39 protein-coding genes and 1 pseudogene (1 of these 40 cut by a window edge) are annotated in these 57,671 nt (G+C 72.7%); 14 read left to right on the top strand and 26 right to left on the bottom strand.

The window, feature by feature from the left end; genetic code table 11:
* The first annotated feature begins 84 nt into the window (after positions 1-84).
* From ACFV20_RS20635 to ACFV20_RS20600, 8 genes and pseudogenes are all read left to right on the top strand, one after another.
* The gene (locus ACFV20_RS20635; RefSeq protein ID WP_385658490.1) at positions 85-381 is read left to right on the top strand and encodes a DUF397 domain-containing protein; all 297 of its coding nucleotides are present in this window, start codon (positions 85-87) and stop codon (positions 379-381) included.
* Between the two features lie 423 nt (positions 382-804).
* A pseudogene (locus ACFV20_RS20630) lies at positions 805-918 on the top strand (hypothetical protein); the annotation flags it as partial.
* 867 nt (positions 919-1,785) lie between these two features.
* On the top strand, positions 1,786-5,259 hold the full coding sequence (locus tag ACFV20_RS20625) for an AAA family ATPase (protein WP_385658509.1): 3,474 nt from the start codon (positions 1,786-1,788) through the stop codon (positions 5,257-5,259).
* Between the two features lie 296 nt (positions 5,260-5,555).
* Positions 5,556-7,409, top strand: a complete 1,854-nt coding sequence (locus ACFV20_RS20620; RefSeq protein WP_385658488.1) for an ABC transporter substrate-binding protein — start codon at positions 5,556-5,558, stop codon at positions 7,407-7,409.
* Between the two features lie 17 nt (positions 7,410-7,426).
* Positions 7,427-8,476, top strand: coding sequence for an ABC transporter permease (locus ACFV20_RS20615; protein WP_385658486.1), 1,050 nt, complete (start codon positions 7,427-7,429; stop codon positions 8,474-8,476).
* Complete coding sequence (locus ACFV20_RS20610) at positions 8,473-9,387, top strand: ABC transporter permease (RefSeq protein ID WP_385658484.1); 915 nt, start codon at positions 8,473-8,475, stop codon at positions 9,385-9,387. The genes ACFV20_RS20615 and ACFV20_RS20610 overlap by 4 nt, the downstream gene beginning before the upstream one ends.
* On the top strand, positions 9,384-10,496 hold the full coding sequence (locus ACFV20_RS20605) for an ABC transporter ATP-binding protein (RefSeq protein WP_385658483.1): 1,113 nt from the start codon (positions 9,384-9,386) through the stop codon (positions 10,494-10,496). Before ACFV20_RS20610 ends, ACFV20_RS20605 begins: the two co-directional genes overlap by 4 nt.
* On the top strand, positions 10,493-11,512 hold the full coding sequence (locus ACFV20_RS20600; protein ID WP_385658481.1) for an oligopeptide/dipeptide ABC transporter ATP-binding protein: 1,020 nt from the start codon (positions 10,493-10,495) through the stop codon (positions 11,510-11,512). Before ACFV20_RS20605 ends, ACFV20_RS20600 begins: the two co-directional genes overlap by 4 nt.
* Before the next feature lie 56 nt (positions 11,513-11,568).
* On the opposite strand, the gene ACFV20_RS20595 is transcribed toward ACFV20_RS20600, so the two are convergent.
* From ACFV20_RS20595 to rimP, 9 genes are all read right to left on the bottom strand, one after another.
* Entirely contained in the window at positions 11,569-12,522 is a 954-nt protein-coding gene (locus ACFV20_RS20595; RefSeq protein ID WP_385658480.1) for a bifunctional riboflavin kinase/FAD synthetase, read from the bottom strand.
* A gap of 229 nt (positions 12,523-12,751) precedes the next feature.
* Positions 12,752-16,123 (bottom strand): trypsin-like peptidase domain-containing protein, encoded by a 3,372-nt coding sequence (locus ACFV20_RS20590; RefSeq protein WP_385658508.1) that lies wholly within the window; start codon positions 16,121-16,123, stop codon positions 12,752-12,754.
* Positions 16,124-16,807: 684 nt separating this feature from the next.
* Positions 16,808-17,713, bottom strand: coding sequence for a tRNA pseudouridine(55) synthase TruB (gene truB / locus ACFV20_RS20585; protein WP_385658478.1), 906 nt, complete (start codon positions 17,711-17,713; stop codon positions 16,808-16,810).
* Positions 17,710-18,162, bottom strand: coding sequence for a 30S ribosome-binding factor RbfA (gene rbfA, locus ACFV20_RS20580; RefSeq protein ID WP_385658477.1), 453 nt, complete (start codon positions 18,160-18,162; stop codon positions 17,710-17,712). Before rbfA ends, truB begins: the two co-directional genes overlap by 4 nt.
* Positions 18,163-18,194: 32 nt before the next feature.
* On the bottom strand, positions 18,195-18,488 hold the full coding sequence (locus tag ACFV20_RS20575; protein WP_385658475.1) for a DUF503 domain-containing protein: 294 nt from the start codon (positions 18,486-18,488) through the stop codon (positions 18,195-18,197).
* Positions 18,489-18,621: 133 nt separating this feature from the next.
* Positions 18,622-21,741: a translation initiation factor IF-2 gene (gene infB / locus ACFV20_RS20570; RefSeq protein WP_385658473.1), complete on the bottom strand. Its 3,120-nt coding sequence runs from the start codon at positions 21,739-21,741 to the stop codon at positions 18,622-18,624.
* A gap of 145 nt (positions 21,742-21,886) precedes the next feature.
* Entirely contained in the window at positions 21,887-22,183 is a 297-nt protein-coding gene (locus tag ACFV20_RS20565) for a YlxR family protein (protein WP_385658471.1), read from the bottom strand.
* A 102-nt stretch (positions 22,184-22,285) separates the two neighbouring features.
* Positions 22,286-23,284: a transcription termination factor NusA gene (gene nusA, locus ACFV20_RS20560; RefSeq protein ID WP_385658469.1), complete on the bottom strand. Its 999-nt coding sequence runs from the start codon at positions 23,282-23,284 to the stop codon at positions 22,286-22,288.
* 2 nt (positions 23,285-23,286) lie between these two features.
* Positions 23,287-23,784, bottom strand: coding sequence for a ribosome maturation factor RimP (gene rimP, locus ACFV20_RS20555; protein WP_385658467.1), 498 nt, complete (start codon positions 23,782-23,784; stop codon positions 23,287-23,289).
* 276 nt (positions 23,785-24,060) lie between these two features.
* Here rimP and ACFV20_RS20550 point away from each other — a divergent pair, with 276 nt between their 5' ends.
* The 3 genes from ACFV20_RS20550 to ACFV20_RS20540 are packed head-to-tail and all read left to right on the top strand — an operon-like array spanning position 24,061 to position 26,111.
* Complete coding sequence (locus ACFV20_RS20550; RefSeq protein WP_385658465.1) at positions 24,061-24,702, top strand: hypothetical protein; 642 nt, start codon at positions 24,061-24,063, stop codon at positions 24,700-24,702.
* Positions 24,699-25,163: a ferritin-like domain-containing protein gene (locus ACFV20_RS20545; protein WP_385658463.1), complete on the top strand. Its 465-nt coding sequence runs from the start codon at positions 24,699-24,701 to the stop codon at positions 25,161-25,163. The genes ACFV20_RS20550 and ACFV20_RS20545 overlap by 4 nt, the downstream gene beginning before the upstream one ends.
* 48 nt (positions 25,164-25,211) lie before the next feature.
* Positions 25,212-26,111 (top strand): aminoglycoside phosphotransferase family protein, encoded by a 900-nt coding sequence (locus ACFV20_RS20540; RefSeq protein ID WP_385658461.1) that lies wholly within the window; start codon positions 25,212-25,214, stop codon positions 26,109-26,111.
* A 474-nt stretch (positions 26,112-26,585) separates the two neighbouring features.
* Here the strand turns inward: ACFV20_RS20540 and ACFV20_RS20535 are convergent, their stop codons facing one another.
* The 7 genes from ACFV20_RS20535 to ACFV20_RS20505 form a co-directional block, all read right to left on the bottom strand.
* Entirely contained in the window at positions 26,586-28,286 is a 1,701-nt protein-coding gene (locus ACFV20_RS20535) for a proline--tRNA ligase (RefSeq protein WP_385658459.1), read from the bottom strand.
* Positions 28,287-28,358: 72 nt separating this feature from the next.
* Positions 28,359-28,889 carry a GNAT family N-acetyltransferase gene (locus tag ACFV20_RS20530; RefSeq protein WP_385658457.1) on the bottom strand — a complete coding sequence of 177 codons (531 nt, stop codon included), beginning with the start codon at positions 28,887-28,889 and terminating at the stop codon, positions 28,359-28,361.
* An 89-nt stretch (positions 28,890-28,978) separates the two neighbouring features.
* Complete coding sequence (locus tag ACFV20_RS20525; protein WP_385658455.1) at positions 28,979-29,827, bottom strand: GNAT family N-acetyltransferase; 849 nt, start codon at positions 29,825-29,827, stop codon at positions 28,979-28,981.
* Between the two features lie 173 nt (positions 29,828-30,000).
* Complete coding sequence (gene ispG / locus ACFV20_RS20520; RefSeq protein WP_385658453.1) at positions 30,001-31,158, bottom strand: flavodoxin-dependent (E)-4-hydroxy-3-methylbut-2-enyl-diphosphate synthase; 1,158 nt, start codon at positions 31,156-31,158, stop codon at positions 30,001-30,003.
* 168 nt (positions 31,159-31,326) lie between these two features.
* Complete coding sequence (locus ACFV20_RS20515; RefSeq protein ID WP_385658507.1) at positions 31,327-32,619, bottom strand: M50 family metallopeptidase; 1,293 nt, start codon at positions 32,617-32,619, stop codon at positions 31,327-31,329.
* Between the two features lie 8 nt (positions 32,620-32,627).
* Positions 32,628-33,884 (bottom strand): 1-deoxy-D-xylulose-5-phosphate reductoisomerase, encoded by a 1,257-nt coding sequence (dxr, locus tag ACFV20_RS20510; RefSeq protein ID WP_385658451.1) that lies wholly within the window; start codon positions 33,882-33,884, stop codon positions 32,628-32,630.
* Between the two features lie 96 nt (positions 33,885-33,980).
* Complete coding sequence (locus ACFV20_RS20505) at positions 33,981-35,921, bottom strand: acyl-CoA dehydrogenase family protein (protein WP_385658449.1); 1,941 nt, start codon at positions 35,919-35,921, stop codon at positions 33,981-33,983.
* 347 nt (positions 35,922-36,268) lie between these two features.
* On the opposite strand from ACFV20_RS20505, the gene ACFV20_RS20500 reads away from it, so the two are divergent.
* Positions 36,269-37,282: a LacI family DNA-binding transcriptional regulator gene (locus tag ACFV20_RS20500; protein WP_385658447.1), complete on the top strand. Its 1,014-nt coding sequence runs from the start codon at positions 36,269-36,271 to the stop codon at positions 37,280-37,282.
* Positions 37,283-37,363: 81 nt separating this feature from the next.
* A complete protein-coding gene (locus ACFV20_RS20495) occupies positions 37,364-39,406 on the top strand; it encodes a TIM-barrel domain-containing protein (RefSeq protein ID WP_385658445.1) in 2,043 nt (680 codons plus the stop codon).
* Between the two features lie 72 nt (positions 39,407-39,478).
* Here ACFV20_RS20495 and ACFV20_RS20490 read toward each other — a convergent pair whose 3' ends face one another.
* The 7 genes from ACFV20_RS20490 to ACFV20_RS20460 all read right to left on the bottom strand — a co-directional run bounded on the left by ACFV20_RS20490 (position 39,479) and on the right by ACFV20_RS20460 (position 50,420).
* Entirely contained in the window at positions 39,479-40,192 is a 714-nt protein-coding gene (locus ACFV20_RS20490) for a hypothetical protein (protein ID WP_385658443.1), read from the bottom strand.
* Between the two features lie 32 nt (positions 40,193-40,224).
* Complete coding sequence (locus tag ACFV20_RS20485) at positions 40,225-42,417, bottom strand: glycoside hydrolase N-terminal domain-containing protein (protein ID WP_385658441.1); 2,193 nt, start codon at positions 42,415-42,417, stop codon at positions 40,225-40,227.
* Positions 42,414-44,378, bottom strand: a complete 1,965-nt coding sequence (locus ACFV20_RS20480; RefSeq protein WP_385658439.1) for a beta-galactosidase — start codon at positions 44,376-44,378, stop codon at positions 42,414-42,416. Before ACFV20_RS20480 ends, ACFV20_RS20485 begins: the two co-directional genes overlap by 4 nt.
* Positions 44,378-46,594: a WD40/YVTN/BNR-like repeat-containing protein gene (locus tag ACFV20_RS20475; protein WP_385658438.1), complete on the bottom strand. Its 2,217-nt coding sequence runs from the start codon at positions 46,592-46,594 to the stop codon at positions 44,378-44,380. Before ACFV20_RS20475 ends, ACFV20_RS20480 begins: the two co-directional genes overlap by 1 nt.
* A gap of 132 nt (positions 46,595-46,726) precedes the next feature.
* Positions 46,727-47,662, bottom strand: a complete 936-nt coding sequence (locus ACFV20_RS20470) for a carbohydrate ABC transporter permease (RefSeq protein WP_385658436.1) — start codon at positions 47,660-47,662, stop codon at positions 46,727-46,729.
* Entirely contained in the window at positions 47,659-48,702 is a 1,044-nt protein-coding gene (locus ACFV20_RS20465; RefSeq protein WP_385658434.1) for an ABC transporter permease, read from the bottom strand. The genes ACFV20_RS20470 and ACFV20_RS20465 overlap by 4 nt, the downstream gene beginning before the upstream one ends.
* A 26-nt stretch (positions 48,703-48,728) precedes the next feature.
* The gene (locus tag ACFV20_RS20460) at positions 48,729-50,420 is read right to left on the bottom strand and encodes an extracellular solute-binding protein (protein ID WP_385658433.1); all 1,692 of its coding nucleotides are present in this window, start codon (positions 50,418-50,420) and stop codon (positions 48,729-48,731) included.
* A gap of 324 nt (positions 50,421-50,744) precedes the next feature.
* Between ACFV20_RS20460 and ACFV20_RS20455 the strand changes: the two genes are divergently transcribed.
* Entirely contained in the window at positions 50,745-53,669 is a 2,925-nt protein-coding gene (locus tag ACFV20_RS20455; RefSeq protein WP_385658432.1) for a glycoside hydrolase family 3 C-terminal domain-containing protein, read from the top strand.
* 7 nt (positions 53,670-53,676) lie between these two features.
* Here ACFV20_RS20455 and ACFV20_RS20450 read toward each other — a convergent pair whose 3' ends face one another.
* The 3 genes from ACFV20_RS20450 to ACFV20_RS20440 form a co-directional block, all read right to left on the bottom strand.
* Complete coding sequence (locus tag ACFV20_RS20450; RefSeq protein ID WP_385658431.1) at positions 53,677-55,122, bottom strand: aldehyde dehydrogenase family protein; 1,446 nt, start codon at positions 55,120-55,122, stop codon at positions 53,677-53,679.
* A gap of 111 nt (positions 55,123-55,233) precedes the next feature.
* A complete protein-coding gene (locus ACFV20_RS20445; protein ID WP_385658430.1) occupies positions 55,234-56,940 on the bottom strand; it encodes a PucR family transcriptional regulator in 1,707 nt (568 codons plus the stop codon).
* A gap of 117 nt (positions 56,941-57,057) precedes the next feature.
* Positions 57,058-57,671, bottom strand: partial view of an ATP-binding protein gene (locus tag ACFV20_RS20440; protein WP_385658429.1) — the final stretch only. 1,519 nt of this gene lie beyond the right edge of the window; 614 of the gene's 2,133 nt are visible here — the last part of the coding sequence; its start codon lies beyond the right edge, outside the window; the stop codon is at positions 57,058-57,060.

Genomic DNA, 57,671 nt, shown 5'->3' with positions numbered 1-57,671 from the left:
GCCGAACCTCCCGGCGGGGGCGTGCAGGGCCACTAGGGTGAGCGGACTCGGATCGTTCGTACGTCGGGAAGGGGTCGCTGCGGCATGGCGGAGACGGCTGAGGAGATCAAAGCACGCAAGGAACGGGAGCGGGACGAGCTCTACGCCCTCGACATCTCCGGGGTCGAGTGGCACGGCGCACCGGGCACCGAGGCGCACGAGGAGCGGGTCGAGATCGCCTACCTGCCCGAGGGGGCCGTGGCGATGCGGTCGTCGCTCGACCCGGACACGGTGCTGCGCTACACGGAGGCGGAGTGGCGTGCGTTCGTGCTGGGGGCGCGCGACGGGGAGTTCGATCTTGAGCAGGGGGCGCGCGGCGGGGGGCCCGAAGCCGGGCAGTAGACAACGCGTGCACCAAGAGGGGTGAGCCGGTGAACGGCCGCCCCTCTTCGCATGTCGCCCCGGTCTCAGGGCGACTGCGTTCTGATGACCCCAATACGGCCTGACTGCACGGTGGTTCACGACCCTTCACACTTATCGCCCTTTTTCTTCACCAAAGTGCGTGCCGTATACGTCACTTCAGGGCACCTTCTGGGCAGGTTGTGACGCGGCGGACAGCCGATCGGGGACGGACGGGCCTGCCGGGGCGGGGCTTGTGGTGATTAGGCTGGGACGGGGCGCGCCGTCAGAACCCGTGGTAGGCGGCGGCGTCCCAGGGGGGAAGGCGGGGGAGCCTGTGGAGCGGACGACCTCGGACGACCTTCGATACGCCTCAAACGACTTCGCACGACGTCGGACGACAAGCAAGGGTCGCCCCAGCACGGCATGAGGGTGCTCGACCACACCAGGAGGAACACTGTGAGCAGCGATCGGGACGGGATCCGCGGGGGCTGGGCGACACCCGGCGATGACCAGCCCGACGCGGAGTCCGCAGCGGAGATGACCGGCGAGTTCACCATCGATTACGCGCCGCCCGCCTGGTACACGCAGAACGCCTCGGGGAGTTCGGGCACGAACTCGGGGGGTTCGGGGGCCGGGGCGGCGTCCGGGGAGTCGGGGGGTTCGGGGGGCTCTGGCGTCTCCGGGGGTGCCTCTGGGGGTGCCTCTGGGGGTGCCTCTGGGGGTGCCTCTGGGGGTGCCTCTGGGGGTGCCTCTGGGGGTGCTGCCGCCGGTGGGGCTGCAGGTACGGGGTCCGGTTCGGCTGCGGGTTCGGGTTCGGGTTCCGGTACTGGCTCGGGTGCGGGTTCCGCCGGTGCGCCGAGTGGGCCGGTTCCGCCGCTGCCCGGTCTGACTCCGCCGCCGCACGCGAATCCCTCCGGGGGCGGCTACGCGTATCCGCCTGTTCCTTCCAGCAGTCCGTCCTCTCCGTACGTTCCGGGGCGGGCTCCGGCGCCCGGGGCGCCGTTCACGCCTCCCGCGCCGGCTCCGGCTCCGGCTCCGGCTCCGGCTCCGGGCGCCCCGTACACACCTCCGGCTCCCGCGCCGGGTGCGCCCTTCACGCCCCCCGTACCGCCCGCGCCCGCTTCGGGAGGTCCTTCGGCCGTCCCCAAGCTGCCGATGGGCAGCGGGTTCGAGCCCCAGGGGTCGCCGCACGGGGACCGGCCTTCGGGATCGTCCGAGACAACCGCGGGTGATGCGGCCTCGCCCACGGCTGTGCCGAACATCCCCGTCGGCGGGTACCCGTCGCCGTGGACGCCGCCCGCCCCGCCGCAGGCCCCGGCCGTGCCCGAGACTCCGGCGACTCCGCCCTCCGCTGCGCAGTCTCCGGCCGCCCCTGAGCCTTCAGCGGCCCCGGCGATTCCTGCGGTGGCCGACACTCCGGCGGTCCCCCCGGCGTCGGCCCCGGGGGCCTCCGGCGATGCCGCCGAGCCGGAGAACGGCGATCTGGAGAGCGGTGCCACGATGCGCTTCTCCGCCGTCGCCCTGAAGCGGGAGATCGAGGAGCGGGCCGCCGCGGAGGCGGTTGCCGGCCCTGAGTCCCCGGAAGCTCCCGACACCGTCGAGGCTCCTGAGGCTCCCGAGGCGGCTGACCTCGACAGCAGCGCCCGTGCGGATGAGACCGAGGACGACGGCGCCGGTGCGGAGGCCGACGACTCCGGCGCGGCTTCGGAGTACGCGCTGGACGCGGACGCCTTCACCGACGTGCCGCCCGCCGAGGAGACCGAGCCGGAGGACACCAGGCCGGAGCCGCAGGGTACCCAGCCGGAGCCGACGGTCACCGTGCCCGAGGCCACCGAGGCCGACGACACCGGTCTGGAAGACGTCGAGTCTGAGGGCATCGAGCCTGGAGACGTCGAGCCGGAAGCCGCCGAGTCCAAGGATGCCGAGGCTGACGACACCGAGGCCGACGACACCGAGCCTGGGCAGGCCGGCCCCCAGGACGCCCGGCCCGAGGAAACGCAGCTCGAAGAGGCTCAGCTCGAAGAGGCTCAGCTCGACGACGCGCAGCCCGAGGCCGCGCAGCTCAAGGACGCCCAGCCCGGGGACGCCCAGCCCGACGACGCGCAGCCCGAGGCCGCGCAGCTCGAGGAAGCCCAGCCCGAGGACGCCCAGCCCGGGGACGCGCAGCCCCAAGCAACGCTGCCCGACTCCGACGAGCCCGTGGACGCGGTGCCGGCCGGTGCCGGGCACGAGGGCGAGGAATCGGTGGCCTCCGCTGCCGAGCCGGCTGACGCGCCTCCCGCCGACGCGCCCCCTGCCGACAGCGTGCCCGCGCGGAGCGAGCCGGAGGACGCGCTGCCGGTCTCCCCCGAGGCCCCGCAGAGCACGCCCGCCGACTCCACTCCCCCGCAGGGCGTACCGCCGCTGCCGCCCTCGTACCAGCCGGCCGCTCCCGCACCGGCGAGCGAGTGGCCCGCCCAGCCGCAGCACCAGCCTCAGCCCCCGGCGCAGCCCTCGGACCCGAAGGCCGCACCCGGTGGTCAGCCGCAGCCGCAGCCGACGGCCGCACAGGGACAGCCCCCGGTGCCGCCGCAGCCCCAGATGCCGGTGCAGCAGCCGCCGTTCCAGCCGCAGGCGCCGCAGCCCGCGCCCGCCGCGTGGCACCAGCCCGCCGCGCCGACGCCACCCCACCAGCCGCCCGCCCAGCCCGCACCACAGCCCGGCGGCTACGGCTTCCCGCAGCCGGGCCACGCGCCCGCCGCACCGCAGGCGGCACCGCAGTCCGCACCGCAGCCCGGTGGCTACGGCTTCCCGCAGCCGGGCCACGCGCCCGCCGCACCGCAGGCGGCACCGCCGGCCCCCCAGGGCGGCTACGCGTACCCGCACCCCGGAACCCCCGGCCCGAACGCCCAGCAGCCGCAGAGCCCGCAGGCTCCCGCGCCGGACGCGCAGGGCGGCTACGGCTTCCCTCAGCAAGGCAACGCGCCTGCCCCGCAGGCCGGTTACGGCTTCCCCCAGCCGGGTGCTCCGGCCCCGGCCGCCCAGCAGCCGCCCGTCCAGCAGCCCCAGAACGCCCCGGCCCCCGCGCCCGACGGGCAGGACGGCTACGGCTTCCCGCACCCCGGCGCACCGACCTCGGCCGCTCCCGACCCCGAGGGCGGCTACGGCTTCCCGCAGCCGGGCGCCCAGCCGCCGCACGCGCAGGCTCAGCCGCAGCCCCCGGTCCCTCCGCAGAGCCGGCCCCATCCCGAAGGCCCGTCCCCGCAGGCCGGGCAGCCGCAGGCCGGGCCGTCCACCTCGGTGGGGCAGCCGCAGCCGGGGCAACTGCCGCCGCAGCAGCAGCCCGTCGACCCCCGTACCGGTGCCGTCTGGCCGCAGCCCATCCAGCACGACCAGCGGCAGCCGACCAACCCCGGTGCCGCGCCGCTCGGTTACACCGCCGCGGTGGAGCTGTCGTCGGACCGGCTGCTCAACAGCAAGAGGCAGAAGGCGAAGAGCAGCCGTCCGGCGGCCGGGGGCGGGCGTTTCAAGCTCGGCGGGAAGAAGGAGGAGGCCGAGCGGCAGCGCAAGCTCGACCTGATCCGCACGCCCGTGCTCTCCTGCTACCGGATCGCGGTGATCAGCCTCAAGGGCGGTGTCGGCAAGACGACCACGACCACCGCGCTGGGCTCCACGCTCGCCACCGAACGGCAGGACAAGATCCTCGCGATCGACGCCAACCCGGACGCGGGCACCCTCGGGCGCCGCGTGCGGCGCGAGACCGGGGCCACCATCCGCGACCTCGTACAGGCGATCCCGTACCTCAACTCGTACATGGACATCAGGCGGTTCACGTCCCAGGCGCCCTCCGGTCTGGAGATCATCGCGAACGACGTCGACCCGGCCGTGTCCACGACGTTCAACGACGAGGACTACCGGCGCGCGATCGACGTGCTGGGCAAGCAGTACCCGGTGATCCTCACCGACTCCGGTACCGGTCTGCTCTACAGCGCCATGCGCGGTGTGCTGGACCTCGCCGACCAGCTCATCATCATCTCGACGCCGTCCGTGGACGGGGCGAGCAGTGCGAGCACGACCCTCGACTGGCTGTCGGCGCACGGGTACGCCGACCTCGTCTCGCGGTCGATCACCGTCATCTCCGGTGTGCGCGAGACCGGCAAGATGATCAAGGTCGACGACATCGTGTCGCACTTCGAGACGCGCTGCCGTGGGGTCGTCGTCGTGCCGTTCGACGAGCACCTCGCCGCCGGCGCCGAGGTCGACCTCGACATGATGCGGCCCAAGGTGCGGGAGGCGTACTTCAACCTCGCCGCGATGGTCGCCGAGGACTTCGTCCGGCACCAGCAGTCGCACGGGCTGTGGACCTCCGACGGCAACCCGCCGCCGGTCGCCGCCCCGCCGATGCCGGGCCAGGCCATGCCGGGCCAGGCCATGCCGGGGCAGGCCGTGCCGGGCCAGCCGTACGCCCACCCGGGGCAGCCCCCGGCCCAGCCCGGGCAGCCGTACGCCCAGCCCGGTCAGCCCGTCCCGGGCCAGCCGTACGCCCAGCCCGGTCAGCCCCCGCACCCCGCCCAGCAGCAGCCGGTTCCGGGCCAGCCGGGCGCATACCCGCACCAGCCCCAGCAGCCGCAGCCGCAGCCGCAGCCCGGGCAGCCGTACGCCCAGCCGGGCCAGCCCCCGGCCCAGCCCGGGCAGCCGTACCCGCAGGCGGCGGGCCGGCCGTACCCGCAGCCGGGTCAGCCGGTCGCCCACCCCGGCCAGCCGTATCCCCAGCCCGGCCAGCCCGGCCAGCCCCCGGCCGCTCCCCCGCAGCCCGGCTACGGCTACCCGCAGCCGGGTCAGCCGGACGGGGCCCAGCCGGACGGCCAGACCCCGCCGCCCGTGCCTCCGACGCAGTAATCGACTCACCCGATCGGCCTCTTCTCAGGGGCCGATCCCCCGCCCGGCCCGCGCCGTTCGACTCGGCGCGGGCCGCGGTGCGTTCAGAGGCGAATTCCGTTGCCAGGCCCTGGCCAGGAGCGCGTCAGTGGTCTCGACCAATGGGTGCGAAAAGCTCGCCAATTCGTTATTTCCGCAGGCCACAAGGGGTGAACGTGCCGTTGACGGGTGGAGACGGCCGCTGGTACACACACATCACGCATCTGACAGCTGATCAACCCGTCCTTCCCGTCCGAGCGATGACGCGAGGTCCGACCATGGGCACGAACGATCAGAAACGCAGCCTCCCGCACGGCCTCCGGCTCGTCGCCCTGGCCGGGGCCGCCGCGCTCACCCTCACCGCCGGTCTCGCGACCCCGCTCGACCCGGCGCCCCGGCAGGCCCGGGCGGCCGACGACGGCAAGAAGGTGCTGACCGTCGCCGTGGCGCAGAGCGTGGACTCGCTCAGCCCGTTCCTGGCGGTCCGGCTGCTCAGCACGAGCATCCACCGCCTCATGTACGAGTACCTGACCAACTACGACCCCAAGGACAACCACGCCATCCCGGGCCTGGCGACCAAGTGGGAGCCGTCGGCGGACAAGCTGACGTGGACGTACACGATCCGCGACAACTCCACGTGGTCGGACGGCGAGCAGGCCACCGCCGAGGACGCGGCGTGGACCTTCAACAAGATGATGACCGACACCGGCGCGGCCACCGCGAACGGCAGCTACGTCGGGAACTTCCGGAAGGTGACCGCCCCCAGCCCCACCAAGCTGGTCATCGAGCTGAAGAAGCCGCAGGCCACGATGGCCGCGCTGGACGTGCCGATCGTGCCGAAGCACGTGTGGGAGAAGGTCTCGGACTTCTCCGAGTTCAACAACGACAAGAGCTTCCCCGTGGTGGGGAACGGACCGTTCGTGCTGAGCGGCTACAAGGCCGACAGCTACGTCCGGCTCAAGGCCAACAAGGACTTCTGGCGCGGGTCGCCGAAGTTCGACGAGCTGGTCTTCCGCTACTACAAGGACCAGGACGCGGCCGTGTCGGCGCTGCGCAAGGGCGAGGTGTCCTTCGTCGCCGGATCCCCGTCCCTGACGCCCGCCCAGGCGGAGTCGCTGAAGGGCGCGGACGACATCCAGGTCAACGACGCCCCCGGCCGCCGCTTCTACGCCCTGGCCACCAACCCGGGCGCCAAGGCGAAGAACGGCGAGAAGTTCGGCGACGGTCACCCCTCCCTGCTGGACCAGCGGGTGCGCAACGCGCTGTTCCGGGCCGTCGACCGCGAGGCCATCATCGACAAGGTGTTCCGGGGCCACGCCGTCGAGGGCGAGGGCTACATCCCGCCCCGCTTCCAGGACTACTTCTGGGAGCCGTCCGCGGACCGGAAGCTGGCGTACGACCCGGCCGAGGCGGCCCGGCTGCTCGACCAGGCCGGGTACAAGAAGAACGGCGACGGCAAACGCGTCGGCAAGGACGGCAAGCCGATCACCTACCGCGTGCTGTGCCACGCCACCGACCCCAACGACAAGGCGGTCGGCAAGTACCTCCAGGAGTGGTGGGGCGAGCTCGGCATCGGCGTCCAGCTCAACTGCCTGGACAACGTGACCGACCCCTGGCTGGCCGGCAGGTACGACCTGGCGTTCGACGGCTGGTCGGTCAACCCCGACCCCGACTTCGTGCTGTCGATCCACACCTGCGGCGCGCTCCCGGCGACCCCGAAGGACACCGGGGCGACGGACAACTTCATCTGCGACAAGAAGTACGACGAGCTCTACGCCCGGCAGCTCACCGAGTACGACCCCGCCAAACGGGCGGACATCGTCAAGCAGATGGAGTCGCGGCTGTACGACCTCGGGTACATGAACGTCATGGCGTATCCGAACGCGGTCGAGGCCTTCCGGACGGACCAGATCAAGTCGATCACGACCATGCCGGCGAAAGCGGGCAACATCTACGGGCAGGACGGCTACTGGAGCTGGTGGTCGGCGGTGCCCGCGGACTCCGGCGGGTCCTCCGACAACGCGTCGTCGACGGGGGTCGTGGTCGGCATCGTCGCGGGTGTCGTGATCCTCGGCGGGCTCGGCGCCTTCGCGGCGATGCGGCGGCGGGCCACCGCCGAGGAACGCGAGTAGGCGGCGAGCGGGCACTCATGACCGCTGACGCGACTCCCGCGCTGGTCGAGGACAAGCAGCGGACGGCGGCCGGGCCGCGGGTACGCAAGGGCTCCGCGTACCCGCGGTACCTGGCGGGCAAGCTGGCCGGTGCCGCCGTCTCGCTGCTGGCCGTGCTCGTGACCAGCTTCTTCCTCTTCCGGCTGATCCCCGGCGACCCGGTGAAGACCATGACGGGCGGCCGTCAGGTGTCGGCGGAGCAACTGGCCGCCTACCGCGAGGAGTTCGGACTCGGCCTGCCGCTGTGGCGGCAGTTCACCGACTACTGCGGCAAGGCGCTCACGGGCGACTTCGGGACGTCGTACCAGTTCCGGACGCCCGTCGTCGACAAGATCACCGAGGCGCTGCCGAACACCCTGCTGCTCACCGGCACGGCGTTCGTCCTCTACACGGCGCTGGGCATCTTCCTCGGCACCCGGTCGGCCTGGCGGCACGGCAGGCTGGGCGACCGTCTCCACACGGGCCTCGCGCTGACGCTGTACTCCATCCCGTCCTTCTGGCTGGGGCTGCTGCTGATCATCGTGCTGTCGGTCGGCATCGGACCGCTGCCCGGCATGTTCCCGACCGGTGGCATGGAGTCGGGCGGCGAGGAGGGCTTCGGTCACGTCCTCGACGTGGCGCACCACCTGGTGCTGCCGGTGGTGACGCTGGTGGCGGTGGAGTACGGGCAGACACTGCTGGTCACACGGTCGGCGCTGCTGGACGAGATGGGCAGCGACTATCTCACCACCGCACGGGCCAAGGGGCTGCGCGACGACCTCGTACGCCGCCGCCACGCCGTGCCCAACGCGCTGCTGCCGACCGTGACGCTGATCTTCATCAACCTCGGCCGGACGGTGGCGGGCGTGATCCTCGTGGAGACGGTGTTCTCCTGGCCCGGTCTCGGCGGACTCTTCTACCAGGCGCTGAGCGTGCCCGACCTGCCGCTCGTGCAGGGGCTGTTCTTCGTGTTCGCCGCCGCGGTGATCCTGATGAACACCCTCGCCGACCTGGTGTATCCGCTGCTGGACCCCCGGGTGGCCCGATGACGACGACGACCGGAACGGCCCCGAGCCCGCGCGCCCTGGCCCGGCAGCGCCGCCGGGCGTCCGTCGCGCGCTTCTGGCGGCAGTACCGCGCCGAACGGGCGGGGCTGTACGGCCTGGCCGTGCTCGCCCTGTGCGCACTGCTGGCGCTGTTCGCACCGCTGTTCGTCGGCTCCGACGTGAGCAGCGTGACCGACGCGCCGGGGCGTCCGATGCAGAGCCCGAGCGCCGAGTTCCCGCTCGGCACCGACCAGTTCGGGCGGGACCTGCTGGGCCTGGTGATCTGGGGTTCACGGGTGTCGCTGCTGGTCGGGCTGCTCGCGGCCGTGCTGTCGGTGGCGATCGGCACCCTGATCGGGGTGGCGGCGGGACACTTCAAGGGCTGGTACGCGACGGTGATGATGCGGGTCACCGACTGGTTCCTGGTGATGCCGACGCTGGTGCTGGCGATCGCGCTGGCGACCGTGATGTCCCGCTCCCTGACCACGACCGTCGTCGCGATCGGCGTGACCACCTGGCCGACCACGGCCCGGCTGGTGCGCGCGCAGACCCTGGCGGTGGAGACGCGGCCGTACATCGAGCGGGCGCGGGCGCTCGGCGGCGGGCACTGGCACGTCATGTCCCGGCACGTCCTGCCGAACGTGATGCCGCTGGTGCTGGCCCAGACGACCCTGATCATCTCCTCGGCCATCCTCGCGGAGGCGACGCTCGCCTTCCTGGGCCTCGGCGACCCCACGGTCGTGTCGTGGGGCGGGCTGCTCCAGGACGCGCGCGAGGCGGGCGCGGTCAGTGCCGGGGACTGGTGGTACCTGGTGCCGCCGGGCATCGCCATCGCCGTGGTGGCGCTGGCGTTCACGCTGTGCGGGCGGGCCGTGGAGTCCGTCCTCAACCCCAGGCTGGGGGTGTCGCGTTGACGCTGCTCGACGTCAGGAACCTGACCGTGACGTACGCGGGCGGGGCGGCCGCCGTGCGCGGGGTGGACCTGCGCCTGGACGCGGGCCACAAGCTCGGTCTCGCCGGGGAGTCCGGCTGCGGCAAGTCCACGCTGGCGCTGGCCCTGCTGCGGCTGCTGCCGGCGGGCACCCGGATCACCGGGGAGGTGCTGCTCGACGGCGAGGACGTGCTGGCCATGAAGTGGGGCCGCGTCCGGGCGGTCCGCTGGGCCGGGGCCTCCATCGTCTTCCAGGGCGCGATGCACTCCCTGAACGCCGTGCACCGCGTCGGCGACCAGATCGCCGAGCCGATCCTGCTGCACCGGAAGGCGACCGCCGCCGGGGCGAAGAAGAAGACCGCGGAGCTGCTGGAGCAGGTCGGCCTGCCGGCCGCGCGCGCGGACGCCTACCCGCACGAGCTGTCGGGCGGCCAGCGCCAGCGCGTCATGATCGCCATGGCCCTGGCCTGCGACCCACGGCTGATCATCGCCGACGAGCCGACCACCGCGCTCGACGTGATGATCCAGGCCCAGATCCTCCGGCTCATCGAGCAGCTGGTCGCGGACCAGGACCTCGGCCTGGTCATGATCAGTCACGACCTGGCGGTCCTCGCCGACACCTGCGACCGGCTGGCGGTGATGTACGCGGGCCGGGTGGTCGAGGAGGGGCCGGCCCGGCAGGTGTACGAGGACGCCCGGCACCCCTACGCCCGGGCCCTGTCGGCGGCCTTCCCGCGCATCGGCGACGCGGCGTCCCGGTTCGCCCCGCGGGGACTGGCGGGCGACCCGCCCGACCCGGCCGCCCTGCCGTCCGGGTGCACGTTCCATCCCCGCTGTCCGGTGGCGCTGGACTCGTGCCCCGAGGAGGACCCGGCACTGCGCACGGCGGGGCCGGAGCGGCGGGCGGCGTGTGTGCTGGTCGGACCGCCGGCCGAGGGGAGACGGGCTGCGGCCCCGGAGCCCCGTGAGAGGGGCTCGGCCGGGGAACCGGAGGCCCGGGAGCGGCGGTCGGCCGAGGAGCCGGAAGCCCGGGAGCAGCGGCCGGCCGGGGAGCCGGAGACGCTGGAGGAAGCGAGGCCGAGTACGCCATGACCACGTCCCCTGTGTCCCCCACGGCCCCCGAGGTCACAACCGCCCCGCTGCTGAGCGCCCAGGGCCTGTACGTCACCTTCCCCGGCCGGCACGGGGGTCCCCGGGCCCGGGCCGTGGACGGGGTCGACCTCGACATCCGCCCCGGTGAGATCGTCGCGCTGGTCGGCGAGTCCGGGTGCGGCAAGACGACCCTGGCCCGCAGTCTGCTCGGCCTGGTCGAACCGACGGCGGGCCGGGTCACCTTCGACGGCCGCCCGCTGGACTACTCCGGCCGGTCCCTCAAGGCCTACCGCAAGCGCGTCCAGTTGGTCCTCCAGGACCCGAGCGGCTCCCTCAACCCCCGGCACACGGTGTACGACGCGGTCGCCGAGGGCCTGCGCATCCACGGCCACGGCGGCGACGAACGCACCGCGGTCGCCGACGCCCTGTCCCGGGCCGGTCTGCGCCCCCCGGAGCGCTTCTTCCTGCGCTACCCGCACGAACTGTCCGGCGGGCAGCGCCAGCGGGTGGTCATCGCGGGCGCTCTGGTCCTCGAACCCGAACTCCTCGTCGCGGACGAGCCGGTGGCGTCCCTGGACGCCTCGGTACGCGGTGAGATCCTCGCCCTGTTGCTCCGGCTGCGCACCGAGCTGGGTCTGTCCGCCCTGGTCGTCACGCACGACCTGGGCCTGGCGTGGAACATCGCCGACCGGGTCGCGGTGATGTACCTGGGCCGGATCGTGGAGACGGGCCCGGTGGAGCAGGTGCTGACCGCGCCCCGGCACCCCTACACCCAGGCGCTGCTGTCCGTACTCCCGGAGGCACCCGGCGCCCCGGTGATCCTCACGGGCGAGCCCCCCGACCCGTCGCGCGTACCGTCCGGCTGCCGCTTCCACGCCCGTTGCCAGATCCTGGCGAGCGGCGAGGCGGAGCGAGCGGGTGTGGCGGACGCGTGCAGGGGCCAGGACTTGCCGGTGCTGAACGGGGGCGGAGCATCACAGGTCGCTTGCCATTGGGCGGTTCTACCGCGCCCCTAGGGGCGCGGGGAACTGCGCGACAACCCCCACACACCCGCAGACGGCCCCCAAGCGGACTAGGCAGCCCCGTCGGCCGCCACCAACTCCCTGCACTTGTCTACGTCCTCGGACATCTGCTCCAGGAGACCCTCGAGCGTGTCGAACGTCGCCTGCCCCCGCACGAACGCCAGGAAGTCGACCGCGACATGCAACCCGTACAGATCGAGCCCGACCCGGTCGATGGCATACGCCTCCACGGTCCGCTCGGTCCCCTCGAACTGCGGGTTCGTGCCGACGGAGATCGCCGCCGGCATCGCCTCGCCCTGGGCGTGCAGCCAGCCGGCGTACACACCGTCGGCCGGGATCGCCGTGTGCGGCAGCGTCTCCACGTTCGCCGTGGGGAAACCGAGTTCACGGCCGCGCTGCGCGCCCCGGACCACGACGCCCTCCACCCGGTGCGGACGCCCCAGGATCTCCGCGGCGCCCCGGACGTCGCCCTCGGCGACCAGCCGTCGCGTCAGCGTGGAGGAGAACGGCTCGCCGCCGCCCGCCTCGCCCGTCACGTACAGGTCGACGACCTCGACCTCGAAGTCGTAGGTCTTGCCCTGCGTGGACAGGAACTCCACGTTGCCGGCGGCCTTGTGGCCGAAGCGGAAGTTGGGGCCCTCGACGACGGCCTTGGCGTGCAGCTTGTCGACCAGGACCTTGACGACGAAATCGGCCGGGGACAGCTTCGAGAACTCGGATGTGAAGGGGAGGATGAGCACGGCGTCCACACCGAGGTCCGCCATGAGTTCGGCACGGCGGTGGTGGGCGGCGAGCAGCGGCGGGTGGCTGCCGGGGCGGACGACCTCGCTGGGGTGCGGGTCGAAGGTGACGACGACGGCGGGCACGCCCAGCTCCCGGGCGCGGTCCACGGCATGCCGGATGATCAGCTGGTGTCCGCGGTGGACTCCGTCGTAGGAGCCGATGGTGACGACGCTGCGCCCCCAGTCCTGGGGGATGTCCTCCAAGCCACGCCAGCGCTGCACTGTGCCTGCTCCTTGTCGAAAGCTCGTCGAACCCGTGTCCGGTCGGTTGTCCGTGGTGCCTCGTACGCAGGTCTAAGGGTGCCATGCCGGGTGCTCCCCGCCCGCATCGGCATGGGGGCTGTGACAGGGCGCACGGCACCGCGGCGGCCCGGGCGCACGGCACCGCGGCGGCCCGGGTGCCCGGGCCGGGGTGGTGCGGGGTCCGGGCACCCCGGTCCCGCACGGCCGGTCACGCCGGGACGCCCGCGCCCGCCAGGTTCTCGATCGTCCGGTGGGAGCTGGGCCCGACCAGTGCCGCCCAGTCCCCCGGCGCGTCGGCCAGCCAGGCGGCGGCGCGGGCGGCGAAGCCGGGCACATGCCGGCCCAGGTCGACCAGGGCGCGGTCGAAGCGGGTGGCGCCCTGAGGGGTGCGCACGAGGAGCAGTCCGATGCGGTGGACGAGGTCGCGCAGGTCGTCGCCGCCGTTGCGGGCAGCGGCGTGCAGCAGCGCGTCCAGGACGTCGGTGTCCTGCTCCCGGGCCAGGAGAGCCTCGCGCAGTTCGCGGCGGAGCGGACGTGACGCCGGGATGCCGGGCGGGGTGAGGACCGCGGCGAGGGCGCAGCGCAGCCGCACGTCACCGTCCTCCAGCAGGCCGGTGACCAGCGGCAGGAGCACCGGCCGGGCGGCGGGGCCCCGGTCGAGCCGCTGGTCCGCGTACGCCGCCACCTGCCCCGCCAGCTCCGGCCGCTCGCCTGCCGCCCGGCACAGCAGCGTGGCGATCCGCCGGGCCAGGCCCGGCGGTGTCGCGTCGGCGAGCGCCCGCAGCGCCTCCTCCGCGTCGGGCCGCTCCAGCCGGGCCGCGAAGGCCCCGAGGACCGGCTCGGGGTCGCTCAGCAGGGCTCCGGCCAGGGCGTCCGGCGAGAACCGGGGGTCGCCCGCCGCGAAGTGCTCCAGGGCCCGCGCGAGATAGCGGGCCCGGGTGTGGGGGTCCTGGACGAGGAGGGCGAGTGCGCCGCCGTGCAGGGCGCGGTCGGCGGGGCGGGCGAGCAGGGTGAGGGCCGTGTAGCGCAGCAGGGCGCGGTCGCCTGCCGTGCCGACGTGCGGTGCGACGCGCAGTGCGTGGTCCACCGCGGCGCTGCGCCGTGCGGGGCGCTCGTCGCGTGCCCACCGGTCGGCGGCTCGGCACAGCGCCGACGGCTCCTCCTCGGCGAGCACCGCGAGCAGTTCGTCGGCCCGGGGATGCGCGCGGTCGACGAGCACGTCCGTCAGGTCGTCCAGGGCGCGATGGCGGTGGGTGTGCAGCAGGACTTGCGCGGCCGTGGCCACGGTCGCGTGCGGGGTGGCGGGCAGCGGCTGCTCGTCGTCGAACCAGCGGGCCAGGTGGGGTTGTACGGCGGTGGGGTCGGCGGCGAGGAGTTCGGCGACGGCGTCCAGGAATCTGGGACCGGCCTCGCACGGTGGTCCGTCGGCGTGGACCAGCCGCCGCAGCAGCGCGCAGCGCGTCTCCAGCGGGAGCCGTACGCCGGTCCAGAAAGGGGGCCCGACCTCCTCCGGGACGGGCCGCTCCTGCCGCCGCCAGGCCACGATCCGGTCGGCGAGCAGCCGCAGCACCTCTGTGCAGGGCGCCGCGTCGGGCAGGGCCGTCAGCGTCCCGGCGAGCAGCCGGGCGGCCCACCAGGACCGTGGGTCGGCGTCCAGGGCGTGCACCAGGTCGGCCAGGCGGGAGGCCAGTGGGCCGGTGCCGTGCCGGCGGCCGAGGTAGAGCAGGGCCTGGACGACCGGCCCGATGCGGTGGTGCGGTACGGGGTCGGCGTGGGGGTCGGTGCCGCGGTGGACGAGGGCCTGCAGGGCTTCGTCGAGGTCGAGGTGCATGCCCTGGAGCCACTCGGCGAGCCCCTCGTGCGCGAAGCGGTAGCCGGTTCCGGCGGGCACGAGGAGGCCCTCGGCGAGCACCGCCGACGCCCAGCCCGAGCAGCCGCCGAGCCGGGCAGGGGCGGTCCCCCAGGGGAACACCGCCGCGAACGCCTCACGGTCCAGGTCTCCGGAGCCCGGGCCGAGACTGCGTCGGGCCGCCTCGTGCACCTGTCTCGCAGCCTTGGCCGCCAGCCGGCGTACGGCCGTGCCGCGCAGGCCGTTGCCGGCGGCCAACCGGGTGGCGATGCGCAGCGCCATCAGGTCCAGGTAGGCGGAGAAGACCTCGTCCCGGTCGACGGGGCCGCTGAGCAGGACCGGCGTTGCGGAGCCGTCCATGAGCTCGTCCCGGATCTCGCCGAGCAGGCGCAGGGTGAGGGGGTGCCGGGCGTCGGCGTCGGCGAGGGCGCCCTCGCCGATGCCGTACCGCGAACCGGCCTCGCGGGCCTCGTCCTCGGCGAGGTCGCCGAGGCGTACGCAGGCGGGGCGGTGCAGCAGGTCCGCCACCTCCTCCCAGTACTCCGGCCGGCAGGCCATCACCATCCGCGTGCCCGTCCCGTCGAGCCACCGCACGGTCGCGTCCGCCCAGTCGGACAGGCGGCGGGCCGCCCCGGGCGGCATCTCCTCGGGGCCGTCCAGCAGGAGCAGCAGGGGCCTGCCGAGGGAACCGGCGAGGCGGGCGAGGCGCTCGGGGGTCGTGTCGCCCAGGTCGGCCGTGGCGGACGGGGAGAGCGGAGCGAGCGGGGACGAGGCCCGCGCGGCGGCCACGACGGGGGCGGCCCGGGTCAGCGCCCTGCGGACCGCGTCCGCCACCGACGTGTCGTCGTCCCGCAGGTCGCAACCGCGCAGCCAGAGGGTGGGGTGCCCGCTGCGGCCACGGCGCTCGGCGAGTGCGGCGAGTTCCGTCGTGCGACCGCTGCCGGGTGCCCCGACCAGACCGAGGACGGCTGCCCCGCCTGCCGCGAAGGCGTCGAACCCGGCGGCCGCACCGGCCCGTTCGACCGGTGCCGGGACGCCGGTCCCGCCGGGCGGGCCGTCCAGGTCCCGCGATGTGCCGGTCAGTTCGAGCACTCCGGCGAGGTTCAGATCGGCCCCGTAGGCGGGGACCGTCGCGGCGTTCTCGGCGAGCAGCCCGGCGAGGGGGCCGGCCGCTCCCGCGATCCGGGCCCGCAGCGGTACGGCGAACCCGACGTCGCGGTGGCCGGAGCTGAGCGCGGTGCCGAGGACTCCGACGACGGCGCCGGTCCCGGCGTCGAGCACGGGGCCGCCGGCCGCTCCCCCGCCCAGCCGCAGCGCGTCCCGCCCCGCCGTGCCGACCGCCAGCTCCAGCGCGTCGTCGAGACGGTGGAAACGTTCCGTGGCCGCGTAGGTCACGGAGGCCGGTCCCAGCACCCGGGCCTCGCGCCAGCCGCCTGCGGCGATCCGCACGTACGTGCCGGGCCCGGCACCGTCCCGCACGGTGACGGGCAGCGGCGGCACACCGAGCCCCTCGGTCCGTACGAGGGCCAGATCCAGCGCGGGCAGCGGGGTGACCGCGTCGGCGGCCACGACCCGGCGACGGTCACCGGCCCCGTGCAGCACGAGCCGGGGCAGACCGTCGACGGCCTCGTGGCTGGTGATGAGGGTGCCGTGGTGGTCGGCCAGGAAGCCGGTGCCGCGGGGGCGCCCGGCCGGATCGTGGATACGGACGAGACAGTCCCCGGGAACCACCCCGGCCTCGCCCCCGGCCGTCCCGGGGCGACAAACCGCCCGGCCCTCCGGCCCGACGGCCCCGATGCCGGCGACCGCCCGGCCCTCCTGCCCGACGGTCCCGATGCCGGCGACCGCCCGGCCCTCCTGCCCGACGGTCCCGATGCCGGCGACCGCCCAGCCCTCCTGCCCGACGGTCCCGGGGCCGGCGACCGCACGGCCCTCCTGCCCGACGGTCCCGGGGCCGGCGACCGCACGGCCCTCCTGCCCGGCCGTACCGAGGCCAGGAAGCCCCCGGCCCTCCTGGCGGCCAGGAACCACCCGGCCTTCCTGCCCTGCCGTCCCCGGGCCAGGGACCGCCGTGCCCTGCTGCCCCGCTCTGCCGGGGCGGCCCGGGGAGTTCTGTGTGCTGCCGTCCGTCTCCCGGGACCGGTTCCGCGACGTCATCGTCGAGCCTCCCCGCCGTACACCCGTGCCCTCGTGTTCGACGGTAGGGGCGAGATGATCAGCGGGACAGATCGCTTCGCGAAAGCGCCCCCTTCCGCTCCCCCGGTTCACTCCGAGCGCCCGCACGGACGGGTGAAGGAACGGGGGCGGCTGGATAACCCTAGGGGTGGGGGAACCGAGGGGGGACCGTGGAGCGGCGGAAGTGGAGGTACCCCGTGGCCGCCGCTCCACGGACGGACACCCGGCTCCCGGTTCCCGTCAGGCGAAGACGGCCAGGCTCTTGGCCTTGCCCTTCTGCTCCTCGACCAGCGCGAGGAAGCGGCCCTCCGGGTCGAAGACGGCGACGGGGCCGGAGCCCGCGTACGACTCGGGCATCTCCAGCCGGACGCCGTTGGTGAGCAGCTTGGCCCGCCGGGCGTCGACGTCCCACCGGGGGAACGCGGCCGCTGCGGCCTCGGCCATCGGCATCACGGTCAGCTCCTGCTGGTGCTGGTCCAGTGTGCGGGCCGCGTCCAGCTTGTAGGGGCCGACGCGGGTACGGCGCAACGCGGTGAGGTGGCCGCCCACACCGAGGCCGGCGCCGAGGTCGCGGGCCAGGGCCCGGATGTAGGTGCCGGAGGAGCAGACGACCGACACGACCAGGTCGAGGACGGCCGTGCCGTCGTCGGCGACGGCGTCCCGGACGTCGTACACGTCGAAGGACGAGACCGTGACCGGCCGGGCCGGGATCTCGAACTCCTCGCCCTCCCGGGCCCGCTTGTACGAGCGCACGCCGTTGATCTTGATGGCGCTGACCTTGGACGGCACCTGCATGATGTCGCCGGTCAGCGCGGCGATGCCGGCGTCGATCGCGTCGCGGGTGACCTTGGAGGCGTCGGTGGAGGAGATGATCTCCCCCTCGGCGTCGTCCGTGAGGGTGTTCTGCCCGAGCCGGACGGTGCCCAGGTACTCCTTCTCGGTCAGCGCGAGGTGACCGAGGAGCTTGGTGGCCTTCTCGACGCCGAGGACGAGGACACCCGTCGCCATGGGGTCGAGGGTGCCGGCGTGCCCGACGCGCCGCGTTCTGGCGATGCCGCGCATCTTGGCGACCACGTCGTGCGAAGTGAAGCCCGACGGCTTGTCGACGATGACAAGGCCGTCGGGCGTGGTGTGCTTCTGGGTCATTCGGCGCCGTCGTCCGTCTCGTCGTCCTCGTCGGGCTTGCGGTACGGGTCGGCTTCGCCGGCGTACTTCGCGCCCGCGGACGCCTCGCGCACCTTCTCGTCGGACTGGCGCGCCTTGTCGAGGAGGTCCTCGATGGTGCGGGCGGTGTCCGGGAGGGCGTCCATGACGAAGGTCAGGGTCGGCGTGAACTTCACACCGGCCGCGCGGCCCACCTCGGAGCGCAGGACGCCCTTGGCGCTCTCCAGGCCGGCGGCGGCCGCAGCGCGCTCCTCGTCGTCCCCGTAGACCGTGTAGAAGACGGTCGCCTCCCTGAGGTCACCCGTGACCCGGGTGTCCGTGATGGTGACGTGGGAGCCGAGCCGCGGGTCCTTGATCCCCCGCTGCAGCTTCTGGGCCACCACCTCTCGGATGAGGTCCGCCAGCCTTTTAGCCCGCGCGTTGTCGGCCACTGGTCCGTCTCCTTAAGTGCTTACTTGTTGCTTCAGTCTTCGTCGCTGTGGAGCCTGCGTCGAACCGAGAGCAGTTCGATTTCGGGCCGGCCGGCGACGAGCCGCTCACAGCGGTCCAGGACGTCGGTGAGGTGTCCTGTCTCCCCCGAGACCACCGCGAGCCCGATCTCGGCTCTGCGGTGGAGGTCCTGGTGATCCGTCTCGGCCGCGCTCACCCCGTACTTGCGCTGGAGTTCGGCCACGATCGGGCGGACCAGAGAGCGTTTCTCCTTGAGCGAGTGGACATCGCCGAGGAGCAGATCGAAGGACAGAGTCCCCACATACATGTGTGTGTCCGGATGTCCCGCCGGTTCGGGGTACGGGCGCCACGCTTCGACGCCGATACGGGAACCGTACACGCAACGGCCGGGGCCGATCGACGGAATAAGTCCCGCCGACCGGCCCCGATCGTGACTCAGGTCAGACGCGCGGCTTCTCGCGCATCTCGTACGTCGCGATGACGTCGTCGACCTTGATGTCGTTGAAGTTGCCGAGGTTGATACCGCCCTCGAACCCTTCGCGGATCTCGGTGACGTCGTCCTTGAAGCGACGCAGGCCCTCGATGTTGAGGTTCTCCGCGACCACCTTGCCGTCGCGGATGAGGCGCGCCTTGGTGTTGCGCTTGACCTCGCCGGAGCGGATGAGAACACCCGCGATGTTGCCCAGCTTGGACGACTTGAAGACCTCGCGGATCTCCGCCGTACCGAGCTCGACCTCCTCGTACTCCGGCTTGAGCATGCCCTTGAGGGCCGCCTCGATCTCCTCGATCGCCTGGTAGATGACCGAGTAGTACCGGACGTCGACACCCTCGCGCTCGGCCATCTGCTGCGCACGCCCGGCGGCGCGCACGTTGAAGCCGATGACGATGGCGTCGGAGCCCATGGCCAGGTCGATGTCGGACTCCGTGACCGCACCGACACCGCGGTGCAGGACGCGGATGTCGACCTCTTCGCCGACGTCCAGCTGGAGCAGCGAGGACTCGAGCGCCTCGACGGATCCGGAAGCGTCACCCTTGATGATCAGGTTCAGCTGCTGGACCTCGCCGGCCTTCAGCACCTTGTCCAGGTCCTCCAGCGACACGCGGCGCGTGCGCTTGGCGAACGCGGCGTTGCGCTCACGGGCGGCGCGCTTCTCGGCGATCTGACGGGCCGTACGGTCCTCGTCGACCACCAGGAAGTTGTCGCCCGCACCCGGGACGTTGGTCAGGCCGAGGACCTGGACCGGCGTCGAGGGACCGGCCTCGGCGACGCTGTTGCCGTTGTCGTCGTGCATCGCCCGGACGCGGCCGTACGCGTCGCCGACCACCATGGTGTCGCCGACCCGCAGGGTGCCGCGCTGGACGAGGACCGTCGACACGGCACCGCGGCCGCGGTCGAGGCGGGACTCGATCGAGATGCCCTGCGCGTCCTGGTTCGGGTTGGCCCGCAGGTCGAGCGAGGCGTCGGCGGTGAGGATCACGGCCTCCAGCAGGGAGTCGATGTGCAGACCCTGCTTGGCGGAGATGTCGACGAACATCGTGTCGCCGCCGTACTCCTCGGCCACCAGCCCGTACTCGGTGAGCTGACCGCGCACCTTGGTCGGGTCGGCGCCCTCGACGTCGATCTTGTTGACCGCGACGACGATCGGGACCTCGGCCGCCTTGGCGTGGTTGAGCGCCTCGACCGTCTGCGGCATGACGCCGTCGTTGGCCGCGACGACCAGGATCGCGATGTCGGTCGACCGGGCACCACGGGCACGCATGGCGGTGAACGCCTCGTGACCCGGGGTGTCGATGAAGGTGATCTTGCGCTCTTCGTCGTTGACCTCGGTCGCGACCTGGTAGGCACCGATGTGCTGGGTGATGCCGCCGGCCTCGCCCGCGATGACGTTCGTCTTGCGGATGGCGTCGAGGAGCCGGGTCTTACCGTGGTCGACGTGACCCATGACGGTGACGACCGGCGGGCGGACCATCAGGTCCTCCTCGTCGCCCTCGTCCTCGCCGAACTCGATGTCGAAGGACTCGAGGAGCTCGCGGTCCTCCTCCTCCGGGCTGACGATCTGAACCGTGTAGTTCATCTCGTCGGCGAGGAGCTGCAGCGTCTCGTCGGAGACGGACTGCGTGGCCGTGACCATCTCGCCGAGGTTCATCATGACCGCGACGAGCGACGCCGGGTTGGCGTTGATCTTCTCGGCGAAGTCGGTGAGGGAGGCACCGCGCGACAGGCGAACGGTCTCGCCGTTGCCGCGAGGCAGCATCACACCGCCGACCGACGGGGCCTGCATGGCCTCGTACTCCTGGCGCCTCTGCCGCTTCGACTTGCGGCCACGACGCGCGGGACCGCCGGGACGGCCGAACGCACCCTGCGTGCCACCGCGGCCACCGGGGCCGCCGGGACGGCCACCGAAGCCGGGACGGCCACCGCCGCCGGGACCACCGGGACGACCGGCGAAACCGCCGCCACCGCCACCGGGACCGCCGGGACGACCGGCGAAGCCGCCACCGCCGCCACCGGGACGACCGGCGAAGCCGCCGCCGCCCGGACGACCGCCGCCGCCACCGGGACGACCGCCGCCGCCGGGACCGCGGCCGCCGGGGCCACCGCCACCGGGACGCGGGCCGGCAGCCGGACGCTGCGGCATCATGCCGGGGTTGGGACGGGGGCCGCCGGGACCGCCGCCGGGACGGGGACCGCCGCCCTGCGGACGGGGCATGCCGCCCGGGGTCGGACGCGCGCCGCCCGGAGCCTGCGGACGAGGACCGCCGCCAGCGCCCTGCGGACGGGGACCGCCCTGGCCGCCCTGGCCCTGCGGACGCGGAGCACCACCGGGGGCACCGGGGCCGCCCGGACGCGGGGCACCACCCGGACGGGGCGCCTGCGGGCGCGCCATGCCGGTGGAGCCACCGGAAGTGAAGGGGTTGTTGCCCGGACGGGGACCCGCCGGACGGGCACCGGGACGCGGGGCGCCGCCACCCGGACGCGGGGCGCCGGGACGGTCGCCGCGCTCACCACGGCCCTGGCCGCCCTGGCCGGGGCCACCCGGACGCGGGGCACCCGGACGCGGGGCCTGGCCGGCCGGACGCGGGGCGCCCGGACGCGGGCCGGAACCCTGGCCCTGGCCCTGGCCCTGAGGCGAGGACGGGGCGGCGGGAGCCGACGGGGGCGCCGTGAACTCGGGCGTCGTCGGAGCCGGGGACGCCGGGGCGGGCCGCGGCGCGGGCTTCGGGCCCGGGGTGGGACGGGGGCCGGGAGTGGCCGGCGCGGCCGGAGCCGCGGGCTTCTCGGCGGCCGGCTTGGGGGCCGGCGGGCGCGGGGCTGCCGGACGGGCGGCCTGCGCGGGAGAGGGGGCACCCGGCTTGGCCGGGGCAGCCTTGCGGGCGGGGGCGGGCTTGCCGCCACCGCTGCCCTGCTGGAGGGCGTCCGTCAGCTTGCGTACAACGGGCGCTTCGATCGTCGAAGACGCCGAACGGACGAATTCACCGAGTTCCTGGAGCTTGGCCATGACGACCTTGCTCTCGACGCCGAACTCCTTGGCGAGTTCGTAGACCCGGACCTTAGCCACTTCGCTCCTTTGAGGTCCGGGTTGCGTCCGGACCGTCGCTAGTTCATGGGCGTACTCATCGCGTACTCATCGAGTGCTCATCGCAATCTCGACCTGCTTTCGACTCGCGAGGTACCTAGCCGCACGGGGTTCCGTACGGCACGTCTTACCGTGTTGCCTGCTCGGCAACTGTCGTCTGCTCGACGTACTGGCGCAACGCCTTTGTGTCGAGCGGTCCCGGGACGCGCAGTGCCCTCGGGAACGCCCGGCGGCGTACCGCCTGGTCGAGACAGACCGGTGCGGGGTGCACGTAAGCACCCCGGCCGGGCAGCGTACCGCGTGGATCAGGGACGCACGCGTCCTCGATCGCTACGATCCGCAGCAGTTCGGCCTTGGCCGCTCGCTCCCGACACCCCACACAGGTGCGTTCAGGGCATGCGCGGGCGCGCGTCCGGCCAGACACTGCTAAGTCTACCTCCCCGTACGCTCCTCACCCCTTTGGGGCAGGATTCGAACAGTTGCCGCGCATCAACCTGTCGTGATCTGAACGGCGCGCGGCTTGGATCTATTCCTCGGTGCCGGCCGCGGCGGGCTCCGTGTCCGGGCGGATGTCGATCCGCCAGCCGGTCAGCCGGGCCGCGAGGCGGGCGTTCTGCCCCTCCTTGCCGATGGCCAGGGACAGCTGGTAGTCGGGCACGGTCACCCGGGCCGACCGGGTCGCCATGTCCACGATCTCCACCTTGGAGACCCGGGCGGGGGACAGGGCGTTCGCCACCATCTCCCCCGGGTCCTCCGACCAGTCGACGATGTCGATCTTCTCGCCGTTCAGCTCGCCCATGACGTTGCGCACGCGGCCGCCCATGGGGCCGATGCAGGCGCCCTTGGCGTTCAGGCCGGAGCGGGTGGACCGGACGGCGATCTTCGTGCGGTGACCGGCCTCACGGGCGATCGCGGCGATCTCCACCGAGCCGTCGGCGATCTCCGGCACCTCCAGGGCGAAGAGCTTCTTCACCAGGTTGGGGTGCGTGCGCGAGAGGGTGACGGACGGACCGCGGACGCCCTTGGCCACCCGGACGACGTACGAGCGCAGCCGCATGCCGTGCGGGTAGGTCTCCCCCGGCACCTGCTCCTGCACGGGCAGGATCGCCTCGAGCTTGCCGATGTCGACCAGCACGTTCTTCGGGTCGCGGCCCTGCTGGACCACGCCGGTGACGATGTCGCCCTCGCGGCCGGCGTACTCGCCGAGCGTCGCGTCGTCCTCGGCGTCGCGCAGGCGCTGCAGGATGACCTGCTTGGCCGTGGTGGCGGCGATACGGCCGAAACCGGACGGGGTGTCGTCGAACTCGCGGGCCTCCTGGCCCTCCTCGAGGTCGTCGGGGTCCTCCTTCGCCCACACGGTCACATGGCCGGTCTCCCGGTTGAGCTCCACGCGCGCGTGACGGCGGCTTCCCTCGGTGCGGTGGTAGGCGATGAGGAGGGCCGACTCGATCGCCTCGACCAGCAGGTCGAAGGAGATCTCCTTCTCCCGAACCAAGCCCCGCAGGGCGCTCATGTCGATGTCCACGGCTACGCCTCCTCTTCCTTCTTGTCCTTGCGGCTGAACTCGACCTGGACACGCGCCCGGACGATGTCGTCGAAGGCGAGCCGGCGCGCGGTGGCCTTGCGGCCCTTCACACCGGGTACCTCGGTGTCGACACCCTCGTCGTCGACCTTCAGGATCCTGGCGACCAGCTCACCGCCCTCGGCCAGCTGGAACTTCACCAGCCGGTCCGTGGCGCGGACGTAGTGCCGGTGTTCCGTGAGGGGGCGCTCCGCGCCGGGGGTGCCGACCTCGAGGGTGTACTCGCCCTCGCCCATCGCGTCGCTCTCGTCGAGCTTCGCCGAGAGCGCGCGGCTCACATCGGCGATCTGGTCCAGGTCGGCGCCCGTGTCCGAGTCGACGACGACGCGCAGCACACGCTTGCGTCCGACGGAGTCCACCTCGATCTCCTCGAGATCCAGGCCCTGGGAGCTGACGAGCGGTTCCAGTAGCTCTCGCAGCCTCTCGCTCTGGGTGGTGCTCATCCGGGTGACTCCTCGGCCGCGTGTGCTGTTGTGGGATGGGTCGCGTGTCTGGTCAAAGGGTATCCGGTCGCGGGGAGTGTTGCCGTCCACCCGGTCACGAACGGTGCCGCTGAGTGATGCCGGGCGGGGGCCCGGGTACCGTGATCACGGGCGTGCGGCCCGCGCAGTGCCGTTTTCTCGAACATCCCTCGCACGCCTCTCGACCAGCGTTCGTAACCTCCCCATCATTCGAGTCATTCGCGAATGTTTCCCGCACGAGCCCCGAGGACGTCTGACGTGCCGTTCCCGCCATCGCCGCGTGCCCGCTCGGGGCCGCGCAGAAGGAGTCTGCTCGCCGCCGCCCCGGCGGCCCTCGCCCTGACGGGCTGCACCGGCGGGGGCTCCGGGGGGCCCGGCGGAGACGACCCGTCGGCCGCCGACCGGGTGCGCGCGCGTGCGGCCCGGGACAGCGAGGGGCTGGTGGAGCGCTACGACGCCGTGATCGCCGCCCGGCCGGGGCTCACGGGCCGGCTGCGGCCGCTGCGTGAGGAGGTCGTGCGGCACGCGCAGGCGTTCGGCGGTGGCCGGAAAGCATCGCCTTCGCCGTCCGTCCCGGCCTCCCCGCCCGACTCGGCCTCGCCGTCCGCGTCGGCATCCGGGTCCACGTCGGGCTCGCCTTCCGCGTCGGCATCCGGGTCCGCGTCGGGCTCGCCGTCCGCGTCGGCATCCGGGTCCGCGTCGGGCTCGCCGTCGCCGGCCGAGACGGTGCCGGGCAACGACAAGGACGCCCTGGCCGGGCTCGCAGCGGCGGAGCGGGAGCTCGCCGACCGGCGGGTCAAGGCGCTGGGCGGGGTTCCGGGTGAGCTGGCGCGGCTGCTGGCGTCGGTGGCGGCGGCCGGGGCCGCGCACGTGTATCTGCTGACGGAGGGTGCCGCGTGAGCGAGGAGAAGGACCGGGAGCTGCGGGCCCTGCAGGCCGCGCTGGCGGCCGAGCACGCGGCGGTCTACGGGTACGGCGTCGTCGGCGGGAGGATCGGCGACGGCAAGCGCGCCGAGGCCCTCACGGCGTACGACGCGCACCGGGCGCGCAGGGACGCGCTGGTGCGTGAGGTGAAGGACCTGGGGGGCCGGCCGGTGGCCGCGTCCGCCGGTTACGCGCTGCCCTTCCAGGTGCCGGACTCGGCGGCGGCCGTGCGGCTCGCCGCCGAGCTGGAGGACCGGGTGGCCGGGGTGTACGCGGATCTGGTGCGCGCCGCGGGCGGCGGGCGGCGGGCCCTGGCGGTCGAGGCGCTGCGGGAGGCGGCGGTGCGGGCGGTGCGCTGGCGGGGCGAGAGCGTAGCCTTCCCTGGGCTCGCCGAGCGGGCCGGCACGGCCCCGCCCTCGGCGGCGCCGACGGCGTGACCCGCGCAGGGCGCGCACCGCGGACGGCATGAAGGGAACGACTCGCGCATGGTTTTCGAACCGCCGAAGCGTCTGGTCAGGGCGCTCGGTGAGACGGCGCCGGACGGTGACGACTGGCTGGAGAAGCTGCCCGAGGCGGCGCAGCGGGCCGTCGAGCTGCGCGAGTTGACCGTGGAGCGGGTGCAGGTGCCCGGCGGGCGCAGCAGCCTGGTGCTGTTGGTGCGGGCGGCCGACGGGACACCCGCCGTGCTCAAGCTGGCGCCGGGCCGGGCCCGCCCGGAGGCGGAGCGGGCCGCGCTCGCGCACTGGGCCGGGCGGGGGGCCGTGCAGCTGCTCGAACCGCCGTCGGCCGAGGGGGTGCTGCTGCTGGAGCGGCTTCACCCGGACGTGTCGGTGCGGTCGCTGCCGGAGGCGAAGGCGCTGCTGGAGGCGGCGGGGACGCTGCGGCGGCTGTGGGTGGAGCCACCCGCCGGGTTCCCCTTCGAGACCGTGGCCGAGCGGACCGGGCGGCAGGCCGAGGCGATGCGTGCCCGGGCCGGGACCGAGCCCGAGGTGGCCCCGCTGGTCGACCTGGCGCTCGCCGCGCGCGAGGAGCTGCTCGCCGCACCGCCGGAGCACCGGCTGCTGCACGGCACGTTCCGGCAGAGCAAGGTGCTCGGCGGGGAGCGGATGCCGTGGCTGGCCGTGGGGCCCGACCCGGTCGTCGGCGAGTGCGCCTTCGATCTGGCCCGGCTGGTCCGGGACCGGGTGGAGGACCTGATCGCCCAGCCGTCCGGTGCGGCCACGACCCGGCGCCGGGTGAAGCGGCTCGCGGAGTCCCTGGACGTGGACCAGGAACGGCTGCGGGGCTGGACGCTGTTCCGGGCGGTGGAGTCGGGCGTGCGGGCGGGGCGGGTCGGACGGCCGCGGGACGCGGAGCTGCTGCTGGAATTCGCGAGCTGGCTGTAGGGCGCGGGGAACGAAGCATCCGGAGGCCGCGCCCCGGGCCGCACGGGCCGCCCGGCGGTCCGGCTGCCGGGCGGGTCGGACGGCCGCGGGACGCGGAGCTGCTGCTGGAATTCGCGAGCTGGCTGTAGGGCGCGGGGAACGGAGCACCCGGGGGCCGCGCCCCGGACCGCACGGGCCGCCCGGCGGTCCGGCTGCCGGGCAGGGCGGACCGGACGGCCGCGGGACGCGGAGCTGCTGCTGGAATTCGCGAGCTGGCTGTAGGGCGCGGGGAGCGAAGCATCCGGAGGCCGCGCCCCGGGCCGCCCGTCCTGGACAGCGGCCTCGGCTGCCGGGCGGACGGGCCCGTCCGCCCCGGCCCCGTCGGTGCTGGTCCGCCCCGGGCCGCCCGGCCCGGACAGCGGTCGACAGGGCCGGGCCGACTGATGCCCGCCGGTCCGCCCGGCCCTGTCGGTGCTGTGTCGTGCGGCGCCGGTGTTACGCCGTGAGGCGGGCGACGGCCTCCTCGACCGTCAGTTCCTCGCGCTCACCGGTGCGGCGGTCCTTCAGCTCCACCACACCGTCGGCCGCGCGCCGGCCCGCCACCAGGATCTGCGGCACGCCGATCAGCTCGGAGTCGGTGAACTTGACGCCCGGGGAGACGCCGGGGCGGTCGTCGACCAGGACGCGGACACCGGCGGCGGCCAGCTTCTGGGAGATCTCCAGGGCCAGTTCGGTCTGGAGGGCCTTGCCGGCGGCGACCACGTGGACGTCGGCCGGGGCGACCTCGGCGGGCCAGCACAGGCCCTTGTCGTCGGCGCTCTGCTCGGCCAGGGCGGCCACCGCGCGGGAGACGCCGATGCCGTAGGAGCCCATGGTGACGCGGACCGGCTTGCCGTTCTGGCCGAGGACGTCGAGCTTGAGGGCGTCGGCGTACTTGCGGCCCAGCTGGAAGATGTGGCCGATCTCGATGGCACGGTCGAGGACGAGGCCGGTGCCGCACTTGGGGCAGGGGTCGCCCTCCTGCACGACCACGACGTCGACGTACTGGTCGACCTCGAAGTCGCGGCCCGCGACGACGTTCTTCGTGTGCGTGCCGGGCTTGTTGGCGCCGGTGATCCAGGCCGTGCCCGGGGCGACGCGCGGGTCGGCGAGGTAGGTGACCTTGTCCAGGCCCTGCGGTCCCACGTAGCCGCGGACCAGGTCGGGGCGGGCGGCGAAGTCCGTCTCGGTGACCAGCTCGACGGTGGCCGGGGCGAAGTGCGCCTCGACCTTGTCCATGTCGACCTCGCGGTCCCCGGGGACGCCGACGGCGACGATCTCGCCGTCGACCTTCACGAGGAGGTTCTTCAGCGTGGCCGAGGCCGGGACGCCGAGGTGGGCGGCGAGGGTCTCGATGGTCGGGGTGTCGGGGGTGGGGATGTCCTCGGCGGCGGGCACGTCCGAGCCGTCGACGGGCTTCAGCTCGTACGTGATCGCCTCGGTGTTGGCGGCGAAGTCGCAGTTCGGGCAGTCGGCGAAGGTGTCCTCGCCGGCCTCGGCCGGGGCGAGGAACTCCTCGGACTTGGAGCCGCCCATCGCGCCGGCGGTCGCGGCGCAGATGCGGTAGTCGAGGCCCAGGCGGGCGAAGATCCGCTGGTAGGCCTCGCGGTGCAGGGCGTACGACCGGGCGAGTCCCTCGTCGTCGGTGTCGAAGGAGTACGAGTCCTTCATCAGGAACTCGCGGCCGCGCAGGATGCCGGCGCGGGGGCGGGCCTCGTCGCGGTACTTGTTCTGGATCTGGTAGAGGATGACCGGCAGGTCCTTGTAGGACGACGCCTGGTCCTTCACCAGGAGGGTGAAGATCTCCTCGTGGGTGGGGCCGAGGAGGTAGTCGCCGCCCTTGCGGTCCTGGAGGCGGAACAGCTCGGGGCCGTACTCCTCCCAGCGGCCGGTGGCCTCGTAGGGCTCACGGGGCAGGATGGCGGGGAGCAGGACCTCCTGGGCGCCGACGGCGTCCATCTCCTCGCGGACGATCCGCTCGACGTTGGCGAGCACCTTCTTGCCGAGGGGCAGCCAGCTCCAGACGCCGGCGGCGGTGCGGCGGACGTAGCCGGCGCGGACGAGGAGCTTGTGGCTGAGGACCTCGGCGTCCGCCGGGTCGTCGCGCAACGTCTTCGCCAACAACTGGGACATGCGCTGGACCGGTGCGTTTGCCATGGTTCCTCTGCTCCTGCTGCGTGTGGGTGATGGCAGGAGGTTATCCGGGGGGTGCGCGGCGGTGGAAATCGGTTAACGGCGCAGGAGCGGGAGCGGGGCGCCCATCACGGCGTACGGCTTCGGGGCGCTGGGGAAGAGAACCTGGCGGGCGAGGTCCTGGTAGCCGAGGGAGCGGTAGAGGGCGCGGGCGGGGCTCTCGGTGTCGATCGCGGAGAGGATCGAGCGGGGCTGGTCGGCGCCGTCGGTGATGGTGGTGATCAGGGAGCGTCCGAGGCCGCGGTTCTGGTAGGCGGGGTGGACGTGCAGTTCGGTGATCACGAAGGAGTCGTCGAGCCAGTGGTCGTTGTGCCGGGCGCGGAGGTAGGGCTCCACGACGGTGGACCACCAGTGGGTGCGGTCGTTGGGCATGCCGTAGACGAAGCCGACCAGGCGTTCGGCGGTGCTGGCGCCGAGGGCCCTCGCTCCCGGGTAGGTCATGTGGCGCAGGACGATCTGGCGGCGGACTGCGACTTCGTCGGGGCCGAGACCGAAGGCCACCGCTTGGACGGCCAGGGCCTCGTCGACATGGGCGGAGAGGTCGAGTGGGCCGATCACGAGGTCCATGCGGGGAGCCTACAGGGGGATTTCGGTTGTCAGCCGGGTGCGGGTTGCGCGGGGTTGCTCGCGCAGTTCCGCGCGCCCCAGAGGGCGCTTCAGAACAGCACGCTCATGAACGCGCCGACCTCCTGGAAGCCGACCCTCGTGTACGTCCTCCTGGCCGCGGTGTTGAAGTCGTTGACGTACAGGCTCACGACCGGCGCGACGTCGGCCAGGGCGTACCGCAGGACGGCCGCCATGCCGGGGGCCGCCATGCCGGTGCCGCGGTACTCGGGGGCCACCCACACGCCCTGGATCTGGCAGGCGCGGTCGGTCGCGGCGCCGATCTCGGCCTTGAAGACGACCTTGCCGTCGGAGTCGAAGCGGGCGAAGGCGCGGCCGGAGCCGACGAGTTCGGCGACGCGGGCCTGGTAGAGCAGGCCTCCGTCGCCGGCCAGCGGGGAGACGCCGACCTCTTCGGTGAACATCGCCACGCACGCCGGCATGATCGTCTCCATCTCGTCCTTGCGGACGCGACGGACGTAGGGGTCCGGGGTGACACCGTCGGGGAGCCGGTCGGTGACCATGAGCGGCTGGTGGCGTCGGACGTCGCGGGCCGGGCCCCACTGGGGTTCCAGGAGCCGCCACAGGTCGGAGGTGGGACCGGAGGGGCCGACGATGGAGGAGCAGCGGCGGCCGGCCCGGCGGGCGCGGTCGGCGAAGGCGCGGACGGCGCGCGGCCCGGCGCAGATCGGGACCAGGTTGGCGCCGGCGTAGCAGAGAGAGGTGAGTATGCCGTCCTCGTACCAGCCCCACATCTCACCGCCGAGCCGCCACGGGTCGAGTCCGGCGACCTGCACGCGGGACGTCACGAAGGCGTTCGCGACGGGCTCGCGGTCGAGGACGGCGAGCGCGGCGTCCAGGTCGCTCGGTTCGAGGACCCGTGAGGTGGTCTGGGTCAACACGTGCGGGCCTCACGAACGGGGGTTGCTGGTCTCCGCACTATAGCTGCGCTGCTCGAGCGGGACGCCTCCGAGCCCGGGGCTTCCCGTTGCCGGGCGGGTGCGGGACGTCCGTGGCTTGTCGCGCGGTTCCCCGCGCCCCTCAACGGGGCGCGGGTCCCCTCGGCGTCACGTGATCAGCCCGCGACCGCGACCGACGGTTCGCCCGAGGTCACGCCGTCCTTCTCCATCTGCTCGGCCAGCTTCATGGCCTCCTCGATGAGGGTCTCCACGATCTTGGACTCGGGGACGGTCTTGATGACCTCGCCCTTGACGAAGATCTGGCCCTTGCCGTTGCCGGAGGCGACGCCGAGGTCGGCCTCGCGGGCCTCGCCGGGGCCGTTGACGACGCAGCCCATGACGGCGACGCGGAGGGGGACCTCCATGCCGGTGAGGCCGGCGGTGACCTCTTCGGCGAGCTTGTAGACGTCGACCTGGGCGCGACCGCAGGACGGGCAGGAGACGATCTCCAGGCCGCGCTGCTTGAGGTTCAGGGACTCCAGGATCTGGAGGCCGACCTTGACCTCCTCGGCGGGCGGCGCGCTCAGGGACACCCGGATCGTGTCGCCGATGCCCTGCGAGAGGAGCGCGCCGAAGGCGACGGCCGACTTGATGGTGCCCTGGAAGGCCGGGCCCGCCTCCGTGACGCCCAGGTGCAGGGGGTAGTCGCACTGGGCGGCAAGCTGCTTGTAGGCCTCGATCATGACGACCGGGTCGTTGTGCTTGACGGAGATCTTGATGTCGCGGAAGTCGTGCTCCTCGAAGAGGGACGCCTCCCACAGGGCCGATTCGACGAGGGCCTCGGGGGTGGCCTTGCCGTACTTCTGGAGCAGGCGGCGGTCGAGGGAGCCGGCGTTGACACCGATGCGGATCGGGGTGCCGTGGTCGCGGGCCGCCTTGGCGATCTCCTTGACCTTGTCGTCGAACTGCTTGATGTTCCCCGGGTTGACGCGGACCGCCGCGCAGCCCGCCTCGATGGCCGCGAACACGTACTTCGGCTGGAAGTGGATGTCTGCGATGACCGGGATCTGCGACTTGCGGGCGATGGTCGCCAGCGCGTCGGCGTCGTCCTGCGTCGGGCAGGCGACGCGGACGATCTGGCAGCCGGAGGCGGTGAGTTCGGCGATCTGCTGGAGGGTCGCGCCGATGTCCGACGTGCGCGTCGTGGTCATCGACTGCACCGACACGGGGGCGTCCCCGCCGACGGCCACGGTCCCGACCTGGATCTGGCGGCTCTTCCGGCGCTCGGCGAGCTTGGTCGGAACGGACGGCATGCCGAGAGAAATCGCAGTCATCTGCTGTGCAACCCCAAGTCGTGGATCAAGGTCCGGTCCCGTGAGCAGCGGGCTCCGAGCTTCGAGATTACGGCACGTGCCTCGGCGCGGGCACATCCCACCCGCCGTGCCACTCGATGGGAGGCGGCCCGGCGAAAAGCGTGCCGGGCCGCCGTGAACGCCGTATGACTAGGAGATTTTCACCGGGTTCACCACGTCGGCGATCAGGACCAGGATCGTGAAGCAGATGAAGATCCCGGCGACGACGTAGGCGACCGGCATGAGCTTCGCCACGTCGAAGGGGCCCGGGTCGGGCCGGCGCAGCACCTTGGCCGTGTTGCGGCGCAGCGACTCCCACAGGGCGCCCGCGATGTGGCCGCCGTCGAGCGGCAGCAGCGGGAGCATGTTGAACAGGAACAGGGAGAGGTTGAAGCCGGCGACCAGCATGAGGGCCATGGCCAGCTGCTGGGTGGGCGGGATGTCGAGGGTGAAGATCTCACCGCCGACCCGGGCCGCTCCGACCACGCCCATCGGGGAGTCGGCCTCGCGCTCGGCGCCGTCGAAGGCCGCGTTCCACAGGGCCGGGATCTTGCCCGGGAGGGCGGCGAGGGAGTCGACGGCCTCTCCGATGCGGTCGCCCATCCAGGTCACGGAGTCGCCGAAGTCCTGCTTGACCACGCCGGTGGCGGCGCTGAAGCCGAGGAATCCGGCCTGGACGTACTGTCCCTCGACGATCTGGCCGCCGGAGTCCTTCTTGGCAACCTGGTTGGTGGCGATCTTCGCGTGCAGCGTGACGTCCTTGCCGTCCCGCTCGACGACGATCGGCACCTCCTTGCCGGGGGTGGCGCGGATCAGGTCGGACAGCTTGTTCCAGTCGTCGGTCTTCCTCCCGTCGAAGGAGACGATCTTGTCGCCCGCCTTGAGGCCGGCCGCGGCGGCGGGGGCGGCCGGGTCGCCCTTCTGGCACTTGTCGCGGTTCTCGCTCTGCGCGATGACGCACTGGGAGACCGAGCTGACCGTGGTGGTCTGCTGGGTGATGCCGAAGCCCATCAGGACGGTGAGGAACAGCGCCACCGCCAGGATCAGGTTCATGAAGGGGCCCGCGAACATCACGATCACGCGCTTCCAGGGGGCGCGCGTGTAGAACATGCGCTTCTCGTCGCCCGGCTTCAGCTCTTCGTAGGCGGCGGTGCGGGCGTCCTCGATCATGCCGCGCCACGGCGAGGTGGAGCGGGCCTCCATCCGGCCGTCGGGGCCGGGCGGGAACATGCCGATCATGCGGATGTAGCCGCCGAACGGGATGGCCTTGACGCCGTACTCCGTCTCGCCCTTGCGGCGCGAGAAGATCGTGGGGCCGAAGCCGACCATGTACTGCGGCACGCGGATGCCGAAGAGCTTGGCGGTGGACAGGTGCCCCAGCTCGTGCCACGCGATCGAGACGAGCAGGCCGACCGCGAAGAGGACTATGCCGAGGATGAACATCAGGGTCGTCATGCACGGGCCTCCGCCGTCTGTGCCGCCAGTTCCCGGGCCCGGGTCCGCGCCCAGGTCTCCGCTTCGAGGACGTCCGACACGGTGAGCGAGGTTCCCGTGGGCGGGGTGCCGTGCTCGTCGACGACCCGGGTGACGGTGTCGATGATCCCGTTGAAGGGCAGCACGCCCCGGCGGAACGCCTCCACGCACTCCTCGTTGGCCGCGTTGAACACCGCCGGGGCGGTGCCCGCGAGCTCGCCCACGTGCCGGGCGAGGTTCACCGCGGGGAAGGCCTCGTCGTCCAGCGGGAAGAACTCCCAGGTCGAGGCCTTGCTCCAGTCGAAGGTGGGGGCGGCGTCGGGCACGCGCTCGGGCCAGCCGAGGCCGATGGCGATGGGCCCGCGCATGTCGGGCGGGGTCGCCTGGGCCAGTGTCGATCCATCCGTGAACTCAACCATCGAGTGGACATACGACTGGGGATGCACGACCACCTCAATGCGGTCGAAGGGAATGTCGTAGAGGAGGTGCGCCTCGATGACCTCCAGGCCCTTGTTGACGAGGGTCGCGGAGTTGATCGTGATGACCGGGCCCATGGCCCAGGTGGGGTGGGCGAGGGCGTCCTCGACGGTGACGTGCGCGAGCTCGGCCTTCGTACGGCCGCGGAAGGGCCCGCCGGAGGCGGTGACGACCAGTTTGCGGACATCGGCGCGGGTGCCGGCGGCCAGGGCCTGGAAGAGGGCGGCGTGCTCGGAGTCGACCGGGATGATCTGCCCGGGCTTGGCGAGGGCCTTGACCAGCGGGCCGCCGACGATGAGCGACTCCTTGTTGGCGAGCGCGAGGGTGCGGCCCGCCTCCAGGGCGGCGAGGGTCGGGGCGAGTCCGATGGAGCCGGTGATGCCGTTCAGGACGGTGTGGCAGTCGGACGCCGCGAGCCGGGTGGCCGCGTCCGGGCCGGTGAGGATCTCGGGGAGCGGTTCGCCCGTGCCGTACTGCGCGGTGAGCGCGTCGCGCAGGGCCGGTACGACGTCCTCGCGGGCGACCGCGACGGTCCGCACCCGCAGCCGGTGGGCCTGCTCGGCGAGGAGGGCGACCCGGCCGCCGTTGGCCGACAGCCCGGTGACCCGGAACCGGTCGGGGTTGCGCAGCACGAGGTCGATGGCCTGGGTGCCGATGGACCCGGTGGAGCCGAGGATCACCACGTCCTTGGGGCCGTCGCCCGCCACGGGGTCGTAGACGAGGTGCGGGTCGGCGAGGGGGGCTGGACTGTCGCTCATTGCTCCATTGTTGCCGTAAGGCCGGGGTGTGAGGACAGCGCATCCCCTTCCTGGGGGCGCGCGCCTTGACTGTGCGCGCCCCCAGGAGGGTCTCGGCTACCTGATCGGCCGGTGGACGTTCTCCTTCTGGGACGGTCCCGGTGTCGCGTCCGCGATCCAGGGGCCCTCGCCGGAGGGGTCGACGATGCCCTGCTCCAGCCACTCGTACGTGCCGGACAGGACGCCCTTGACGACCTTGCGGTCGAGGTCGTCGGTGTTGGTCCACAGGCGGGTGAAGAGCTCCTCGATCCGGATGCGGGCCTGGCGGCAGAAGACGTCGGCGAGCTGGTAGGCCTCGCGGCCGTGGTCGCCCTGGCTGCGCAGCAGCTCGGCCCGCACGCAGGAGGCGCTCATGGCGAACAGCTCCGCGCCGATGTCGACGATCCGGCCGAGGAAGCCCTGCTTGGACTCCATCCGGCCCTGCCAGCGGGACATGGCGTAGAAGGTGGAGCGGGCGAGCTTGCGGGCGGTGCGCTCGACGTAGCGCAGGTGGCCGGAGAGGTCCACCTCGTGCTTGAACTCGCCGTAGGAGGCCGGGAGCTGGCCGGGGCCGGCGACCAGCTTGGGCAGCCATTTGGCGTAGAAGACGCCCGCGTTGGCGCCCGCCCTGGCCTTGTCGCCCAGGGACTTCTCGGGGTCGATGAGGTCACCGGCGACCGAGAGGTGGGCGTCGACGGCCTCACGCGCGATCAGCAGGTGCATGATCTCGGTGGAGCCCTCGAAGATGCGGTTGATGCGCAGGTCGCGCAGCAACTGCTCGGCCGGGACGCCGCGCTCGCCGCGGGCCCGGAGCGAATCGGCCGTCTCGAAGCCTCGGCCACCGCGGATCTGGACGAGTTCGTCGGCCATCGTCCAGGCCATCTCGGAGGCGTACAGCTTGGCCAGGGCGCCTTCGATGCGGATGTCGTTGCGGTCCTCGTCGGCCATCTGCGAGGCCAGGTCCGTCACGGCCTCCAGGGCGAAGGTGGTGGCCGCGATGAAGGAGATCTTGGAGCCGACCGCCTCGTGGTGCGCGACGGGCTTGCCCCACTGCTCGCGGGCGGCCGACCACTCCCGGGCGATCTTCAGGCACCACTTGCCGGCCGCGACGCAGGAGGCGGGCAGGGACAGCCGCCCGGTGTTGAGGGTGGTCAGGGCGATCTTCAGGCCCTGGCCCTCGGCGCCGACGCGGTTGGCCGCGGGGACGCGGACCTGGTGGAAGCGGGTGACGCCGTTCTCGATGCCGCGCAGGCCCATGAAGGCGTTGCGGTTCTCGACGGTGACACCCGGCGAGTTCGTCTCCACGACGAAGGCGGTGATGCCGCCGCGGTGGCCCTCGGACTTCGGCACCCGGGCCATGACGACCAGCAGGTCGGCGACGACGCCGTTGGTGGTCCACAGCTTCACGCCGTCGAGGACGTAGTCGTCGCCGTCCGGGATCGCCGTGGTGGCCAGGCGGGCCGGGTCGGAGCCGACGTCGGGCTCGGTGAGCAGGAAGGCGCTGATGTCCGTGCGGGCGCAGCGCGGCAGGAAACGCTCCCGCTGCTCCTGGGTGCCGAACAGTTTGAGGGGCTGGGGGACGCCGATCGACTGGTGCGCGGAGAGCAGGACGCCGATCGCGGGGCTCGCGGAGCCGACCAGGGCGAGTGCCTTGTTGTAGTACACCTGCCCGAGCCCGAGACCGCCGTACTTGGTGTCGATCTTCATGCCGAAGGCGCCGAGCTCCTTCAGACCGTCGATCACCTCGTCGGGGATCCGGGCCTCGCGCTCGATGAGGGCCCCGTCGACCTTCGTCTCGACGAAGTCGCGGAGCTTGGCGAGGAACTCCTCGCCGCGCTGGACCGCCTCGTCGGCGGGGAGGGGGTGGGGGTGGATGAGGTCGAGCCGGAAGCGGCCGAGGAACAGCTCCTTGGCGAAGCTGGGCTTGCGCCAGTGCTGTTCCCGGGCGGCCTCCGCCACCTCACGGGCCTCCCGCTCGGTGACGGCGGGACGGGAAGAAGGGGTGGTGGAAGCGGACATGAGGGGCACCTCGCCGCAACTAGGAAGATGGAGGACCGTTTCGTTACCGACCAGTGCTACTGGATCGTTGGTACCCGAATCCGGACGCTCCCACCAGTCCTCGCGCGTCCGTTCAGCCGAAGGGGGCCGCGCGTCCCCGGCCCTTGTCGCGCGCCGGACGACGGTGTTGCATCGAGGTGCCCGCACGGTGGCGGTTCCGGCTCTGAGAGCGCTCCGGGAAATCCGCATCGAAGCGCTTCGACAGGCTATGGACACCCACTCCCGCTGAAGCTACTGTCGAACCACCCTCACCCACCGTATCGGTTACGCGCACTGTCGAAGCGCTTCACAAGAACTTGGAGAGCTGGATGGTCACCCTTGCCGAGGTCGCCCAGCACGCCGGAGTCTCGGCGAGCACGGTGAGCTATGTCCTCAGCGGCAAGCGGTCCATCTCCGCGAACACCCGGCAGCGGGTCCAGCGGAGCATCCGCGAGCTCGGCTACCACCCGAACGCCGGGGCCCGCGCCCTGGCCAGCAGCAAGTCGAACATCATCGCGCTGATGGTCCCGCTGCGCACGGACATGTACGTGCCGGTGATGATGGAGATCGCCATCGCCGTGGCGACCTCGGCCCGTGCCCACGGGTACGACGTGTTGCTGCTCACCGGCGAGGAGGGCCCCGACGCGGTGCGCCGCGTGGCGGGCAGCGGGCTCGCCGACGGAATGATCCTCATGGACGTCGAGCTGGACGACGAGCGGCTGCCGTTGCTGCGTGCGACGGACCAGCCGTCCGTGCTGATCGGCCTGCCCGCCGACACCGCGGGGCTGACCTGCGTCGACCTGGACTTCCGGGCGACGGGCGCGCTGTGCGTGGAGCACCTGGCCGAGCAGGGGCACCGGGACATCGCGGTCATCGGGGAGGCCCCGGCCGTCTACGAGCGGCACACGGGCTTCGCCGAGCGCACCCTCGACGGCCTCAGGTCCCGCTCCCGGGAGCTCGGCGTGCGGCTGCTGCACCGGCCGTGCGAGGGCGGATACGACGCGATGGCGGTCACCCTCGCCCGCATCCTCGACGAACGCCCCGACACCTCGGGGCTCATCGTGCAGAACGAGTCGGCGGTCGAGCCCCTGCTCGCCCTGCTGCGGCAGCAGGGCCGGGCCGTGCCGGAGGACATGTCGGTCGTCGCGATCTGCCCCGACCAGGTCGCGACGCAGGCCTCGGTGCGGCTCACGTCGGTGGCGATCCCCGCGCAGGAGATGGGCCGGCACGCCGTGGACCACCTGGTCGCCAAACTCGACGGGCGCGGCAGCGACGAGGTCGTGCTGATCGCGCCCGAGCTGACCGTCCGGGCCAGCTCGGGACCGGCGCCCGGCCGGCCGTAACCCCGCACCTCTCCCGGACACCGCCCTCCCGCCAGGGCACCCCCATGTCTGCACTCCTCCAGGAGCACAGGAGCACGCCACGTGAATCAGCCTGCCCAGAACCAGACCCAGGTGAGTCTCGCGCAGTCCTCCCCCACCGTCGGCACGTTCCGCGAGCGGGACGGTGCGCTGGAGTGGAGCGGGCGCCAGGAGACCGTCCGGATCGAGCCGTGGGGTCCGGACGCGGTCCGGGTGCGGGCCCGGCTCGGCGGTCCCGTCCTCGAAGGGCTGCCGGGCGCCCTCCTCGACGAGGCACCCCCGGCCCCGGCCACGGTGAAGATCGAGGACGGCCGGGGACTGCTGGCCGTCGGCGCGCTCACGGTCGAGGTGAACGCCGAGGGCCTGATCCGCTTCCTGCGCACGGAGGACTCCGCCGAGATCCTCGCCGAGGACCGCGCCCACTTCTGGTGGCCCGGCTCCCGTCTCTACACGGCCGTCGGCACCGGCCACCACCGTCTGGAGCAGCGCTTCGCCGCCTACGACGACGAGAAGCTGTACGGCCTCGGCCAGCACCAGCACGGGCGCCTCGACCAGAAGGGCCTGGTGCTGGACCTGGTGCAGCGCAACGCCGAGGTCGCCATCCCGGTGCTGACCTCCAGCCGGGGCTACACCCTGCTGTGGAACAACCCGGCGATCGGCCGCGTGGAACTGGCGCACAACGGCACCCGGTGGGTCGCCGACTCGGCCCGGCAGATCGACTACTGGATCACGGCGGGCGACCCGGCCGGTGCCCAGCGCCGCTACAGCGCGGTGACCGGCCGCAGCCCGATGCTGCCCGAGTGGGCGGCGGGCTTCTGGCAGTGCAAGCTGCGCTACCGCACCCAGGACGAACTGATGGCGGTGGCCCGGGAGTACAAGCGGCGGGGGCTGCCCCTCTCGGCGATCGTCTGCGACTTCTTCCACTGGACGCACCTCGGCGACTGGAAGTTCGACCCGAAGGAATGGCCGGACCCGGCGGCGATGGTGCGCGAGCTGGAGGAGCTCGGCGTCAAGCTGGTGGTGAGCGTCTGGCCGTCCGTGTCACCGCTCAGCGAGAACCACCCGGTCCTGGAGCAGCGCGGCTGGTTCATCGGCACCCAGTACGGGCCGATGGCGCACGCCGACTGGCCCGACAAGGAGGTCGCCTCCACGGTCCAGGTGGCCTTCTACGACGCGACCAACCCGCAGGCCCGGGAGTTCGTGTGGTCGAAGGTGAAGGAGAACTACCTCGACCCGTACGGCATCACGGCGTTCTGGCTGGACGCCTGCGAGCCGGAGCTGAAGCCGGGCTTCCAGGAGAACCTGCGCTACTGGGCAGGCCCGGGCCTGGAGGTCGGCAACGCCTACCCGGCGGAGAACGCCCGCACGTTCCACGAGGGCCTGCTCGCGGCCGGCGAGGAGGAGATCGTCACCCTCAACCGCTCGGCGTGGGCGGGCAGTCAGCGGTACGGCGCCGCCCTGTGGTCGGGTGACATCGGCACCGACTTCCCCACACTGCGGCGGCAGATCGCGGCCGGGCTGAACACGGCCCTGTCGGGCATCCCGTGGTGGAACACCGACATCGGCGGCTTCCACGGCGGCGACCCGGACGACCCGGCGTACCGGGAGGTGATGGTCCGCTGGTTCCAGTTCGGCGCACTGTCCCCGCTGATGCGGCTGCACGGCTTCCGTGACCCGGGCATGCCGCTGGGCCCGGAGATGACCGGCGGTCCCAACGAGGTGTGGTCCTACGGCGAGGAGGCCGGGGCCGTGCTGGAGAAGTACCTGCGGCTGCGCGAGCGGCTGAAGCCGTACGTACTGGACGTCATGCGGGCCGCCCACGAGGAGGGGCTGCCGGTGATGCGGCCGCTGTTCCTGGAGTTCCCCGGTGACCGGGCGGCCTGGACGGTCGACGACTCCTACCTCTTCGGACCGGACCTGCTGGTCGCGCCGGTGCTGGCGGCCGGTGCCACGGCCCGCACGGCGTACCTGCCGGCGGGGGCGTCGTGGACGGACGCCTGGACGGGCCGGACGTACCAGGGCGGCCGGTCCGTGACGGTCGACGCCCCGCTGGACCGGATCCCGCTGTTCCTGCGGGACGGGGCGCGGCTGCCGGTGGCGGAGTAGCCGTGGCGACGGGGACGGCCGGATCGACGCGGGTCTTCCGGCCGTCCCCTTGCGCCCGCCGGGCGCGCTCGGTCAGCTGCTGCCGACCGTCAGGCTGTGGGTGGTGAAGTCGAGCCCGCCGGACGACGAGGTGATCTCGTAGCCGAACTGCACGTCACCGATGGTCTCGTTGCCCATCCACTTCTTGGTGTCCTTGATCCACTTCAGGATCGGCAGGATGTTCACCGTGCCGGAGCCGGAGTTGGAGGTGCGGAGGAACGAGAACACCTCGTTGGCGCCGTTGGTGCCCTTGAAGACGTTCCAGGAGTGGCCGCCGAGGCTGACGGTGCCCTGCGAGGAACCGATCGGGCCGACGGGGCCGGTCTTGTTGACCCAGAGCATGATCTCGTAGTCGTGGTCGGTGTCCCAGATGTCGTAGGACGTGTTGTACGCGCCGGACGACGGGACACTCACGCTGTAGCTGCTGGTCAGCGAGGTCAGTGAGGTGATCGGCTTGTTGATCGCCTTCGTCTGGTTCGGGTAGGACTTGATGCCGCCGGTGTTGGGGTGGTTGGCCCAGACGCCCCAGTTGGTACCGGAGTTGGCCCAGATGCACTGGCTGCCGGCGCCGCCGCCCCAGATGTTGCTGTAGAGCGTGTAGCCGTTCAGGCTGGTCCGGCCCCACTGGTCGCAGGAGTTCCAGACGGCGGCCGAGGCGGGGGCGGAGGCGAGGCCGACGGTGGCGCCGAGGGCCAGGGCGGGGGCCAGCAGGGCTTTGGTGACCCTGTTCAGCGTGCTTGATGCCATGGTGTCCCTTCCATGGGTGGGGGTGGGGGGAACTACCACGTCCTCAAGGTGAGGACGTGGTCTTCTCCGGCGACCAGGTGGAGGGATTCCGTGCCGGAGGAAGTCCGCAGTTCGACGCGGTGGGTGCGGCCGGGTCTGATGACGGCTTCGGCGCGCTCCCGCGTCCAGGTGAGGTCGAGTTCGGCCCCGAAGCGGGTGCGCACGCCGCGCAGGGCGCCCTCGGGGTGGGCGGCCGGCAGCGCGGGCAGCAGGACCAGCCGGTCGGGGGTCGACTGGACGAGCATCTCGATGAGCACGGCGGGCAGGGTGTGCGCGGCGTCGGCGTTGTAGACGTCGCGGCCGGGGTAGTGCGCGCTCATCAGGGACGTGTGGAAGAAGTCGCCCTCCAGGACCTGGCCGAGGGCGTGGGCGACGCGGTCCGCGTCGCGGAGCCGGGCCGCGACGAGGGCGTGGTGCAGATGGCCGTGCGCGGAGTCGTTCTCGGCGCCCCGCAGGGCGAGGGCCCGGTGGGCGGCTGCCGCGAGTTCGGGGGTGTCGTAGGGGGTGATCTCGTCGAGCGGCCAGACGCCGTAGAGGTGGCTGAGGTGGCGGTGGTCGTAGGAGTCCTCCAGGCCCGGCCAGGCCCACTCGGCCAGGGCCCCGTCCTCGTTGATCCGGTGCGGCGGGAGCCGGTCGGCGAGGGCGTTCCAGCGGTCGGCGTCCGGGGTGCCGGGGTGGTGGGCGGCGGCCGTCCGCAGGGCGTGGCGGGCCGCGGAGAGGTCCATGGCGGCGTTGATCGTGCCCCAGCTCGCGTTCGCGGGCCGGTTCTCGGGCGAGTAGGAGGGCACCACGACGAGGTGGCCGTGCTCGTCGGTTCTGGTGAGGAAGTCCTCGTAGAACAGGGCGACTTCGGCGAGGGCGGCGGCGGTGCGGGGGTCGCGGGTGCCGTGGGTCTCGTCGTGGTCGACGAGCGGCTTGAGCAGCCAGTCGGCGCCGGCGGTCCACAGGTGCAGCGGGTACGCGCGGTCGAAGTGGTAGGAGTGGCCGGACTCGCCGTCGGTGTGCGCGGGGGCGACGACGCCCCGGGTGCCGAACACCGCGCGGGCGTTGTCGCGCCAGTCGGGCAGCAGCCGCTGGATCAGGTGCGCGTGGGCCTCGGTGACCTCGGGGAGGGCGGCGGCGGGGGCCGAGGAGATCTGGAGATTGAGGTTGGCGTCGTTGGTGAACGCGCCGGACCAGGCGGTGTCCCAGTCGCCGGTCCACAGTCCGGTCAGGCGGGGCGGGAAGAGGCCGCTCGCGGAGAGCAGGTGGTAGCGCCCGGCGGCGAAGAGGCGCTCCGGCAGGGCGGCGCTGCGCGGCTGCCGGAGGAGGTCCGAGCCGGGCAGGGCCCGGTCGGCGGGGTCGGCGGCGAGGTCGAGGGTGACGCGCTCGTAGGCGGTGCGGTGCAGGGCGGCGTGGCGGTCCAGGAGCTCGTCGTGGGCGGTCGGCAGGGCGCGCAGGGCACGGCCCTCGGCGACGACGTCGAGTTCGCCGGTGTGGCGGTGCACCCGGGTGAGGAGCAGCACGGACCGGGCGCCCTCGATGTGCACGCCCGGCGGCAGGAGGGTGGTCGTGCCCTCCGTGACCAGGATCTGGGTGACGCCCGTGCAGGCAAGGTCGCTGCCGGGGTAGCGGACCCGCAGGCTGAGCAGGGCGCCCTCGGGGGTGAGGACCGCTCCGTGGCCGACGCCCAGGCCGGTGGGGGCGCCGGGCAGCCGGGGGTCCAGGTCGATGTCGAGGGTGAGGCCGGGTCCCTCGACGTGCTGGACGACGACGTCGTCGGCGCGGGAGACGAAGACGCGTGAGGTCCGGCCGGCCCAGGCCGTGCTCACCACTCCGGTGGTGAAGTCGACGTCCCGGCGGTAGTCGGTGCCGTCGTCGAGGGGACCGGCCAGCCGGATCCGGAAGGCGGGGTGGAAGGGCTGCACCCACTGCAGGGGTCGGCCGTCGGTGAAGTCCTCGGCCGCGGTCGTGTCGCCCGCCAGGAGGCGGTCCTGGAGGGCTGCCAGTCCTTCGGCGAGCCGCGGGGGGCGGGGGTCACGGCCGCCCGGCCGCAGGAGGGTGTGGTGCGTGACGACGACCCGCTCGGCGTGCGGAGCGCCGAACACCAGGGCGCCGTGGCGGCCGTTGCCGCTGAGGAAGCCGTCCTCCCAGCGGGTGGCCGGACGCGGCTCCCAGGTGCCGTGGACGGGGGCGGAGGCGGTCACGGGCGCAGCACCGCCGCTCCGTAGCGGCCGAGGGTGATCCCGTCGGTGACGTCCGTACCGGTCAGCAGGTCGCGGTGGGTGCCGGGCACGTCGACGGTCACCGGCTCGCGGCCGTGGTTGAGCACGAACATGAGCTCTCCCCGGCGTACGGCCTCCACCTGCTCGGGCAGGCCGTCGAGCACCGGCCGGACGCCCGCGCCGGCGGCGATCGAGGCCAGCAGGTCGCGCAGCGCCGCGGGTTCGGGGAGCGTGGAGACGTACCAGGCGCGGTCCTTGCGCAGCACCGCGGGCATGCCGTCCAGTTCGCCGCCCTTGTAGCAGGTCGTGTGGTCGGGGTCGGCGGGCTCGATCTCCTCGGACCACAGCGTGCCCGAGAAGCCTTCGCAGGTCACGGTCTCCCCCGCCTCCAGCGGCCACCACTCGTGCAGGGTGCGGATGCCGAACAGTTCGCGCAGCCGGGCGTCCATGCCGCCGGGGCGCACCCGGTCGTCCTCGTCGGCGACCCCGGTGAGGAATCCGCAGACGAGGGTGCCGCCCTGCCGTGCGTAGGCGAGGAGGTTGCCGATCGCGGTGTCCGTGAGGGCGTACAGCTGCGGTACGACGACCAGCGAGTAGGGCGTCAGGTCGTGCTCGGGGTGGGCGAAGTCGGTGGTGAGGTGGGCCTGCCACAGGGCCCGGTGCCAGGCGCGCAGTACGTCCGGGTACTGCACCAGGGTGGACGGGCGGCCGTCCTGGGCGCCGGCCCACCAGGAGTGCCAGTCGTGCAGGACGGCCACGTTCGCGGTGAGGCGCTGTCCGGTCACCTCGGGCGCGATCCGCCGCAGGTCGGCGCCGAGCCGCTTGACCTCCTGGTACGTGCGGCCCTCCTCCCCCGCGTGGCTGACCATGCCGGAGTGGAACTGCTCCGCGCCCTGCCGGGACTGCCGCCACTGGAAGTAGCAGACGGCGTCGGCGCCCCGGGCCACGGCCTGGAGGGACCACAGCCGGTTGAGGCCGCGCGGCTTGGGGTGGTTCACCCCGCGCCAGTTGACCGGCCCGGCCGCCTGCTCCATCAGCATCCAGGGCCCGCGGGCCTGTGAGCGGGTCATGTCCTGGACCAGGGCGCCGTGCTGGGCGCCGAGCGGGTCGCGCGGGTCGGGGTAGAGGTCGACGGAGACGACGTCCTCCTCCTCGGCCCAGCGCCAGGCGTCCTGCCCGCACCACAGCGGCATGAAGTTGCTGGTGACCGGCAGGTGCGGGGTGTGCCGCCGGACGATGTCCCGCTCGGCGGTGTAACACTCCAGGAGCATGTCGGAGGTGAACCGGCGGAAGTCCAGGACCTGGCCGGGGTTGCGCAGGTAGTGGGGCAGGCGGGGCGGGAGGACGCCGTCCCAGGTGTCGTAGCCCTGGCTCCAGAAGGCGGTGCCCCAGGCGGTGTTGAGGGCGTCGAGGGTGCGGTACTTCTCGCGCAGCCAGCGGCGGAAGGCGGCCGCGGCCTGGTCGCCGTAGTCGTAGGTGCAGTACTCGTTGTTGATGTGCCACATGGTGAGGGCCGGGTGGCCGGCGTAGCGGGCGGCCAGGTCCTCGGTGATGGCGGCGGCGTAGCGCCGGTAGGTGGCGCTGGCGTGCGAGAAGTGCTGCCGTCCGCCCCACCACTCGGTGCGGCCGTCCTCGGTGACGGGCAGGGTGTCGGGGTGCAGCCGGCCCATCCAGGGGGGCGGCGAGGAGGTGGGGGTGGCGAGGACGACGCCGATGCCGTGGTCGTGCATCAGGTCCATCAGCGTGTCCAGCCGGCCGAACTCCCGTGCCCCGGGTTCCGGTTCGAGTGCCGACCAGGAGAAGACGCCGAGGGTGACGGAGTTGACTCCGGCGTCCTTCATCAGCCGGACATCCTCGTGCCAGGTCTCCTCCGGCCACTGCTCGGGGTTGTAGTCGCCGCCGTAGAGCAGCCGTCCCCGGGTCGCGTCGCTCAGTCCGGGCATCAGACGGGCTCCCCGTACTGCACTCCGCGTCCGTTGGTGGCGAGGTAGACCCGGCCGTACACGCGCGGGTCACCGGTGATCGCCGCGCCGGTCCAGCCCCACTGGTGCCGGTCGTCGTTGATCCGCGTCCAGGTCTTCGCCTCGTCGTCGGAGCGGTACACGGCGGTGCCGGTGCCGACGGTGCCGACGGTGCCGACGGTGCCGACCATGAAGAGGGCCGGGTGGGAGGCGCCCGCGGCGGCCTTGCCGAAGCCGAGGGTGTAAGCGGCCCGGCAGCTGCTGACCTCGGTGAAGCGGGCGCCGCCGTCGGTCGAGCGGTACAGCCCGTTCCCCTTGAGGCTCAGCCACAGGTGACCGGAGCGGCCGGGCGTGAGTGCCAGCTGGAACTCGGTGTCGCCCGCGTTCAGGCCGGTGGCCCGTGCGGTGAAGGTCCGGCCGCCGTCGGTGCTGGCGAAGAGCGTGCCGGTGGTGGTGTCGAAGGCGTAGAAGCGGGCCGGGTCGACGGGGTCGGCGACCGGTGCGGCCCCCCTCGGGAAGGAGGCGACCTCGGACCAGCCGGCGCCGTTGTCGGCCGAGCGGTAGCCCGGGTTGCCCGAGCCGAAGGACCACAGCAGCACACTGCCGTCGGCGTTGGTGGCGATCGGCCCGGGCGCCGACCGGGCCACGTCCGGCTGGGCCGCGAAGGGCGCCCAGGTCCTGCCGCCGTCGTTCGAGAAGGCACCGTTGCCGTGATCTCCCCAGCCGGCCCGGACGACGTAGGACGGCTCGGCCGCGGCCAGTGACAGGCCCGTCGCCGTGCCGAACACCGGGTTCGACGCCATGCCGCGCGAGGGGGACGCCGTGAGCCGCTCGTGGTACATCACACCGATGTCCCCCGACCCGCTGATCAGGTGTGCCTCCCCGGCCGGGGGCGAGATCAGCTGGCGTACGGACGCCTCCTCCAGCCCGCGGATCCGCGGGGCCCAGTGCCTGAGGTCACGCGTGCCGTACAGGGTCGCGCCGGTGCCGTAGAGGACGTGCCGGGAGTCGAACGGGTCGAGGGCGACGGCCTGGATCCACCAGCCGAACTTCGGCCGGTCGGCGCCCCACGTGAGATAGGGGGTCTCTGAGACGTCGAGGACGGCCCTGTCCTTCAGGGACGTCCAGGTGCGGCCGCCGTCGGTGGTGCGGTACAGGGTGTCGACCAGCGACCAGCGGTTGTTGGTGGAGACGACGACGGTGCCGGGGCGGCGCGCGTCGACGGCGACGCCGCCGTAGCCGAAGGAGTCGGTCCCGCCGTCGTTCGTCGTCCCGCCGGGCCGCACCGGCGTGACCTCGGTCCACTTGCCGTTCGTGGTCCGCAGCTTGTGCACGCTGCCGTCGGACTGGCCGTTGGGTCCCGGGGCGTCGGCGTAGGTCACGTACAGCTCGCGGGTGTGCCGGTCGTACGCGGCCCGGACCGGCACCTTGGCGGCGGTGCCGCCGGGCTGCCCGGGGACGGCCTCCCAGGTGGTGCCGGCGGTGGTTCGGTACAGGTGCGCGGACGTGCCGCCGGAGTCGCCCCAGCCGGCGTAGACGGCACGGCCCGCCGCGACCAGGAAGGTGATGCCCTGGCCCGTGGGGCGGGGCACGGCCGGGAAGGGCACGGGCTGCCAACGGGCGCCCCGGTCGGTCGACTTGAGCAGTCCGTCGTGCCGGGTGCCCAGCCACAGGGTGTCACTGTCGCGCGGGTCGACGAGCAGCCGCTCCCCGCACCCCCGCCCGTCCTCGTTGGCCCCGAGCTTCACGTCGAGGTCGGTGCGCTGCCAGGTGGCTCCCCGGTCCTGGGAGCGCAGCACGGCCCCGGTGCCGGCCCAGGACTGCGTGTACGTCCCGAGGGCGAGGTACAGCCGGTCGGGATGCGCCGGGTCGACGGCCATGGCCTCCACGCCGAGCAGGTTCCAGTCGTCCCAGCCGATGTGGTCGGTCAGCGGGACCCACCGGTCGGCGCGGTCGTCCCAGCGGTAGGCGCCGCCGATGTCCGTGCGGGCGTAGGCGAGGCCGCGGACGGAGGGGTGGAACAGCACCCCGGTGATGAATCCGGTGCCGCCCTGCACGGCATTGCGCCAGCGGTAGCCGCTGCGCGCGGGAGTGACGGCGGCATGGGCCTGCCCCTCGGCCGATGGCAGGGAGACGGCCGCGGCGGCGGCAGCGGTCCCGGCGAGAACGGCACGTCTGGAGATGCTGGACGCATGCATGACACACACCTCGTCGTTCGGTGAGGGAGGGGGGAAGGAAAGCGCCCTGCAAGGGCGCGGGGAACTGGGCGACCTGCCATGCGCTGCCCGCGGCCGCCGGACGACAGGAGCACCCCACCGGGTGGGCGTCGGTCAGCCCTTGACGGCCCCGGTGAGCATGCCCTTCTTGAAGTGCTTCTGGACGAAGGGGGAGAGCACGGCGACGGGCAGCAGGGCCATCACCATCACGGCCATCTGGACGGCCAGTCCCGACAGCTGCCCGGTCTTGATGGCCTGTCCCAGCCCCACCGGCGCCTCCTGCTTCTGCACCAGCTGGATCATGACGTTCTGCAACGGCATCATGTCCTGATCGTTCAGGTACAGCGACGCGTTGAACCAGGCGCTCCAGTACCCGACGGCGTAGAAGAGCGTGATGACCGCGATCACCGCCCGGGACAGCGGCACGACGATCTGCCACAGGATCCTGAAGTCACCGGCGCCGTCGATGCGCGCACTGTCGACGAGTTCCTGCGAGATCCCCATGAAGAACCCGCGCAGCACGAGGATGTTGAACACGCTCACCGCACTGGGCAGGATCAGCGCCAGATAGGTGTCGGTCAGCCCGAGGGTCTGCACCAGCAGATACGTCGGGATGAGCCCGGCGCTGAAGAACATCGTCGCCAGCAGCGTCATCAGGATCCAGCGGTGCCCCAGGGACCCCGTCCGGGACAGTCCGTACGCGCACAGGACGGACACGGTCATCGAGAACAGCGTGCCGAAAAGGGTGACGAGGAGGCTGATGATCGTGGCCCGGGTGACCTGGCCGCCGCTCAGCAGCTCCCGGTACGCGACGAAGGTGATCCCCTTCGGCACCATCACCAGCCCGCCGGCCTCGTCGATGGTCTTCCGCGACGACAGGCTCGTCACGACGACGATCCACAGCGGGAAGAGGATCGCGAGGCAGGCCAGCGACAGCGCGAGGCCCTTGCCCGCGAGGCCCGCCCTGGACGGCTGTTCCTCCCAGACCGGACGGGGCGGGGACTGCCACCGGCCCCGCTCACGCACGGGTTTGTCGACGACGGCGGTCACTTCTTGTACACCCCCTGCTCGCCCATGAGATGGGCCACCTTGTTGGCGACGAGGACCAGTCCGAGGCTCACGACACCCTTGATCAGACCGGCCGCGGCCGCGTAGCTGAAGTCCTGGTTGCGCACGCCGTTCCACCACACGAAGGTGTCGAGCACCTCTCCTGCCCCGGGCCCGACGGCATCGCGCTGCAGCAGGATCTGTTCGAAGCCGACGGTGAGGGCGTCACCGACGCGCAGCACGAGCAGCAGGGCGATCACCGGGCGCAGCGCGGGGAGGGTGACGTGCCACATGCGGCGCCAGCGGTTCGCGCCGTCCATGGCCGCGGCCTCGTAGAGGTCCGGACTCACCGAGGCGAGGGCGGCGAGGAAGACGATGATCCCCCAGCCGACGTCCTTCCAGATGCTCTCCGCGGTGACCAGCAGCGGGAAGGTGCCCGGGTTGGTCATGATGTCCAGACCGTCGTACCCGTTCTCCCGCAGCAGCTGGGAGAGGATGCCGGCGCCGCCGAAGAGCTGCTGGAAGACGGCGATGACCAGGACCCACGAGAAGAAGTGCGGCAGGTAGAGCACGGCCTGCGCGACGGCACGCACCCGCGGCCTGATCACGCTGTTGATGAGCAGCGCGAGCAGGATCGGGATCGGGAAGAACAGCACGATCTGGAGGACGAACAGGACCAGCGTGTTCTCGACGGCGTTCCAGAAGGCCGAGTCCTCGAAGATCCGCCGGAAGTTCTCCAGGCCCACGTAGGGACTGTTCAGAATGGAGATGACGCCGTTGTCACTGATGTACGGGTCGTACTCCTGGAACGCCACGACGTTGCCGAGGATCGGCACGTAGTTGAAGAGCAGGATCAGACCCAGGGCCGGCAGGGTCATCAGAAGCAGCAACCGGTCGCGTCTGAACCGGGCCTTGAGGCTCAGCCTGCCCGTCGGGCGCCAGCCGGCGGAGCCGGTGTCACCGTCGGAGGCCACCGGGGTCCCGGGGCGGGGAATCTTCGTGGTCGCCTCGGCACTGCCGCGAGGCACCGTGCTGTGGGACACAGCCTTCTCCTTGCCTCGGTACCGGATCAGTTGGCCGCGCTGCCGTTCTCGTCGAGGATCCGCTGGTACCAGTCGCGCAGCTTGTCGCCGCCCTTGCGCTTCCACTCGGAGACGAACTGCTGCACGTCGCTGACCTTCCTGCGGCCGCGGACGACGTCGTCCTCCAGCTGTTCCATGTCGTTGGAGAGGTTGGTGTACCGGGCGGGTTCGGTGATCTGCATGCCCCAGAAGGAGGACTTCTCGGCGAAGGCGCCCATTCGCTGCTCCCACTCGACCTGGCCCTTGGCGACCTCGGGGAAGTCGGGGTGCGCGAGGGTCGCGGCGGGGCTCGCGACCATGACGTAGGCGTTCATCACCTCGATGTTGCCCTGGTCGGTCTTGACGGGGACGCCGTCCTTCACGGTGTAGTGGGTGCCGTCGACGCCGTAGTTGGTCATCATGTACTCCTTGGTGCCGTACGGCGCCGCGGTGACGTTGGCGACGGCGAGCACGTCGCGGACGACCGACTCGGAGGCCTTCTTGTTGACGAAGGCGAAGATGCCGGCGGGCTGTTCGGCCCACAGGGTGGGGTCGCCGCCGTCGTGGCCCCAGACGTCCATGCCCCAGATCTTGAAGTCCGGGTTCTGTGTGGCCTGTTCAGCGGTGCGGCCCCACCACTGGGAGATGTTGTTGGGGTAGATCAGGAACTCGCCCGCCGCGAACTTGGGCCCGGGGTCGGGGGCGTTCTTGCCCATCTTGGAGTCGGGGTGGACGACCCCGGCGGCGAAGAGCTTGCGGGACCACTCCAGCGCCTCGAGGAACTCCTCGGTCTCGATGCGGTTGACGAGCTTGCCGTCGACGAGATTCCAGCCGAGCGGCTTCTCGCTGCCCGAGAGCACACCGAAGGCCTGGAAAGCGGTCCACTTCATGTCCAGGCAGGCCCAGCGCTTGGCCCTGGCGTTGGTGATCTCCTTGGCCAGGTCCATGAACGCGTCGCAGGACGTGGGGACTTCGTACCCCTCCTTCTCGAAGATGTCCTGCCGGTACAGGGGCACCATGGAGGGGGCGGACGGCTGCGGCATGGGCAGGCCGCGCAGTTTGCCGCCGAAGATGGAGCGCCGCCAGGCATCCGTCGGGATCGCCGCGAGGTTCGGGTACTCCTTGACCCTGTCGCCGGTGAGGTAGGGGCCGAGGTCGGCGAACTTGCTGATGATGGCGCTGGGTATCTTGCCGCCCATGTTCCAGCCCGGTACCACCACGACGTCCGGGACGTCGCTGGAGGCGAGGACCGCGCCGAGCTTCTGGTCGTAGGTGTTGCCGTCCTGGTTCTGCCAGACGACGTCCACGCCGATCAGGTCGTTCATCGCCTGGTAGTAGGCGTTGTCCTGCTTCGGCGGTGACCCCCAGAACGGCGACATGACGGTGACCTTGCCGCCCTTGCCGAGCTTCTTCGGCACCGAGGTCTTCAGGCCGGCGAGGTCGAGCTTGCGGGTGAAGCCGAGTGCGGAGCCGTTCCTGGACGGGATGTCCGGCGTCACCACACTGCTCGCCACGTACGCGGGAAGGAGCTTCTTCGCGTCCTTGCCCGACGTGGTGCCGTCCCGCGACCCGCCCTCCGACCCGCCGCACGCGGCGAGCAGCGGCATTCCGCCCGCCACGGCCGCGGTGGCGACCGCCGTGGAGGCGAGGAAGCTCCTCCGGCTCGGTCCGGAGGGGGCGGGGGCGGCGTTCGGCGTCATTTGCGTCAACCCTTCGTGGCGCACCAGGACACCCGGCGGTGGGCCGTCGGCTGCGGTGTCTCGAGTGGAACTGGCTGAGCGGAAGCGGGACTTCGACCAGAGGAGCATCGCGAGTCGAAGCGCTTCGAAGTTGCTGTGAGGTTAAGTGAACACCCCAGGGCGCACAAGGCTCGTCCCCAAACTTCCTCATCGACACCGATAGGGACCGATCCTCATGCGCGCCTTGAAGAGACAGCCCCGGTCCCTTGACACCCGCCCGTGCGGCGACCCAGCATCGAAGCGCTTCGAAAGCGCCTCGCCGATCCAGCGCAGGGGGAACCCCACGTGACCGCACACCCGCCGCCCACCGCACCGTTCCGCGATCCGCGGCTGCCGCTCGCGAAGCGCGTCGACGATCTGCTGGGGCGGCTCACCCTCGACGAGAAGATCTCCTTCCTGCACCAGTTCGTGCCCGCCGTCGAGCGGCTCGGCGTCTGCGCCTTCCGCACCGGCCAGGAGGCCCTGCACGGCGTGGCGTGGATGGGCCCGGCGACGGTGTTCCCGCAGGCGGTCGGCCTGGGCGCCACCTGGAACCCGGAGCTGGTGCGCCGTGTCGGCGACGCGGTGTCCAAGGAGGTCCGCGCGATGCGCGCCAAGGACGACCGGGTCGGCCTGAACGTCTGGTCCCCGACGGTCAACCTGCTGCGCCACCCCCTGTGGGGCCGCAACGAGGAGGGCTACTCGGAGGACCCGAAGCTCACCTCCGCGATCGCCACGGCCTACACGCACGGCCTGCGCGGCGATCACCCCGTCTTCTGGCGCACCGCACCCGTGCTGAAGCACTGGCTGGCCCACAACAACGAGACGGACCGCGCCACGACGTCGAGTTCGGTACGCCCGCGCGTGCTGCACGAGTACGACCTGAGGGCCTTCCGCGACACCGTCGAGGCGGGCGCGGTGGCCGGGGTGATGCCGGCGTACAACCTGGTCAACGGCCGCCCCAACCACGTGTCGCCGTACCTGCGCGAGCACCTGCGGACCTGGACCGAGGAGGATCTGCTGGTCTGCTCGGACGCGGGGGCACCGAGCAACCTGGTCGACGCCGAACACTACTTCGACACCCACGAGGAGGCCACCGCCGCCTCCCTCGTCGCGGGTGTCGACAGCTTCACCGACCACGGCACCGACTCCTCGCCGATGACCGGGCGGCTGCGCGGCGCCCTGGAGCACGGCCTGCTGACGGAGGCCGACATCGACACGGCCGTCCGCCGCCAGCTGTCGGTCCGCTTCCGGCTCGGCGAGTTCGACCCCGGTGACGACCCGCACGACGCGGCCGCCGCGTTCGACACCCCGGCGCACCGCGACCTCGCCCGGGAGGCGGCCGAGCAGGCGATCGTGCTGCTGAAGAACGACGGGGTGCTGCCGCTCGCCCCGGACACCCGGATCGCGGTGGTCGGGCCGCTCGCCGACGAGTGCAAACTCGACTGGTACAGCGGCGCGCTCCTGCACCGCTCGACGCCGCTGGAGGGGCTGTACGAGCGGTTCGGCGCGGAACGGGTGGAGTTCGCCGAGGGCGTGGACCGGGTCCGGCTGAAGACGTCCGCGGGGACGTTCTTGCACGTGCCGCCGGCCGAGGGGGCCGCCGACGAGGTGCGGGGCGCCGCGGGCGCGCTGGACCCGGCGCTGCTCGCGGGCCGCACCGACCTGCCCGCGCTCACGACCGACGCCGACGGCACCGAACTGGCGCTCGCGGACTGGGGCGAGGGCGTGCTGACCCTGCGCGCTCCCGACGGCCGTTACCTGTCGGTCGCCGACGACGGCCGCCTGCGCGCCTCCGCCGACCAGCCGGGCGGCTGGATCGTGCAGGAGACCTTCCGCCTGGAACCGCACGGGGACGGGCACCTCCTGAAGCACCTGGGGACGAATCGCCACGTGTGTGTCTCCGCCGACGGCGTGAAGGTTGCCGACGAGGACCCCGAGGTCTTCGAGCTGGTCGTCGCCGAGCGCGGCGAGGAGGCGGTGGCGCGGGCCGCCGCGGCGGCCGACGTGGTCGTGGTGGTCGCGGGCAACGATCCGCACATCAACGGCCGCGAGACCGAGGACCGTACGACGCTGCGGCTGCCCGCCGGGCAGCAGCGGCTGCTGCGGGCGGCCCGGGCGGTGAACCCGGCCACCGTGCTGGCGCTGGTCTCCGCCTACCCGTACGCCGTGGACCCGGCGCGGCTGCCCGCCGTGCTGTGGACCGCGCACGGCGGCCAGGCGGCCGGCACCGCCCTGGCCCGTGTCCTGGCCGGCGACGTCTCCCCCGCCGGCCGTCTGCCGCAGACCTGGTACGCGGACGACGCCGACCTGCCGGACCTGCTCGACTACGACGTGATCGGCTCCCGCCAGACCTACCTGTACTTCGGGGGGACCCCGCTGTTCCCCTTCGGGCACGGCCTGTCGTACACCTCGTTCGCCTACGGCGGCCTGACGGCCCGCGTCGAGGGCGGGACCGTGCGTGTCTCCTTCTCCGTCACCAACACCGGCGACATCACGGCCGACGAGGTGGCCCAGCTCTACGCCCGGGCCGTGGACCCCTGTGTGCCACGCCCGCGCCGCGAGCTGCTGGACCACCGCCGCGTCACCCTCGCGCCGGGGGCGACGGCCTGCCTGGACTTCGACCTGCCGCTGTCCGTCTTCTCGTTCTGGGACGTCGCCCAGGACCGCCGGCGCGTGGAGCCGGGCGCGTACGAGCTGCTGGCCGGGGCGTCCTGCGAGGACGTCAGGCTGCGGACGACGATCACGCTGGAGGGCGAGCCGACCCTGCCGCGCGCGGTCCTCACCGACGGCCTCCCGGCGGCCCGGTACGACGAGCAGAGCGGCACCGAGATCGTCGACCGGACGAAGGCCGCGGGCGACGCCGTGACACCGGCGGGTGCCGGGACGGGTGAACTGGTCTACCGCGCCTGCGACTTCGGGCCGGGTGCCGCCGAGGTGACGGTGGAGGTGACCGGCGAGGGCACGGTGGAGTTCTCCCTCGACGGCGGCCCGGTCCTCGCGGTGCTGTCGCCCGCCGCACCGACCCGGGGCCGGTACGACTACGTCACCCTCGGCGCGCCGGTCAGCGCCGCGGGCGTCCACGACGTGCGTATCAGGCTGTGCGGCCCGCTGCGGCTCGCGCATGTCGGCTTCTCCGGTCGAGGGTCCGCCGAGCGCCGGCACACGGAAGGGGCCCGGCACCGGAAGGCACCGGTGCCGGGCCCCTTCACGGACCCTCTGCGGACGTGAGGGCGAGCTAGAGGTCGATGCCGGTCAGGACCAGCACCCGCTCGTACGTGTAGTCCTCCATGGCGAACCGCACGCCCTCGCGGCCCACGCCGGACTGCTTGACACCGCCGTAGGGCATCTGGTCGGCGCGGTAGGACGGCACGTCGCCGATGACCACGCCACCGACCTCCAGGGTCCGGTGGGCGCGGAAGGCGGTCTGCAGGTCGTGGGTGAACACGCCCGCCTGGAGGCCGTACTTGGAGTCGTTGACGGCGGCGAAGGCCGCGGCCTCGCCGTCCGCCTTCTGCACCGTGAGGACCGGTCCGAAGACCTCCTCGCAGGAGATCGTGACGTCGGCCGGGACCTCCGCCAGGACGGTCGGCGCGTAGGAGGCGCCGTCGCGCTTGCCGCCGGTGAGCAGCTGCGCCCCGGCGTCCACGGCCTCCTGGACCCACGTCTCGACGCGCCGGGCGGCGTCCTCGCTGACCAGCGGGCCGACATCGGTCTTGTCGTCGCTCGGGTCGCCGGTGACCTGGGCCTCGACGGCGGCCACGATGCGCGGCAGCAGCCGGTCGTACACCGAGGCGTCGGCGATGACCCGCTGCACGGAGATGCAGGACTGGCCGCCCTGGTAGTTGGAGAAGGTGGCGATGCGGTTCGCCGCCCGGTCCAGGTCCTCGTCGCTCGCCCAGTCGGCGAGGACGACGGCCGCGCCGTTGCCGCCCAGCTCCAGGGTGCAGTGCTTGCGCGGCACCGAGTCCATGATCGCGTAGCCGACCTTCTCGGAACCGGTGAAGGAGATCACGGGCAGGCGCTCGTCCTGCACGAGGGCGGGCATCTTGTCGTTGGCGACCGGCAGGATGCTCCAGGAACCCGCGGGCAGCTCGGTCTCGGCCAGCAGGTCACCGATGATCAGGCCGGACAGCGGGGTCGCCGGAGCCGGCTTCAGGATGATCGGGGCGCCGGCGGCGATGGCCGGGGCGATCTTGTGGGCGCAGAGGTTCAGCGGGAAGTTGAACGGCGCGATGCCGAGCACGACACCCTTCGGGAAGCGGCGGGTGAGGGCGAGCCGGCCCTGGCCGCCGAGGTCGGTGTCGAGCCGCTGGGCCTCGCCGCCGTTGAACCGCCGGGCCTCCTCGGCCGCGAAGCGGAACACGGACACGGCCCGGCCGACCTCGCCGCGCGCCCACTTCATGGGCTTGCCGTTCTCGGCGGAGATCAGCCGCGCGATCTCCTCGGTGCGCTCGGCCAGGCGCTTGCTGACGTGGTCGAGGGCGGCGGCCCGGACGTGCGCGGGGGTGGCGGCGAACTCGTCCAGCACGGCGTGCGCGGCGGCCACGGCCTCCTCGACCTGCGCGTCCGTCGGCACGCTCACGGTGCCGACGAGCCGTCCGTCCCACGGGGAGGTGACGTCGAAGGTGTCCTCGCCGGTGGCCTGGCGGCCGGCGAGCCAGAAGGCGTGGGTGGAGGTCATGTGGGTTCCGGCCCTTCGGCGTTGGGAGTGATCTGGTCCTACGGGACCAACGGTAGGCCCGAGGTGGCCGAAGGACGTTTGTCCGGGCCGTAGCAGTGGCGCCGTCGCTTACTACGGTTTGGCCATTCGCTTCCCACGGTCCGGCTGTTCGCCGGAGGCCGCCTTCAGCGCCAGCCACAGCTCCATCCGGACGTCCGGGTCGTCCAGGGACCGGCCGAGGATCTCCTCGACCCGGCGCATGCGGTAGCGCAGGGTGTGCCGGTGGACGCCGAGCTCGGCCGCGGCCGCGTCCCACTGGCCGTGCTTGGACAGCCAGGCGTGCAGGGAGGAGACCAGGTCCCCGCGGCCCGTGGCGTCGTGCTCGTACAGCGGCCGCAGCATGCCGTCGGCGAAGGCCCGTACCGCGTCGTCCGCCAGCAGCGGCAGCACCGATCCGGCCGCCATCTGCTCGTGCTCCACCAGGACGCGCCCGCGCCGCCTCGCCACCGACAGCGCCTGCTCGGCCTGCTTGTAGGCGGCGGACGCGGCGATGGGCCCGGCCGGTGCCGACAGGCCGACGACCAGTTCGTCGTCCTCGCCGCCGGGCACCTTCTCGCGTATGCCGGCCCGGGCCGTCTCCAGGGCGGCCGCGTACTCCCCGCAGGCCGCGGCGGCGGCGCCCCGGTCCGCGGCGAGCACCACCAGCCGCTCCCCCTCCGGCACGACCAGCACGGCCTCTCCGGCCCGGGCCGCGGCGGACTCCACGACGTCGGCGAGGGCCGCGAGGGGGTCGCCGGCGGTGTCGGCCGCGGCGAGCGCGGCGGCCGAGGGCCGGTCGACGGGCGGAGCGCCCTTGCGCGCCTCGGCGCGGGCCAGCGCGGCCGACGCCGACACCGGCACCCGCTCCGCGACCATCATCCGGAACGGCGCGTCCAGCAGCTCGCCGTACAGGTCCCCGGCGACCGCGCGGGCGTGGTCCGGCTCCCCGGCCAGCAACATGCGCAGCACCGCCGCGCCGACGCGCTGCTCGGCCGCCTGGAGGGACCGGGAGCGTTCCGTGGTCAGGGTGAGCAGCGCGATGGCCGAGTGGACGGCGTAGCGCTCGGCGGTGCCCGGGGCGGCGGCCGTACCCACGGCCAGGGCCGCCCGGGGGCGCCTGCCGGTGCCGATGGTGTGCAGCTCGACCCGGTCCTCGTTCTCCGGCCCGCCGACCACGGAGGAGGCGGGCGCGGGGCGGTCCCGCAGCTTCTGCACGTCACCGGTGAGCCGCGCCGCACGCCGCCCCGCCCACTCCGGTGCCGTGGCGACGACCGCGCCGGAGGCGTCGTACAGGGCCGCCCAGCCGTCGACCTGTGAGGCCAGCGCGGCCAGCAGCCCCTCCGGGCCGCCGGTCTGGGCCTGCCGGGTCAGCTCGCGCTGGGCGGCGAACCCGGCGGTGACGGCCCGGTACTGGTCGGCGGCGATCGCGGCGGACACGGCCTTGCTGATGGCGAGGAACGGCGTGCGCCGGGGCACCTCCAGCAGCGGCAGGCCCTCCTCCTCGGCCGCGTCGACGAGCGCCTTGGGGATCTCGTCGTAGTTGACGCCGACCGCGAAGCCGAGCCCGACCACTCCGGCCCCGGCCAGCCGCCGGACGTAGCGGCGCATGGCTTCGGGGTCCTCGGCGTCCAGCTTCAGCGCGGTGATCAGCAGCAGTTCCCCGCCCTCCATGTAGGGGACGGGGTCGGCGAGCTCGCTGACGTGCGCCCAGCGGACCGGCACGTCGAGGCGGTCCTCACCCGCCCGCACGGTCAGTTTCAGCGCGGAGTGGTGGACGAGCGAGGCGAGCGTCGGGGGCATGAGGCCTTCTGCGTCAGGGCTGTGTGATCTCTGTGGTCTTTTGGCCGCCGCGTATGAACGACCTGTGACGATTCTGCCTCACCGTACGGTGCCCGCGCGCCGGTAGGGGGGAAGGGGTCAGCTCCGCAGGTCGACCAGCAGCGGTGGCGCGTGCTCGCCCCTGACGTCGGTCAGCGACAGCACCGCGTGCCCCGCCGGCACGGCGTGCGCCAGCTCGGAGGCGGACCAGCGCTCCCGCTCGACCTGCCGCACGGTCACCGCCCGCGCGGTCGGCGCCTTGCCGGTGATCACCCGGCGCAGCATGTGGACGGCCTTGCCTGCCGGGGTCTCGGCGATGATCTGCCGGTCGGTGACGTCCCTGGCCTCGGTCCACTCCTTGCCCCACACCTCGGCGAAGTCCTGGCCGTCCCAGGGCGTGAGCCCCGACAGCGCCATCCGGCAGCCGGTCGCGCCGAGCAGCGGCCCGCGCAGCGGCCGGGCCACGTCGTCCAGGGTCCGCAGGGTGAGCACGACCCCGGCGTTGCCCGAGCGCAGCCGCTGGATGCCGCGCACGGCCTCGGGCGTCACCACGCCGGTCGCGTCGTCCAGCAGCAGGCAGGCGAACAGCGACCGGTCCTCGCGTACGGCGACACTGGCCGTGAACTGCGCGAGCACGAGGCGGGCCAGCATCCTGGAGGCGTCGGCGTGCCCGCGCTGGGGCAGGTCGATACGGACCCGCACCGGGTGGTCGA

Source organism: Streptomyces sp. NPDC059696, from assembly GCF_042733745.1.
Taxonomy (GTDB): Bacteria; Actinomycetota; Actinomycetes; order Streptomycetales; family Streptomycetaceae; genus Streptomyces.
The sequence above is the reverse complement of the archived record's forward strand: the minus strand, read 5'-3'. Positions and strand labels throughout refer to the sequence as shown.

Bases quoted from the DNA above. Each gene is read 5' to 3' on its own strand.
- ACFV20_RS20615 (WP_385658486.1), top strand. From the start codon at position 7,427: ATGACCGCTGACGCGACTCCCGCGCTGGTCGAGGACAAGCAGCGGACG.
- ACFV20_RS20490 (WP_385658443.1), bottom strand. From the start codon at position 40,192: ATGGCATCAAGCACGCTGAACAGGGTCACCAAAGCCCTGCTGGCCCCC.
- ACFV20_RS20475 (WP_385658438.1), bottom strand. From the start codon at position 46,594: ATGCATGCGTCCAGCATCTCCAGACGTGCCGTTCTCGCCGGGACCGCT.
- ACFV20_RS20515 (WP_385658507.1), bottom strand. From the start codon at position 32,619: ATGTTCATCCTCGGCATAGTCCTCTTCGCGGTCGGCCTGCTCGTCTCG.
- ACFV20_RS20445 (WP_385658430.1), bottom strand. From the start codon at position 56,940: ATGCCCCCGACGCTCGCCTCGCTCGTCCACCACTCCGCGCTGAAACTG.
- ACFV20_RS20450 (WP_385658431.1), bottom strand. From the start codon at position 55,122: ATGACCTCCACCCACGCCTTCTGGCTCGCCGGCCGCCAGGCCACCGGC.
- truB (WP_385658478.1), bottom strand. From the start codon at position 17,713: ATGACCCAGAAGCACACCACGCCCGACGGCCTTGTCATCGTCGACAAG.
- ACFV20_RS20610 (WP_385658484.1), top strand. From the start codon at position 8,473: ATGACGACGACGACCGGAACGGCCCCGAGCCCGCGCGCCCTGGCCCGG.
- ACFV20_RS20480 (WP_385658439.1), bottom strand. From the start codon at position 44,378: ATGCCCGGACTGAGCGACGCGACCCGGGGACGGCTGCTCTACGGCGGC.
- ACFV20_RS20535 (WP_385658459.1), bottom strand. From the start codon at position 28,286: ATGGCAAACGCACCGGTCCAGCGCATGTCCCAGTTGTTGGCGAAGACG.
- ACFV20_RS20620 (WP_385658488.1), top strand. From the start codon at position 5,556: ATGGGCACGAACGATCAGAAACGCAGCCTCCCGCACGGCCTCCGGCTC.
- dxr (WP_385658451.1), bottom strand. From the start codon at position 33,884: ATGAGCGACAGTCCAGCCCCCCTCGCCGACCCGCACCTCGTCTACGAC.
- ACFV20_RS20505 (WP_385658449.1), bottom strand. From the start codon at position 35,921: ATGTCCGCTTCCACCACCCCTTCTTCCCGTCCCGCCGTCACCGAGCGG.
- ACFV20_RS20600 (WP_385658481.1), top strand. From the start codon at position 10,493: ATGACCACGTCCCCTGTGTCCCCCACGGCCCCCGAGGTCACAACCGCC.
- rimP (WP_385658467.1), bottom strand. From the start codon at position 23,784: ATGAGCACCACCCAGAGCGAGAGGCTGCGAGAGCTACTGGAACCGCTC.
- ACFV20_RS20500 (WP_385658447.1), top strand. From the start codon at position 36,269: ATGGTCACCCTTGCCGAGGTCGCCCAGCACGCCGGAGTCTCGGCGAGC.
- ACFV20_RS20575 (WP_385658475.1), bottom strand. From the start codon at position 18,488: ATGTATGTGGGGACTCTGTCCTTCGATCTGCTCCTCGGCGATGTCCAC.
- ACFV20_RS20460 (WP_385658433.1), bottom strand. From the start codon at position 50,420: ATGACGCCGAACGCCGCCCCCGCCCCCTCCGGACCGAGCCGGAGGAGC.
- ACFV20_RS20635 (WP_385658490.1), top strand. From the start codon at position 85: ATGGCGGAGACGGCTGAGGAGATCAAAGCACGCAAGGAACGGGAGCGG.
- ACFV20_RS20540 (WP_385658461.1), top strand. From the start codon at position 25,212: ATGGTTTTCGAACCGCCGAAGCGTCTGGTCAGGGCGCTCGGTGAGACG.
- ispG (WP_385658453.1), bottom strand. From the start codon at position 31,158: ATGACTGCGATTTCTCTCGGCATGCCGTCCGTTCCGACCAAGCTCGCC.
- ACFV20_RS20530 (WP_385658457.1), bottom strand. From the start codon at position 28,889: ATGGACCTCGTGATCGGCCCACTCGACCTCTCCGCCCATGTCGACGAG.